The organism is Ensifer sp. ENS09, assembly GCF_014852425.1.
Taxonomy (GTDB): domain Bacteria; phylum Pseudomonadota; class Alphaproteobacteria; order Rhizobiales; family Rhizobiaceae; genus Ensifer.
In genome coordinates, this window is record NZ_JACVBP010000009.1 from 1 (window position 1) to 57,671 (window position 57,671).

Annotated in this window: 49 protein-coding genes and 2 tRNA genes (1 of these 51 running past the window's edge); 27 read left to right on the forward strand and 24 right to left on the reverse strand. The window is 59.4% G+C overall.

Going from position 1 to position 57,671, the window contains the following annotated elements:
- The first annotated feature begins 48 nt into the window (after positions 1–48).
- A tRNA-Met gene (locus IB267_RS31505) sits at positions 49–125 on the forward strand.
- Between the two features lie 119 nt (positions 126–244).
- Here the strand turns inward: IB267_RS31505 and IB267_RS31510 are convergent.
- Entirely contained in the window at positions 245–703 is a 459-nt protein-coding gene (locus IB267_RS31510; protein ID WP_192451329.1) for a helix-turn-helix domain-containing protein, read from the reverse strand.
- On the opposite strand from IB267_RS31510, the gene IB267_RS31515 reads away from it, so the two are divergent.
- The 4 genes from IB267_RS31515 to IB267_RS33805 all read left to right on the forward strand — a co-directional run bounded on the left by IB267_RS31515 (position 702) and on the right by IB267_RS33805 (position 5,485).
- Positions 702–1,607, forward strand: a complete 906-nt coding sequence (locus IB267_RS31515; RefSeq protein WP_192451330.1) for a hypothetical protein — start codon at positions 702–704, stop codon at positions 1,605–1,607. The genes IB267_RS31510 and IB267_RS31515 overlap by 2 nt on opposite strands.
- A gap of 786 nt (positions 1,608–2,393) precedes the next feature.
- Complete coding sequence (locus IB267_RS31520; protein WP_192451331.1) at positions 2,394–3,182, forward strand: metallophosphoesterase; 789 nt, start codon at positions 2,394–2,396, stop codon at positions 3,180–3,182.
- 61 nt (positions 3,183–3,243) lie between these two features.
- A complete protein-coding gene (locus tag IB267_RS31525) occupies positions 3,244–5,187 on the forward strand; it encodes an AAA family ATPase (RefSeq protein ID WP_371742673.1) in 1,944 nt (647 codons plus the stop codon).
- Between the two features lie 169 nt (positions 5,188–5,356).
- Complete coding sequence (locus IB267_RS33805; RefSeq protein WP_256436987.1) at positions 5,357–5,485, forward strand: hypothetical protein; 129 nt, start codon at positions 5,357–5,359, stop codon at positions 5,483–5,485.
- 94 nt (positions 5,486–5,579) lie between these two features.
- On the opposite strand, the gene IB267_RS31530 is transcribed toward IB267_RS33805, so the two are convergent.
- The 3 genes from IB267_RS31530 to IB267_RS31540 form a co-directional block, all read right to left on the reverse strand.
- Complete coding sequence (locus IB267_RS31530; protein ID WP_246810915.1) at positions 5,580–7,172, reverse strand: AIPR family protein; 1,593 nt, start codon at positions 7,170–7,172, stop codon at positions 5,580–5,582.
- A 365-nt stretch (positions 7,173–7,537) separates the two neighbouring features.
- A complete protein-coding gene (locus IB267_RS31535; RefSeq protein WP_192451333.1) occupies positions 7,538–8,245 on the reverse strand; it encodes a hypothetical protein in 708 nt (235 codons plus the stop codon).
- A gap of 49 nt (positions 8,246–8,294) precedes the next feature.
- Positions 8,295–9,371, reverse strand: coding sequence for an endonuclease/exonuclease/phosphatase family protein (locus IB267_RS31540; RefSeq protein ID WP_192451334.1), 1,077 nt, complete (start codon positions 9,369–9,371; stop codon positions 8,295–8,297).
- A gap of 223 nt (positions 9,372–9,594) precedes the next feature.
- On the opposite strand from IB267_RS31540, the gene IB267_RS31545 reads away from it, so the two are divergent.
- Both IB267_RS31545 and IB267_RS31550 read left to right on the forward strand, forming a co-directional pair.
- On the forward strand, positions 9,595–10,713 hold the full coding sequence (locus tag IB267_RS31545) for a heparin lyase I family protein (RefSeq protein ID WP_192451335.1): 1,119 nt from the start codon (positions 9,595–9,597) through the stop codon (positions 10,711–10,713).
- Positions 10,714–10,724: 11 nt separating this feature from the next.
- Positions 10,725–11,942: a serine hydrolase gene (locus IB267_RS31550; RefSeq protein ID WP_192451336.1), complete on the forward strand. Its 1,218-nt coding sequence runs from the start codon at positions 10,725–10,727 to the stop codon at positions 11,940–11,942.
- A gap of 27 nt (positions 11,943–11,969) precedes the next feature.
- On the opposite strand, the gene IB267_RS31555 is transcribed toward IB267_RS31550, so the two are convergent.
- Positions 11,970–12,464 carry a thermonuclease family protein gene (locus tag IB267_RS31555; protein WP_371742684.1) on the reverse strand — a complete coding sequence of 165 codons (495 nt, stop codon included), beginning with the start codon at positions 12,462–12,464 and terminating at the stop codon, positions 11,970–11,972.
- On the opposite strand from IB267_RS31555, the gene IB267_RS31560 reads away from it, so the two are divergent.
- Positions 12,454–12,846, forward strand: a complete 393-nt coding sequence (locus IB267_RS31560; protein ID WP_192451338.1) for a hypothetical protein — start codon at positions 12,454–12,456, stop codon at positions 12,844–12,846. The genes IB267_RS31555 and IB267_RS31560 overlap by 11 nt on opposite strands.
- A gap of 22 nt (positions 12,847–12,868) precedes the next feature.
- On the opposite strand, the gene IB267_RS31565 is transcribed toward IB267_RS31560, so the two are convergent.
- Positions 12,869–13,108, reverse strand: a complete 240-nt coding sequence (locus tag IB267_RS31565; protein WP_192451339.1) for a hypothetical protein — start codon at positions 13,106–13,108, stop codon at positions 12,869–12,871.
- Positions 13,109–13,380: 272 nt separating this feature from the next.
- On the opposite strand from IB267_RS31565, the gene IB267_RS31570 reads away from it, so the two are divergent.
- From IB267_RS31570 to IB267_RS31585, 4 genes are all read left to right on the forward strand, one after another.
- Complete coding sequence (locus tag IB267_RS31570; protein WP_192451340.1) at positions 13,381–14,649, forward strand: RDD family protein; 1,269 nt, start codon at positions 13,381–13,383, stop codon at positions 14,647–14,649.
- Between the two features lie 282 nt (positions 14,650–14,931).
- Positions 14,932–16,443 (forward strand): ATP-binding protein, encoded by a 1,512-nt coding sequence (locus IB267_RS31575; protein WP_192451341.1) that lies wholly within the window; start codon positions 14,932–14,934, stop codon positions 16,441–16,443.
- Complete coding sequence (locus IB267_RS31580) at positions 16,440–17,078, forward strand: HNH endonuclease (protein ID WP_192451342.1); 639 nt, start codon at positions 16,440–16,442, stop codon at positions 17,076–17,078. The genes IB267_RS31575 and IB267_RS31580 overlap by 4 nt, the downstream gene beginning before the upstream one ends.
- A gap of 110 nt (positions 17,079–17,188) precedes the next feature.
- A complete protein-coding gene (locus tag IB267_RS31585; protein ID WP_192451343.1) occupies positions 17,189–17,485 on the forward strand; it encodes a hypothetical protein in 297 nt (98 codons plus the stop codon).
- Between the two features lie 304 nt (positions 17,486–17,789).
- Here the strand turns inward: IB267_RS31585 and IB267_RS34045 are convergent, their stop codons facing one another.
- Genes IB267_RS34045 through IB267_RS31595 form a run of 3 tightly spaced genes read right to left on the reverse strand, consistent with a single transcriptional unit; the run spans position 17,790 to position 20,616 of the window.
- Positions 17,790–18,122: a DUF6527 family protein gene (locus IB267_RS34045; RefSeq protein WP_371742675.1), complete on the reverse strand. Its 333-nt coding sequence runs from the start codon at positions 18,120–18,122 to the stop codon at positions 17,790–17,792.
- Positions 18,119–19,516, reverse strand: a complete 1,398-nt coding sequence (locus IB267_RS31590; protein ID WP_192451344.1) for a ThiF family adenylyltransferase — start codon at positions 19,514–19,516, stop codon at positions 18,119–18,121. The genes IB267_RS34045 and IB267_RS31590 overlap by 4 nt, the downstream gene beginning before the upstream one ends.
- A complete protein-coding gene (locus IB267_RS31595; RefSeq protein ID WP_192451345.1) occupies positions 19,513–20,616 on the reverse strand; it encodes a multiubiquitin domain-containing protein in 1,104 nt (367 codons plus the stop codon). Before IB267_RS31595 ends, IB267_RS31590 begins: the two co-directional genes overlap by 4 nt.
- Positions 20,617–20,791: 175 nt before the next feature.
- On the opposite strand from IB267_RS31595, the gene IB267_RS31600 reads away from it, so the two are divergent.
- Both IB267_RS31600 and IB267_RS31605 read left to right on the forward strand, forming a co-directional pair.
- Complete coding sequence (locus IB267_RS31600; protein WP_192451346.1) at positions 20,792–21,082, forward strand: hypothetical protein; 291 nt, start codon at positions 20,792–20,794, stop codon at positions 21,080–21,082.
- Positions 21,079–22,221 (forward strand): ImmA/IrrE family metallo-endopeptidase, encoded by a 1,143-nt coding sequence (locus tag IB267_RS31605; RefSeq protein ID WP_192451347.1) that lies wholly within the window; start codon positions 21,079–21,081, stop codon positions 22,219–22,221. Before IB267_RS31600 ends, IB267_RS31605 begins: the two co-directional genes overlap by 4 nt.
- A gap of 168 nt (positions 22,222–22,389) precedes the next feature.
- Here the strand turns inward: IB267_RS31605 and IB267_RS31610 are convergent, their stop codons facing one another.
- Positions 22,390–24,006 carry an ADP-ribosylglycohydrolase family protein gene (locus IB267_RS31610; protein WP_371742676.1) on the reverse strand — a complete coding sequence of 539 codons (1,617 nt, stop codon included), beginning with the start codon at positions 24,004–24,006 and terminating at the stop codon, positions 22,390–22,392.
- Positions 24,007–24,037: 31 nt separating this feature from the next.
- Positions 24,038–25,060, reverse strand: coding sequence for an alpha/beta hydrolase (locus IB267_RS31615; RefSeq protein WP_192451349.1), 1,023 nt, complete (start codon positions 25,058–25,060; stop codon positions 24,038–24,040).
- A gap of 542 nt (positions 25,061–25,602) precedes the next feature.
- On the opposite strand from IB267_RS31615, the gene IB267_RS31620 reads away from it, so the two are divergent.
- The 7 genes from IB267_RS31620 (at position 25,603) to IB267_RS31650 (ending at position 32,791) form a co-directional block, all read left to right on the forward strand.
- Positions 25,603–26,541, forward strand: a complete 939-nt coding sequence (locus tag IB267_RS31620; protein WP_192451350.1) for a site-specific DNA-methyltransferase — start codon at positions 25,603–25,605, stop codon at positions 26,539–26,541.
- A gap of 398 nt (positions 26,542–26,939) precedes the next feature.
- Positions 26,940–27,548, forward strand: coding sequence for a thermonuclease family protein (locus tag IB267_RS31625; RefSeq protein WP_246810916.1), 609 nt, complete (start codon positions 26,940–26,942; stop codon positions 27,546–27,548).
- 24 nt (positions 27,549–27,572) lie between these two features.
- Entirely contained in the window at positions 27,573–29,027 is a 1,455-nt protein-coding gene (locus tag IB267_RS31630; protein ID WP_192451352.1) for a hypothetical protein, read from the forward strand.
- Positions 29,008–29,820, forward strand: a complete 813-nt coding sequence (locus IB267_RS31635) for a hypothetical protein (protein WP_192451353.1) — start codon at positions 29,008–29,010, stop codon at positions 29,818–29,820. Before IB267_RS31630 ends, IB267_RS31635 begins: the two co-directional genes overlap by 20 nt.
- Positions 29,820–31,223, forward strand: a complete 1,404-nt coding sequence (locus IB267_RS31640) for a methyl-accepting chemotaxis protein (protein ID WP_192451354.1) — start codon at positions 29,820–29,822, stop codon at positions 31,221–31,223. Before IB267_RS31635 ends, IB267_RS31640 begins: the two co-directional genes overlap by 1 nt.
- Positions 31,220–32,194: a hypothetical protein gene (locus tag IB267_RS31645; RefSeq protein WP_192451355.1), complete on the forward strand. Its 975-nt coding sequence runs from the start codon at positions 31,220–31,222 to the stop codon at positions 32,192–32,194. Before IB267_RS31640 ends, IB267_RS31645 begins: the two co-directional genes overlap by 4 nt.
- Before the next feature lie 24 nt (positions 32,195–32,218).
- The gene (locus IB267_RS31650) at positions 32,219–32,791 is read left to right on the forward strand and encodes an excalibur calcium-binding domain-containing protein (RefSeq protein WP_192451356.1); all 573 of its coding nucleotides are present in this window, start codon (positions 32,219–32,221) and stop codon (positions 32,789–32,791) included.
- A gap of 48 nt (positions 32,792–32,839) precedes the next feature.
- Here IB267_RS31650 and IB267_RS33595 read toward each other — a convergent pair whose 3' ends face one another.
- From IB267_RS33595 to IB267_RS31680, 6 genes are all read right to left on the reverse strand, one after another.
- Complete coding sequence (locus tag IB267_RS33595; RefSeq protein WP_371742677.1) at positions 32,840–33,250, reverse strand: transposase family protein; 411 nt, start codon at positions 33,248–33,250, stop codon at positions 32,840–32,842.
- Between the two features lie 173 nt (positions 33,251–33,423).
- The gene (locus IB267_RS31660; protein WP_192451357.1) at positions 33,424–34,116 is read right to left on the reverse strand and encodes a hypothetical protein; all 693 of its coding nucleotides are present in this window, start codon (positions 34,114–34,116) and stop codon (positions 33,424–33,426) included.
- A gap of 526 nt (positions 34,117–34,642) precedes the next feature.
- The gene (locus tag IB267_RS31665; RefSeq protein ID WP_192451358.1) at positions 34,643–35,311 is read right to left on the reverse strand and encodes a hypothetical protein; all 669 of its coding nucleotides are present in this window, start codon (positions 35,309–35,311) and stop codon (positions 34,643–34,645) included.
- A 69-nt stretch (positions 35,312–35,380) separates the two neighbouring features.
- Entirely contained in the window at positions 35,381–35,590 is a 210-nt protein-coding gene (locus tag IB267_RS31670; RefSeq protein ID WP_192451359.1) for an AlpA family transcriptional regulator, read from the reverse strand.
- A 101-nt stretch (positions 35,591–35,691) separates the two neighbouring features.
- Positions 35,692–36,378 (reverse strand): hypothetical protein, encoded by a 687-nt coding sequence (locus IB267_RS31675; protein ID WP_192451360.1) that lies wholly within the window; start codon positions 36,376–36,378, stop codon positions 35,692–35,694.
- Positions 36,375–37,676: a site-specific integrase gene (locus tag IB267_RS31680; RefSeq protein WP_192451361.1), complete on the reverse strand. Its 1,302-nt coding sequence runs from the start codon at positions 37,674–37,676 to the stop codon at positions 36,375–36,377. The genes IB267_RS31675 and IB267_RS31680 overlap by 4 nt, the downstream gene beginning before the upstream one ends.
- A 189-nt stretch (positions 37,677–37,865) precedes the next feature.
- Between IB267_RS31680 and IB267_RS31685 the strand changes: the two genes are divergently transcribed.
- A tRNA-Leu gene (locus IB267_RS31685) sits at positions 37,866–37,948 on the forward strand.
- 227 nt (positions 37,949–38,175) lie between these two features.
- Here the strand turns inward: IB267_RS31685 and IB267_RS31690 are convergent.
- The 3 genes from IB267_RS31690 to IB267_RS31700 form a co-directional block, all read right to left on the reverse strand.
- Positions 38,176–40,221, reverse strand: a complete 2,046-nt coding sequence (locus IB267_RS31690; RefSeq protein WP_192451362.1) for a PAS domain S-box protein — start codon at positions 40,219–40,221, stop codon at positions 38,176–38,178.
- A 158-nt stretch (positions 40,222–40,379) separates the two neighbouring features.
- The gene (locus IB267_RS31695) at positions 40,380–44,105 is read right to left on the reverse strand and encodes a response regulator (RefSeq protein ID WP_192451363.1); all 3,726 of its coding nucleotides are present in this window, start codon (positions 44,103–44,105) and stop codon (positions 40,380–40,382) included.
- Positions 44,106–44,284: 179 nt separating this feature from the next.
- The gene (locus IB267_RS31700; RefSeq protein WP_192451364.1) at positions 44,285–45,550 is read right to left on the reverse strand and encodes an MFS transporter; all 1,266 of its coding nucleotides are present in this window, start codon (positions 45,548–45,550) and stop codon (positions 44,285–44,287) included.
- Between the two features lie 95 nt (positions 45,551–45,645).
- On the opposite strand from IB267_RS31700, the gene IB267_RS31705 reads away from it, so the two are divergent.
- Positions 45,646–46,095 (forward strand): helix-turn-helix domain-containing protein, encoded by a 450-nt coding sequence (locus IB267_RS31705; protein ID WP_192451365.1) that lies wholly within the window; start codon positions 45,646–45,648, stop codon positions 46,093–46,095.
- A 115-nt stretch (positions 46,096–46,210) separates the two neighbouring features.
- Positions 46,211–47,395, forward strand: a complete 1,185-nt coding sequence (locus tag IB267_RS31710; RefSeq protein ID WP_192451366.1) for a GGDEF domain-containing protein — start codon at positions 46,211–46,213, stop codon at positions 47,393–47,395.
- Between the two features lie 43 nt (positions 47,396–47,438).
- Here IB267_RS31710 and IB267_RS31715 read toward each other — a convergent pair whose 3' ends face one another.
- A complete protein-coding gene (locus tag IB267_RS31715; RefSeq protein ID WP_192451367.1) occupies positions 47,439–48,065 on the reverse strand; it encodes an ATP-binding cassette domain-containing protein in 627 nt (208 codons plus the stop codon).
- Positions 48,066–48,553: 488 nt separating this feature from the next.
- On the opposite strand from IB267_RS31715, the gene IB267_RS31720 reads away from it, so the two are divergent.
- Positions 48,554–49,738, forward strand: a complete 1,185-nt coding sequence (locus tag IB267_RS31720; RefSeq protein WP_192451457.1) for a TCR/Tet family MFS transporter — start codon at positions 48,554–48,556, stop codon at positions 49,736–49,738.
- A 7-nt stretch (positions 49,739–49,745) separates the two neighbouring features.
- Here IB267_RS31720 and IB267_RS31725 read toward each other — a convergent pair whose 3' ends face one another.
- Both IB267_RS31725 and IB267_RS34050 read right to left on the reverse strand, forming a co-directional pair.
- On the reverse strand, positions 49,746–50,591 hold the full coding sequence (locus tag IB267_RS31725) for a sulfotransferase (protein ID WP_192451368.1): 846 nt from the start codon (positions 50,589–50,591) through the stop codon (positions 49,746–49,748).
- Between the two features lie 31 nt (positions 50,592–50,622).
- Positions 50,623–51,828: a glycosyltransferase family 4 protein gene (locus IB267_RS34050; protein ID WP_192451369.1), complete on the reverse strand. Its 1,206-nt coding sequence runs from the start codon at positions 51,826–51,828 to the stop codon at positions 50,623–50,625.
- Positions 51,829–52,099: 271 nt separating this feature from the next.
- Here IB267_RS34050 and IB267_RS31735 point away from each other — a divergent pair, with 271 nt between their 5' ends.
- The gene (locus IB267_RS31735; protein WP_192451370.1) at positions 52,100–53,560 is read left to right on the forward strand and encodes a polysaccharide lyase family 1 protein; all 1,461 of its coding nucleotides are present in this window, start codon (positions 52,100–52,102) and stop codon (positions 53,558–53,560) included.
- A 324-nt stretch (positions 53,561–53,884) separates the two neighbouring features.
- Positions 53,885–56,017 carry an exopolysaccharide transport family protein gene (locus IB267_RS31740; RefSeq protein ID WP_192451371.1) on the forward strand — a complete coding sequence of 711 codons (2,133 nt, stop codon included), beginning with the start codon at positions 53,885–53,887 and terminating at the stop codon, positions 56,015–56,017.
- 349 nt (positions 56,018–56,366) lie between these two features.
- On the opposite strand, the gene IB267_RS31745 is transcribed toward IB267_RS31740, so the two are convergent.
- On the reverse strand, positions 56,367–57,671 hold the 3' portion of the coding sequence (locus tag IB267_RS31745) for a lipopolysaccharide biosynthesis protein (protein WP_371742679.1). Its footprint extends 45 nt past the window's final position; 1,305 of the gene's 1,350 nt are visible here — the last part of the coding sequence; the start codon falls outside the window, past its right edge — the gene reads right to left on this strand; the stop codon is at positions 56,367–56,369.

Genomic DNA, 57,671 nt, shown 5'->3' on the forward strand with positions numbered 1-57,671 from the left:
CAAAACCCGCAATGAGCGGATAAATCCCAAAGGGATTTACCGCGATGGCGCGGGGTGGAGCAGCCCGGTAGCTCGTCAGGCTCATAACCTGAAGGCCGCAGGTTCAAATCCTGCCCCCGCAACCAAACAATTTTTCAACGAAAACATGAGGATATCGTGTCGACCGCTGCGGGCCAGCGGTTGAGGGCCCGGACCCACGTCGTCACCGGATCGTCACCGCAGAGGCGGGCCGCCTCCAGCCGTATCAGAGTATCTTTATGCCGCTGTGGGGAAGTCGTGGCTTCCATCGCAATCCCACCCCGTCGAGTTCCGGCGTTTCGCCGTTCGCCGCGATGAACTGTATATCACATTCCACGAACGCGCGGTAGAAGGCGTCCCTGGCCTTGGCCGATCGCTCGTCCAGCCCCCCCTCGAACCTGGCGACGGTCCGTACAGTGACCCCGGATTTGGCCGCCAGATCATGCTGCGTCCAACCGAGCATCATCCGTGCTGCTTTGCATAATGCGGGCGTAAGAACCGACGTCATTCCGCTCATGGACCGGTATAAGAACCAGTTGTCAAATAAGGCGTTTTTTATGCCAGAAATGTCTTGAAAAAAGACAAAAACGGCGTAGTTTGTCCTCGTGCGGTGAGGCCGAATCAACGGGCGCGCTCGCGGCTTGGCGTGATACAATGCGGTCCCGGAACGATAGGAAACGATCATGAGAGCATGGGTATTCTCCGATCTCCATCTGCACCCCGCCGTATCGAGCCTCGACGGATACCCGATCCCGCAAGCCGATGTCTGCATTTGTCCGGGCAATATCAGCACCGCCGGCATGGCGGCCGGCGTCAGGCTTCTCGGACGCTCCATCTGCCCGAAGATGCCGGTGATATTCGTTCCCGGCACCTGCGACTACAAGGGACGATCGATGCCCGAGGTCATGGACGACGCTCGTGATGAGGCGGAGCGTTACCCGGGACTTCATCTGCTGCAAGAGCAGACCTTGATGTTGGACGGGATCATGTTCGTTGGCGCGACCCTCTGGTCTGACCTTGGCGTCTTCGGCGACCAACGCGAGGCCATCGTCCACGCCCGACGTTCGAAAGACTACATCGAAATAAAGACGTCGTCGGGTGAGGCGCGGAAGCGGTTCAGCCCGCGGCAGTCCATACGCCTGCATGAGAAGGCAAGGCTCTTCATCGAGCAGCAGCTTGCGCGCTTTCAAGGGTCGACAAGCGTGGTTGTGAGCCATCACGCGCCCTCGCTTCAGTCAATGCCGCACGGGTATTTGAACGATCCACTCGCGCCCACCTACGCGTCATCGCTCGAGCGCCTCATCCTCAAATCGCGACCGGACCTGTGGATACACGGCGGCCTCTGGGCCGGACGGCCCTATTTGATTGGAGGCACGACTGTGATGGCGAATCCGAGGGGTTTTGACGGCGTCCCATATGCAGCGGCAATCGGCGACGGCTGCACCGCCGGAGGAATGGTCATCGATCTCGAACGAAGTCCGGAGTTTCTTCTCCCTCTTTCGTCGGAGGAAAACGAGAGCGGAATACCGGGCCGAGAGGGCCGCGAAGTCTCCCCGTGGCGCGCCGAGTGGGGCAGCCATAATGGCTGAATGGAACAGGTCGACAACGGCATCCACAATCGGACGTCTGCGCGGTCGGGCGGACGATCTTGATGCCGCGGCGAGCGGACGGGTGCCAGAGCGTCCGATGGCTGTTCTGGGTTCTTGGTCTTTCACAACTCGGGCGTCGCCATGTCTCGTGGGCCAGGCCGTCGGCCATCCCAAGATCGACGACGGGCGGCGCGCTTTCACGAGCGAAGTCTACCACGTCGATCCCGACCGTCGTTTAGCCCGCACGCTGTCACGCTGGTCCAGGCTGGGGTCCCACGAGCCAATAGACGCGATACCGGGGATTTCACCACTCCGAGAACGCTAAAGACTACCGACATCCGAATAGGAGATTTCGATGCCGATCAAATCCGGCAAACGACTTCGCGTGCCCTGGAGGCGGAAGGAAAAGGGCATACGGGATGCCCATGAGGAACACGATTGGAGAAAATGTGAACGATTCGTCTAAGAATTGGTTTGGAATGACCCGTGAGGCGCTAGCAGACCACCTTCATCGACTTGCCGACGATATACAGACGCCAGACGTCAGCCGGGCCAGCTCGGTCGATGTTGTCGATATAAATTCTTGGTTTCTCGCTGCGCGACCCGTGCCCTGCCTCATAGGACGTACGAGCGGTCATCCTACGATCGCAGACAGGAAAACTGCGCGAACAAGCGAGCTCTTCTATTTCGATCCTGAACGGGGTCTCGCTCGCTCGTTTTCCCGCTGGTACCGGCTGGGTACACCCGATCGCTCAACTCCCTGGCACTGACGCAACGGGGCAAACGATGAAAGCTTGGATTTTCTCCGATCTCCACACCGAGTTTTACGAAAAGCCCGTTCCGTTAAAGGTTCCCGAGGCCGACGTCTGCATTTGCGCCGGGGACATTTGCGACGGAGGGCCTGCCAGGAGCGTCCGATACTTGGGAGACCATGTGTCGCGCTCGATGCCGGTAATTCTGGTCCCCGGCAATCATGAGTACTACCGCTCTTCTATCTTAGAGGGCCTGAAGGAGGCGTTGGACACGGCGTCGGAGTGCTACCCTAACGTCCATGTATTGAGCCGTCGCGCGATCACACTTGGAGGATTTCGTTTTGTTGGCGCGACGCTATGGAGCGACTTCAACCTCTACGGCAACATGTCGTGGGCGATGCGTTGCGCCCAGGACGAACTGAACGACTATCGCAAAATCAAAGCTTCGAAAGAGCCGTTCCAGCGGTTCACCTCTGGCCATGCGAGCGGCTTCAATCACATGGACAAACACTTTATCCGGACCACTCTTGATGAGCCATCCAACGGCCCCACGGTCGTCGTGACGCATCACGCGCCAAGTGTCCTGTCTCTCGCTCCGGAATTTGTAGGGGCTCCGCTGACGCCGAGCTTCGTCTCCAATCTCGAGCCCGATATCGCCAAGTACCAACCGGTCGCTTGGATACACGGCCATCTGCACAATCGAAGCGACTACACCATCGCGGACACCCGGGTGCTCTGCAACCCCCGAGGATACCTGGATGAACCGGTCCCCGATTTCGATCCGGGCCTTGTAATCGACCTGGGAGGGCAGACAGGTGACTAGACGTTCTGACAAGCGGTCTCGCTGCCCCTGGAAACTGTCGAAACCAAACGACGATCCTTACGTGACCCTGCCGATTTACCTCGCCTATTGCGGCGTCGCGGCGGCCCTTCGCCGCTGGAATCGCAAGAACTCGAAGTTCATCGCCATTCTGCAAGTCGAGCACGACTGCTACCTGCCGATTTATTCCCAGGCTGCTGAAGTCTTTCTGATGGGGCTTTGGGACGAGCGGGACTACAATCCGTGTATCAGCGCTTGGGACGAAAAACGCCACAGGGATCAAGTCGTGGCCCTGAAAAAGGACCAGGCGATTTTCTTCGCAGGGCCAGACCGAGAGCTGGACACCGAAGCGTGGCTTCTCGCGGATGTCGTGGTGAGCGTCGCGCCACCGACGAGACGGCAAGCAGAGGCGGCGCTGCGGCGTTTCGGTATTCCTGTGACCGGCAGGGACGTCGAAATCCTGTTATCGGAAACATGGTCTCGACTACATCAGGCTTTCCAAACGCGCCGCCAGCCGGTTTCCGCGATGGAGCGGCTACGCCAGTATCCCCGTGCTTCAACCATGGCCGCAAATGAAGACCCCGAAGGGCCGTCGCTTGACGAAATGCACGGGTTCGGACCGCTTCTCGAATGGGGGCGCGACCTCGAGATCGACTTGGCAGACTACAAGGCCGGACGTATCCAGTGGCAGGAGGTCGACTCTGGAGCCCTGATTTACGGTCCGCCCGGTTCGGGGAAAACCATGTTCGCCGGTGCGCTGGCCAAGACCTGTGGCGTTCCGTTGATCTACGGCTCTGTTTCCGCTTGGCAGATGGCGGGCTCTCTCGATGACCACTTGAAAGCCATGCGCGCCTCTTTTGACGAGGCCAAAGCACAGGCTCCGGCGATACTCTTCGTCGATGAGGTCGACACTTTCGGAGACCGAAGCGCAACTGACCGCAACCGTGGCTACATGCGCGGCTTAATCGCCGGCTTCCTTGAATTGCTGGACGGCTTCAATCGGCGCAAAGGGGTCATCGTCGTATCGGCGTGCAACAACCCGGATCACCTCGACCCGGCAATCCGCCGGCCAGGCAGGCTCGGTCAGCATTTTGAGGTCACGCTGCCTGACGAAAATGCCAGGCATTCAATTCTGAGATATCACAGCGGCATCGACCTCGATCCGAACCAAGCCGAGCAGGTCACGCTTGCGACCGAGGGCTATTCCGGAGCCGACATCGGGCAACTCGTGCGGTTCGCAAAGCGATCGGCGCGACGGCGACGGGAAGACTTCGCCGGTGCGCACATTGTCGGTGAATTGCCGCCGGCACCCGAGCTTCCGGCCGACTACCTTCATTCCGTTGCTGTGCACGAGGCCGGCCACGCCATTGTCGCCGTTGAGCTCGGGTTCGGTGAACTGGTGAGCGTCAAGATTGCCAGCTACGCCATACCTGGGAACGGCAATCAGGTCGGCGGGGCGATCTACGCGATGCCGCGGCATATGCGTAGGACCAGAGCTGCATACCTTGACGATATCGCCGTGACTTTGGGAGGCATTGCTGCCGAAACCGTGGTGTTCGAGGCATTCTTCGACGGCGCGGCAGGTTCCCATAATGCCGACCTGAACACCGTGACCAGAACCGCAACCCTCTTGGAGGCTGGTCTTGGCATGGGACACACGCTGATGGTGGCGGACAATGCTGCCAGCCGCCTCGAGGCACTCCGCGCCACCGACCCCGGATTGCGGAAACGGGTGCATGACGTCATCGCCAACGAGTTCGAGCGAGCCAAGGAGATCGTTCGAAGCCGACGCGCCGCGTTGGACGAGATCGCCGGACGCTTGGTCGAAGCAAGATCGCTGACCGGCGACGAGGTGCGGGAGATTGTTGAAAGACACCGTCGACCGACGGTAAGCCTCGCAAAGCTTCCGCGCAGCATGGCACATAGACATGCCGAGAAAACGTCGATCCCGAAAGAGGCAAGCGGCCCGGTCGATCAGGTCGAAGCCGGGAACGGAGCAACGCGCTGAAGGCCGCTCTTTTGGGTCTGGTCTCGATGAGGTCGGGTTTCGTCCACTCGGGCGACGTATCTCGGTATCCAAACAACGATTGGGCGGTGAGCGGGTAAAAACGGCGTCGGAGGCTCAACCGGAACCGTCGGTTTCGAGGAGCGACCCCGCAACAATTGTGGATGACCCATTGGGCTACGACACTCGCGATCCGTCGTGGGTTCGGAAGGCGGCCGACGATGCCTTGTCTGGTGCGGACAAGGACGTGATTGAAAGAGAAGTCGATGCGGCTTTGCGCCAATGGGGGCTGCGCAAATGATGGACAAGCGACGACGTCATGCGGTCTTGTGATGCCAAATTGAGACTTGCGAAACGCCTAAGCGGTCGTCATGTGCAATCACCGCGGTCAATGCCTAAAGATCGAAAAGGCTCATTTGCCGCCCTTCGATTTCTGCGATCAAACGTTCTTTCGTCTTGGGGCTTCGGAAAAGCTGGTACTGAGCTGCGCTTTTTACTGTCGCGCAAGCGTTTGCCACCAGCGCAAGCGCCTCGAGGACCAGTTTCCGCGCGTCGTCTCCAGAAGGGAGCGGGGCTTTTTTCTGCGTTAGGATCAGGCGGGCGGCGTACAGCACAAACCAGTGGCCGTAGACGAGGTACTGCTGCTCGCCCGTCGGCTCTATCGCGTCGCGTTGTTTCGCGACATATGCATCGCGCATCTCCTCGATCAATCGATAGAGTTCAACAACACGGCACAGGTCGTCGATAAGATAGTGTTCGTGAAAGATCGCGCCGAAACGTTCGCCGAAAATCTTGTCGGAGTCCGCTTTCGCCCGGTCTGGCTCTCCCAGTTGGTGAGAGAGCAGTATCTGCCCGAGTTTCAACGCGTCCAGCCGACGTTTGGGGTCGCGATCGGCGTGCATGTTCCGCTTGCGCTCGAAGAAGTAACCCTGATCGTGGAATGCTATTTCGAGTTTTTTCAAGACTGGGTGGTTGGCTCTGAGGTCACGAGCCTGAATGCGAGCCTGACTGTTCGTGGCCACGGCGACGCGTTCCGTGATATCCTCACGGGCGGTAGCATAGACCCGGACCATAAGCACGACGTTATCGAATGCCTCCGGAGATCGCTTGTAGGCCTCGAGCAGTGAGTGCGAAGTTTGAGCGCCGTTGACGATCTGGAAGTCTTCGATCCGTATCACCGGATTGGAATGCCCCTTGTTGTAGGCGTAGTCCTTGCAGGTGATGGTGATCCCGTTGTTGAGGTACCAGAAGAGGTGGCTGTCATCGGAGGCGGCCGTTTGGATGATGTGGCTATTGTAGCCACCGTTTGACCCCAGGAAGATGCGCAGGTTTTCGTCGAACAGATGGCGCTTGATGGATTTTCCGTCGGAGGTCCGGATCATCTCCACGAAAGAGCGCGCGTCAACGGAGGCGATCACGCCCCGGATGTCACCGTCGCACCTCTCGAACGCTTCCCGCCCGATGACCTGAAGGCTACCAACTTCGCGTTCCTTCCCGGTCGCGCCGATGTCCCGCATGATTTCTGCTGGACCATAGACCTCGTACTCGACGTTGTGCATGGACTGGAGCGTGCTGTCCAAGATTGTCTGTGCCGAGTTCGAAAGTCCTTTCCCGTTGCTGCAGAAAACGACCCGGTAACGGCAGATCACGCCTCTTCGATGCAGGTTCCAGATGCGCGAGACCGCCTCGGTCAGCTGAAGGTTCCCGGTTTTCGAAAGCCGGTCCTCCTTGTCAAATAGACCATGCAGGAACGAGCCGATCTTCAACACTTCGTTGTCGTTGATCGTGCGATCGGTGGAGTCGAGGGAGGTGCGATGTTTTGACTGAAACACGTAGACCTCGGCCCGGTCATCTCTTTCGAGAATCTCGATCGCGTCGACGCCGAGGTCGTTTCCTCCGTCGACGATCATTTCTGGATAGTCTGAGGAGCGATCCGGAAAGTACTGCTCCAAAACAAGATAAAGAAACGCAAGCGATTGCTTGGCCAATGCATATCGCGTTTTGGCCCCAGAAACCCGTGCCTCCACTATGTCCCATTCAACAGGTGAAACCGCTGGCATCCGTGTCCGATCTCGATTGAAGATGCCCAAATTTACCCGGTATACTTGAAGTGGGCAAAGGTGGAAGATCGATTTTTCGCCGTGTTATCAACATTTGCGAGGGCGGTTTACATTGCAAGAGGTAGTTCTCCTGCGAAATGTGCGAAACTCCGCCAAAGGCGTCATAACCGTACCGTCAGCTCTTGGGGTTCTTGACCTCAGCAGGGCCAACGCCCTTCTTCACCGGTCCCTTGGGTTGAGGCGGCTTTGGTTTCGCCCCGCTTTTCCCCTTGGGCTCTTTCACATTTTTTGCGTCAGGGGTTTCGACCTGCTTGGCCATTGTTTTTACTCCAAATGTCAGGAAGCGGATTGTCGGGGGTCACGGGGGCGATCGTGAACTTCAACGACTGGACGTCATTGCGCTCGCTTTCCACCCCCGCCGATCCGGAAAGGAACACGACATCAAAATCGAGGCCGAGCTTGTCCTTCGCGACGACGCCGAATTCGGCATCGTACGTTAGGGCATCGGCCTGTCCCATCGGATAGGTGTACGAATTGGCATCGAGCCCTTCGACGACGGTCGAAAGCCACTCGGTGAACCCGTATCTGGCGCGCGTGTCGGCACCTACGTTCCCACACACGTCAGCGTCTGCCGCCCACATGTAATAGCGGAAGTTGATTTCGGTCTTGATCGTGTTGGTGGCGACAACCGAGCGCGAGAAGCTTGGAAGGAAGTTGCCGACCCCTCCGGCAAAACTGAACACAAACGGACCACCCGTAACGGGCTTCGCTGCGACGCTGAAGTCTTTCGTGTTTTTATGGACAACCTTGAGTGTAAGCGTCCCCGCAGCCACCGTTCCTTCCAGCCGCTTGATTTGACCCGACCGCTTCTCCTTCATAAGGGCGGTAGCGAAGGCACACTTCAGCGCGCCGAGTATGGCTGGTACCTGGACCAATGAAGAGTCCATCCGCGTTACGGGCGTGGCGCACGCGCTGAGCCCGAAAGCCAGCGCTGACGTCATGCACAGCTTCTTCATGGCGGGTTGGACCCTTTCGTTTGTGGAGTACGTCTTAGGGCAGACTCATCGAGATCGGGCAATGATCGCTTGGCTCCACTTCCGAGAAGGTCAGAACCGAGCCGTCTTCAAATTTGTTTGGCGTGCCAGTGCATGTTTTCAGATAGTCGGTCGCGAAATCCGTGGTTTTCGCTTCGGCACCCATCGGATACTGCTCGGAAGCTAGGCTCGCGAAGGGTCCGTCGCCACTTATGACGAAGTAGTCGATCTTGCTGTTCGACTTCGGGCTGTACGGCAGGGGCCTGCCTCCGGCAGCGGCGATCTCCGGGAACTTGGCGTTGGCAGCCGAAATAATCGCGCTCCCTCGGTTCGGGAACGACGCCCAGCATTCTCTTTGCGTTGGCTCGAAGCGAATGCCGCCGTCGGCGGCTTTGAACTTGGCCGCCACGTTGTCGTTGTGATCGATGAGCTGGCGATTGAAGTCGCCAGCGACAATCACAGTCTTCCCGCCCTGACGCTCCTTCTTGATCCAATCAAGGAGCACGTCCACCTGCTTCATCAGCGTCGCGCAATCATCCTTCTGATCGGCGCTCGTTTCGGCGCTGTTATTCTTGCATGAGGCCTTGAGGTGCACGGAGAGGATGACGACCTTTTTCCCGTTCCGGTCGAATTCGAGACCGACGCCACCCCGGACCGGTCTCGGCGCGTCGCCGGCGCATTCACTGGTATGCATCACGGCCAATTCGGGGACTTGGACTTCGTTAGGTGTTCCCAGCGATTTCTTATAGGCAATCGCCGTGAAGATGTCTCCAACGTCCTCCTTGCATTGCGTCGCATTCTCCAAGCAGCGTGTTTCGAAAACGATCTCGTATTCATCGGACAACACGGCTCGTGCGCTCTCGATGCTACCCATCTCCTGGAGGCCAATAACGTCCGGAGCGACCTTCGCAACGATGTCTCGGATGTGCTGATACTCAGCCTCGTCCCGTGCGTGTCCGCGCAACGGTATGCCCGGTTTGCCTGCGAGATTTCCGATGTTCCAGCTGGCGATTTTGAGGTCGGCCGGATAGGCATCGGTCGAACAGAAGACGGCGACTGCGGATAACAATCCGAACCATACAGATCGAAACATTTCCCATCCCCCCGGATATATGCGGACTCGATCATATTTCACCTTTTAGGCGAGTCAATTCTCGATTGTATTGTAAGTGGCGGCGTTGGGTTGGTTGAAAGCGACGGCGGCTAACCGAACGAACGCGCGTCCGACGGGATGATCCCAGCTCTCGCCAGAGTTTCATCTGGCGCTCGACATCCGTTAATGTTGTGTTAGCTTTCAGTCATGTGAGGGCGCGCGCATGCATTTCGAGATACTCAGATTTCGACCGATATATGCCCTGGTGCTTGCGTCCTTGCCGGCACTATGTGCCCCAAGCGTCTGGGCGAGCAACCTCGACGAGGAGTTTTCCGAGGGCAAGCTGGTGAGAGCCCATTGGTGCGCCTGCCAACTTGACGAGACGCTCCTCTCGTTTCCCAAAGATGAGGACGGAAGCGACGACCTTATCGCTCGCATTACCGTCAATAAGACCATTGCTGGTGAAAAAGACTGCAACTACGACGCGGCTTGCAAGCCCTATGAGGATCTCGAGGAAAACCAAGGTGAACGGTTGGGGCCTAGCTTTATGCAGGTTCCACGAATGGATATCACGGCAGAGGGAGCGAAGCACAAGAAGAATCCCTACTGCCCATATTCGGACCCAACGGACGACCGATGTCTGCAACGCCAGGAAATGCGTCTCACGCGCACCTATCAGTATGCCTTTGAACGCCAAGTCGATTACACGATCCGGTTTCGCATGCCGGAGGAGATCGGAAACGAAACGGATTCACTCCGCTGGGTTATTGCTCAATGGAAACAGGAGCCCGCCCAACAGGTTGTTGTCCCTGCCGTCGAGCGAGAGCGTACGATCAACGATAAGCAGCAGGGGAAGAAAGATAAGTGGGAACCGAGCCCGTTCCTTGCGCAACGATTCGATGATGGCATTCTGCACATCACCGTCCAGGATGGCGACTGCAGATGCATCGTTGCATCAGAGAAGAAGCCGGCAACCTGGACGCATGGGTGGGAGGCCGGCAAGCCGCCGCCGGACTGCAGGTACACTTACCCGTCGGCCTTGGAAGATCGCCAGTGTGCCAGTTCCCTGATCCTCGAATTCAATGGAGAGCCGAAGCTCACCACGGCGAGGGGTGTCTGGACGGAGATGAAGTATGAAGTCCAGCCGGGGCGCAAAGGCTCCGGTGGATCGATAACTGTGACACAGGACGGCAACCTTGTGGTCAAAGTCACGGGCAAGATTGGCTATGACGATGTCCCGGACAACCCACCAAAGCAGAAGTTCAAGATCGGTCATTATCGCGACATCATGCCGACGAGCGACACCATGGACATCGATAAAGTTACGGTCGTCGCCAAATGAGACATTTCCGATTGCGGGCCAAGGTCACAGGTTGCTTAACGCTGGCCTTTCTTCTGTTCGGGCTAACGGGAGCGCAACCCGCGGAGGCCACAGACAACGAGCCAATCCGCCCGCCACCGAAGCCGATCAGCTTACCCAAAAAGATCGAAATCGGTGACATTCGATATGTCTGCAGGCGGGGAAGCGGCACATGCCAGCTTTCGGATTTCATGGAGAAGGCCCGGGTGTGTGCGCTTCTTGTCATTAGAGATGAGAAGTACCGGATCGAGGAGTTTGGGCCCTCGGACAAGTTCTGCAAGGAGAAGGGCGAGAGGAACGGTCGGAAGAGGCTCTATGGAGTGGCATCCGTGGCAAAGTCGATTACCTCGACGCTGCTGGGCCACGCGATCGCCGTTACGCAAGGCGCGCGAACGCGGCAAGACTTCGAAGCGGCTCTCAGCCGCCCGGTCGACCGCTATGTGTCCGATCTCCACCTGCTCATTCCATCGGCGTATGTCGGTGTTCCGCTCGACCGGGTTCTGCGCATGCGATCGGGGGTCTGGTGGACGGAATACGGATGGAAGGGGTTCGGTTCAGGTGCCGGTTTCTTCAGTCAAAGAGTGAGGCAGATGCATGAGAGCGTCCCGCATTTCGCACGACGCTACGTGCTGCGCACGATTTGGCGGCCCACATTCAACTATTCGGCGCTCGATACTGCGATCGCAGCGCAGGCCGCAGACGACATGTTGGGCGGCGTGCGATTGACCAAGTTCCTGGAGACCGGAATATGGGCTGCAATTGGGGCTGAATCCGAGGCGATGTGGGGCGTCGACAAAGCGGGAACCGCGATCGGCCCATGTTGCTTCAAGGCGACGGTCGGAGACCTAGCCCGCTTTGGATTGCTGGTGCTTCGGCGGGGGAAGGACCGTCACGGGAAGGAGATCATCCCCGAGGCCTGGTTTGACGTTGCGACAATTAGCAGGGGGCAGGCCGACGAAATCCCACCCGAAAACCGATCTGCCAACGCCGGCTGGCCAATGCATTATGGATACTTTTGGTGGCTCAATGCAAAGGGCACCGACTTCGCCGCCATTGGACGTGACGGTCAATTCATTCACATATTCCCGGACAACGGTACGGTCATCGTGCAGATCAGCGACTGGAACGCTTGGACAAATGGCGATGAGCGCGAGGTCGATAGCTTCGAAGCGCATAAGGCGCTGGTCACGACAATCGGCCGATTGCCTTGATCTCCTACAAATGAGTCATCCGTTGGCTCAACAAGCAAATGTGTGTCCAAAGCGTTCGGCTCGTGCCTTACACGGGAGTTGGAATTCGCCGCGCCAAATACCGACGTTCGCCGCACGAGCTGTCCTCTCAGCAGCCGCATACGCTCCATCGCTGTATCGCGCCCAGTCCAAGGCGTTACCACTCTCGACCAACCATCGATTTACTTCTCGCCCGTCGGCGCGAAAGCAGACGCCGACGAGCCTCTGATATCGGTCACGATCGGTCACCGCGCAGCGGATTGGTCGAGAGGCCGCGAGAAATCGATCAAGCGCGTCTGCCGCCGCCTTGCCACACCGATAGGAACCTCCATCGCCATCGGAGCATTTTTGCCAACTTTCCGGCGCGTCCACGCCCTGAAGCCGCAGACGTTTGCCCGCGATTTCTATCGTGTCGCCATCGATCACGGTGGCACGGCCTGTGATCGTGTCCGAGCTAGAGGCTGGGACAGAGGACAGCAGCAGGGCTGCGACAATGGGTGCAATTCGCCTAAACAACTACGGTAGCTCCTATACGTGCCGGCACCTGCGTGGCCCGTCCTCTGTTTCGCACGACATCCATTCAGAAAACGTCGTCTTTCCACACGGGTTTTCTGATCGTCTTGATCCTGACGAGCGTTCGAATTCGAAGCTTTCCAATGTCGTGTCCCCAGGGCAGCTCGAAGATGGCGCGGAAGTAATCCTTTTGTTTGCACGTTTCGCACCGAAAGTGCGGCGCGATCTCGTCTATCGCGACATCGCCGCAAAGCCGCAGCAGGTCGCGGCAGCGATAGCGTTGGGTGATCCGACAGTGCATGCAGTCGATCCGGACGATCTGCCCGGTCTCTTCGGCTTTGGAAAGCGTGTGCATTCGCTGCGTCCGAGATAGTCCATTTGGTTCCGGCATCGCGTTAGATAGCGGCTGCCGAACCTTCCTCATGATCGGAAGCGCTTGATGGACGCCACCCGCGCGTAAACCCGATGCTCATCGAAATCTCGGCCAATGCGAGCCGCTCGCGAAGGAGACGACAGTCGTCGAGCAACGTTCGGATCGTGGCGATCGGATCACCATCGTGCCAGGACAACGCTGCTGCCAAATCATCGAGATCGGTGGTTTCCAGCGGCAGGGCGGCTTGTTGAGCTGCAGGCATGATTTCTCCTTGTCCGCTTGCGCGGAATTGCTCGTTCTCATCTAGGGAGGCGGCCGAAACGCCGATCTGTTCTTATTATGTTCTGGCGCGTCAGGAGGAGTCAAGTCGAGATCGCAATCACGGCTAGGCCGTGGAAGTGGACGACAAGGTGCGTCCTTCTCGATCATAGCGACCAGTCAACCATGTCGACGGTGCAGAATGGCTCGCCGCAATTTGAAATCGCCGTTGGCGAGGACTACAAGTGAAGCGGGCGCTTCGGCTGGGGGGAAGCAATGGCAGCTTGGCACTATGTCATCAAACAGGAACGTCTGGGTCCGGTCAGTGATGAAGACATCGGAGAACTGGTTCGCAACGGCAAGATTTTGAGGGACACGCTGGTCTGGAAGTCGGGGTTCGAGGGCTGGCGACCGGCAGGTGATGTACTGGCATCCTTCTTTGTTGAGACACCGCCACCGATACCGACGCCGCCCTCCGTGCCGCCTTCGGCACGGATGAGTGAAGAGGCAGCGCCTCCACCACAAGATGACGCGCCGCTGAAAAGCATTCGCATGAGTTCGTGGTCGCATCCTGAAGCGACTGGGCCATGGCCCCGATTTTGGGCGCGGGCAATCGATTGTTGGCTTCTGGCTCCGACTTTATCTTTTGTGATCGCCATAGCCGCGGCCTTCTATGCACCCACACTGTACGTGCAGTTTACGTCGTTGAACTCCACCGTGCTGGGGTTGGGCTTGCTTCCCGTTGTGGGAATCGTTCTCGCGTTGATGATGGCCGTTATCGGAACAACTCCAGGTAAGGCGATTCTCGGAATACGTGTCACGTCGATCGCCGACGGCAACAAATTCCTCTTCTATTTGATCCGCGAATTGAAAGTATGGGTGTTCGGACTTGGATTAGGCATACCGTTCGTCGCGCTTTTCACCCAAATTTACCAATGCCGCCGCGTGGGGGCGGGCAACGCTGCCGGGTACGACGAAGGCTTCGCTATGGTGGTGGGGAGGCCTTCGGGCGTCCGCGTGGGGGTGGGAGCTGCATGCGCCGCCGCACTCTTTTTCGGCATGGTCGTCCTAAGCGCGATCGACAAAACAGCTCAGGCTGAAATCGAGACAACGAGAACTTGGCGGAACCCCATCACGCAGCAGAACGCCGAGATCGCCAGAACATGGACAGATGAGGAGATGAAGACAAACACAGGTCGGCTTTTTTATTTCGCCTCAAACACACTATCGGCAGAAGCCCTGTTTGGTCACGAGGTGATTGATGGTGGGTTAGATGTCGAGACGTATGGCGAGGCTCTGGGGAAGGTACTCGCACCGGACCTCACCCTGACATCCGGATGGATTCCAACCACGGTCAATGGAAAGCGTGGGTTAAGGGCCACTGCCAGACCGTTGAAGTTCCCGCAAACGCACGTCGAGGTTCTCGTACGAGTGAGTGGAAATGATGCATGGCGTGTGTTGGTCTTCGCGGTTGGGCGGCCGACCAACGATCTACCTGGTAGGGACAATCTCGTAAATGCGCTCTTCAGTACTGCCGAATATTAGCGTCGTTAGATCGGAAGGGTTTCGCGAACATAATTGATCGCGCGACGCCGCGGTGTTCATTTAGGTACAAGATGGGGACATGAAAAGGGAGCATGTCCATCCGCGATTTTCGGTTGCCCAGTCGGAATGCCACAGGCAAGGGACAACTCGCTTTTCGCCAAAGCCCATTCTTCCATCATGACCGCTCCTCGAGCATCGGCGGGCCTTGTCTCGTTCCCTGGGTTTATGTAACTGACATGCAACTAGGGATGGTCTGGCGAGTCCAGCGAGGGGCCTTCGTATATGTATGCTGATGATGATTTCCAGTTGCTGGAAGCGCGAACGAGTCAAGTTCAGGTCGAAATGCCGTGGCGTCGCCAACCGGAGTTCATGGATCCCCATGTCACGTTTTCCGAGCAGTCTCGTCAGCTATCGGAACTTGCTTCTGAGCATATAACGGCACTCATCGGCAAAAACGGTACCGGCAAATCTCATCTACTGAGCTCGATCGTTCAGACCTTCCTTTCGATTGAACAGGTACAGCAACAGAAAAAGCGTTCTCTTCGGGACCTGCCGCTCGAATACTTGGCCTATAGGCTCAATGGTAGGCATTGCGTTGTCCAGATGGCAAGCAAGCCGAGACTCGTTGAGTGTCTGGTAGACGGTTTCCTGGTGCGAGTTGGCGAATTGCCGCTGCCGAAGCGCGTCGTTGCCCTAACCATCAGCCCATTCGACAAGTTTCCAGTTCCGAGGTCGCTCCGACACTCTGTTAAGCCCGTGGAGCCGTCCATATACGAGTATCTTGGGCTTCGCGATCAGTTCGGCAAGGCCTCTATGGAATCGCTCCTGTTCCGGTCTCTCAATAATTTGTTCGAGGAGGGTGAGAATGAAGCGTTGCGCCGTATCAATATTGGAGCTGTCTTCGAATTTCTCGGCCTCGAGCCTTTTCTGACCGTCATTTATCGGCTTCGCATCGGCTCGAGACTGCAGAGAATGCTGAGGTCAGGCTTTAGCGGGGACGTTCGAGAGTTTCTCTCCTTTTCCGACCAACGCAATGTGGAGGAGTTCCTCAGGAGCGATTTCGCCCTCGGTGACTTGACCGACCTATTGCGGCTGGCTGTGAGCCGGGAAGAAGGCGGGTTTGTTCATACGACTGCCGATTTCGGCTTAGGCGGAAGCCTTGATGATACCTTTCGAACTCTGCAACCCCTCCGCCGAGCCGGTCTGCTTCGTCTCTCCGGTGTAGAGGTAAAGCAGGTCAATGGACCCCGTTCGAATCTCAGGCGTGCAAGCTCCGGCCAGCTCAGCATGATCTCGGCTTTGTTGGCTCTGGCTTCAGTCATCGACAACGCCAGTCTTGTCCTGATCGATGAGCCGGAACTCAGTCTGCATCCGGAATGGCAGGTCGATTACGTCAATCTCTTAGTAAAGACGTTCGCTCGCTTCAAAGGCTGTCACTTTGTCGTGGCCACACATTCGCCGATGGTGGTGTCGCAACTCCCGAAACACGCCAACATCATTGCTCTCGACCGGCCGAATCTGCCTCCGTCGGAGGAGATCGCAGGGCAATCCGCAGATTACCTTTTGGCGGAGGTTTTCGGCGCGCCAATGCATGGCAACCTCTACATCCGGGAGCGAGTTGTCTCGGCCCTCGGTTTGATCGCGGAAGGCAAGGCGCGAAGTTCCGAGTTCGAGCACGTACTCGCCGATCTTGCAAATATTGCAAAGGTGGTGCGGCCTGATGATCCTATCAAATCCATTCTAGGCGACATATCCGAAGTCGCGCGCGCTGCGGGTACGAAAGCGCCGAAATGAAGCCTGTTCAATACTCTCAAGCCAGCAAATCGATCGTGGAAAAGTTCGAGGCCAAGCCTCCTGCTGAGCAGGTTGCAAGCTTTTGGAGCGAAGCTGAGGTGAATTCCGTACGAAAGGAAATCAAGGATCACTACATCGCTGAACAAGAAATGAAGTGTTGCTATTGTTCATTTGAAACGCTCACCAAACATAATGGTGTATGGAATGGCGAGCACATCATTTCGAGGGATGCTGATCCCCGATTCATGTTCGAGCCTTTGAATCTCGCGATATGCTGCAAAGACTGCAACACCAAGAAGAGCGCGAAGGAGGTCCGGAAGGATCCAACGAGGAAAGGCTTTCCGGATAAATCGGAGCATTACGATATCGTTCATCCCCACTTCGATACGTACTCAGACCATATTAGATGGATGGGGAGGGTTGTATGGCCGATCTCGCGAAAGGGGATCGCGACAGCGTCTATTTGCGACCTTCACCGATACGGTCTCGAAGCGGCAGGCGCACAGAAAATTCCTCGGCATCCAGCAACATACAAGCAGGTGGGCACGCTCTTAGATCCACGAGCTGATGCTATGGAACTCAAAATGGCGCTCGCGGCTTATGGGAAGTTCGTTGAAACCGTACCACAGGATTGAAGTAAGCCATCGCCCACTTGCAGCGAGCAAGCTAGTATTTCGCGCGTGCAATGTCGCGAGCGCACGGATCGCGATGCCGGTCGCGTTAGGCGATTGATCAGGGTGAAGATATGGATCCACGTAGCGGGCAAGTCATGACCTTGTTGGGAAGCGTTGCAATCGCGCTGATAACAGGAGCGGTCGCTTACACCGCGGCCAGGATACAGTCTCAAGCGGGAATTCAAGCGGCGATCGAGGCCGCAAACGCCGGAGGTTTGGTAGGGTACACCAAAGGAAATGGCATCTGGATAGTCGGGCAGGGGGACAAATCAATCGTCTACTGCGAGATATCATCGACCGATACGGGCATCCCGGTAAAAGACAGAAAAATTGATTGCACTGAAAGTACGAACGTTCTTACCTACTAGAGGCATGCGCTTCAGCCAGTAGTTCCTCGACTCGTGGTGGCAATCTCGTCCGCCACCGCCAAGGAAGTGCTGATGATCGCTGACGTTCCCGCGCAAAATGGGACCGCTATGGTGGCCATTACGGAAAGTGAGGGCGAGTACTCCTTCTCACGGGGTCTCGTCGCTCCCATGTGTCTAACGCAATGCATCGCCGTATCTCTGGCAGCTATGTTGCAAACGGATGAGGCCGGTTCGCCACGTATTCCAACCGTCACAGAGAACCTCCGTCGTAAGGCGTAGCCTTGAGGGCTCAAGCCGGGATAGGCTATTCACACCAGTGTATGCGTCCATGACGCACCCAGAAGTGCGAGCGGCAACCTTTGCCTCGCCAGACCGATGGATGAAGCGTCGGTCGGGAAGCTTCATCCATCGTTAGGTCCCAACGCGGCTTCGCCCCGTCGACAACGAGCAATTCTATGGTGTCGCCGCACCCGCACGGGCAGCGCATGCCGACGCTCCAGTCGTCATCATCGTCGCGGGTCAGCACAAGGTCGCGGCGCGGCAAGGTCTGCGGAAGGGCATCTCCCTTGACAATGCTAATTCGGCGGGCGGGGCCGTGCCGGTCCCAAAATCTTCGAAGCCATCTGCCGATCTTCATGCTGCGTACCTTTTCGTCCTTCTAAGCGAAAGCAGACCCAGTAGGGGCTCCGTCAGACCCATTGCGAAGTTGCGGCTATCACCTAGCTTGAAGTCATCCTCCGAATAATGATCCTCGTCGCATGCTGCCAGGCTGAACATCGTCCGTGCATAAAGGCGGTTCGATTCCTGGCGGAACCGATAAACACGCGCGATGAACTCATTCATCAGGGCGGCGGATGCGCGCATATTGAGCGTGATGACGGACGGGGCTTCCTCGGGGAGGCCCTTGATGTAACCCGCTTCCACTTCCTCATGGAACGTGTCCGGGTCGACCTTGCGAAGATACTCGGCGCGCAGACCCTCAGACGTGTACACCTTACGGTCGGCCAGGTTTGAACCGCCGGGCTGCACGTAGTCGATACGACCACATACGTCCGCGATGGCAGTCACCCCGTCGTCGATGAACGTGGGTATCGTCACACCCACGTCGAAGAGCGGAATAAGGAAAGTGGAAGCGATTAGGTCGGCAATAAGGCGCCCCTCCTGGCTGTCCACGCAACAAAAGATGACGTCGCATTGTCCAGCTAGCTCGATCGCTTCACGTTCCCCTATCGCGAGCGGTACGGGAACGCCAACACCGTCTCCCCGATGGGACGCGATCGCCTCGGCAAACATCTCGACCTTAAAACGGTTCTTTTCCGCGTCTTCGGAGGTCGAGTTCAAGATGCGGTTGAGGTTCTTTTTCTCGATCCTGTCAGAATCGATGAGAGTAACCGAGAACCCCAGACGTGAAGCCTGCTCGGCCGTGATCGAACCAGTTCCCGACACACCGATCACGGCCGCCGAAAGGCGATTGGTCTCACGGGTCATGTCGCCGGTGAACGCCAACGGGCGCTTTGACGTGACGCCGTTTGAGATGTGGTCATTCCACCAGAAGCTGATGTCGTCGCCGGCAACGGTTACGAGGTCGACGGGGTCACAGTTCATATTCGCGTCGTAAAGGCGCGCGCGGATAACGCCATCCGGCGTCATGATGGCCGAACCGTGGTGTTCGCCGAACGCCTGGAACAGCCCGGGAAGCACTCGCGCGTCGCTGGCGTCGTCCACCTCCGAAAACTCCAGCCACCCACCTGGGTGAGAATGCAGGAGGACGATTACGAGGCCTTCGCGCTCTGCGATGTCGATTGCATCCTCGATGTAGGCCCCGGGCCAGACAATGGCATCGGGCGTCCTCCTGGAGCACGCCTCGTGCGGAATGAGGATTGTCTGCTGAACTACCAGCCTGCGGCGCGGCAGAGGTGAATGCGCGCAGATAAGGATGGCGGCGGCCTCGTATCCGTCGCCCGGTAAAAGATGTTTCATCAGCGTCTTGTGCGTGACGCCGGCGAAGGCCAGGGTGACAACGGGCTTCATTCTCCGACCTCCTTCGCGATTGCCGACTCAACGAGAGCGAGGTGAGACAGGATACTGTCCTTCTGCGGATTCCAGGGGGAACCGGTTCCGCGGTGTCGCGACCAGCGCTGGTAGGGCAGTCCGTTGATCGATTGGAGATGCTCTGTGGCCGGGATCATGCCTCCCGCCGCCTTCTGCAGCGGCGGGTAGACATAGAACATATCGATTTCGGCCTGCGGGTAAGTCGGAGGAACCAGGATCGCGACCGCTGCGGACGAAACCGTGTATCCGGGGGGTACGGTGTACTCTCGGATGATCAGCCAGCGCTCACCGCGGGTCACCGCAGTTTCCCATGGCAGACCCAGTTCATCGAGATAGGCCTCGTCGACGTCAAGGAGGGCGAAGTCACGACGGGACGCGGGACGCGCCTCGCCGTTGTTCACGTCTTTCGCGGTGAGGCGTACCTTCTCGATCCCCGGAGTGCGGAGGTCGATCGTATCGTTCACCGTGAGCTGCTGCTTCGGCTGACCTGCTACCCGGAGGATGATAATCCACGCATTCGGGTCGAAGCCGGCCCGGGTCAGGGCGTCGACCACAGTGATCGTGGGCGCGAGTGAGATGAGCTTCTTGCCTTGGACATTCAGTTCCCAAGTTTTGGGCGCGCGGCTCACGAATTCTTCGACTCCCCCCGACTTGATCTTGATTGAGTCCTGATCTTCGACCAAGCGGTCCGGGACGTCCTCGCGTTCCATGTAAATCAGCTTGTCTGCCGGGATCCGGCCGAGCTTGCGGATGACCTGGCCGGAGACCGTGTCGGCCGGCCAGTCGAGTTCGGTGCCGTTGATGGTGATGCGGTTCGATGCGTCCGCCTCGGCCACAATGAACATCGTACCCTTGCTGAGGTCTGCTTCCTCATGCGTGCGAAGGCCTTCGAAGTCACCGTCCTTCATCCACTGAATAATGAAAGGACGTTGGTTCTCGGCGAAACCCGCGACCTTGGCGATTTTGCCACCAGTCGGGGTCTCCGTTTCCAACTCAAACTGACCGAAGGCAAGGTCAGTGCCGGCGATTTCGATCGTGATCTTTTTTGCTGCATTCGCGTTCATAGCCAATATCTCCATGGCAGGGGTTTCCAAGCATTGCCAGCTCCATGCCCGGGTGCCTGTTGAAAGTGGTTCCCGGATGTGGAACACTCCTTTTGTGGCACGACTCGATCCCGACATCAATCGGCGTTACACATTTGGTAACCATTTTATCCACAGATGAACGCGGTTATGTCTTCAAAAGATGCGACTCATGGGAATCGGAAAGCTCTGCGATTTGGCGAAGGACGGCGATGAATACCTCGCCGGCGTAGCGGCAGTGCTGCGCACCGAGCTGGCCGCCGGGTGCTGGAGGTCGAAGGACGAGTTCCAAGCGACGTATCCGGGGGCGCTCATCGACGGTGCGAAGGCCAGGATATTGTTGGAAGCCGACTACGTGGTCGACTTGATCGTCAATTTCGATACTGGAATGATGTTGATCGAACACGCTGGCAAAGCGAGCCAGACCCTGCCACGTCATGCAACGAAGGGGAGAGCTGCATGACCATTCGGCCAATTCGCACCGAAGCCGACTACGAGGCTGCGCTGACGAGAGCGCGAGAACTGATTACGCAAACGAGCCAGTCCGCGATCGACGAGCTCGACGTCCTCCAGGCTCTCATCGAAAAGTGGGAGCGCTCGGCGCACCATTTTGGGAGCGCCACCCCCTCCGAAGCGATCAAGTTTCGTATGCAGCAATTGGGCCTCAAGCCTCGCGACCTGGAGCCGTATATCGGTGCGAAGTCGCGTGTCTCGGAAGTGCTAAGGGGCCAGCGACAGCCGACTGTCGATCAAATCCGCGCCCTTCACACTCATCTTGGAATCCCGATCGAGTCGCTGGTCGGTGGGATCAAACACGAGCCACCTGGCGGACAATCGACCGCATCGGCCGCCGCGATAGAGAAGCTGCGGAAGCTCGGAGTAATGATGGCGCGCGAGACTTTTGAGGCTTTCATGTCTCGCGCGGCCTCGATTTCTCCAGAAGTGGCCATGCTCAGGAAAACCAGAACCGAGAGGACGAACGCCAAGACGGACTTCGGCGCGCTGGAGGCATGGTGCGCCGCGGTGTTGATTAAGGCCGAAGAAATTGAAGTGCATTCCGCTGCTGAGCCCGACGAAAAGTCTGCTCGTGACCTTGCGCGGCTGAGCCGTGTTTCGGATTGGCCGAATGAACTGAAAGAGTATCTTGCGAGTATCGGCATCGCGTTCGTCGTGCTCGAGCATCTGCCGGGAACCTATCTTGATGGTGCGGCCATGTGTCGGGCTGATGGCGCTCGAGTCATTGCTGTGACGCTCCGCCACGATCGTTTGGACAATTTTTGGTTCACCTTGCTGCACGAGTTTGCCCACGTCGTGTGTCATCTCGGCAAGGACATGCCCTTGATCCTAGATGATCTCGAGGTCAACAGCTCCGATCGCATGGAGGCTCAGGCCGACGAGTTTGCGCGAAACGCCCTAATCCCACCGGAGATTTGGTCCAAGCACGCGACGGCAGACATGAGCAGCGCCGAGTTGGATGAAGTTGCCGAGCTCGCTGGTGTTCATACTGCCATCGTTGCGGGCAGATGGCGTTTTGAACAATCCGACTACCGCAAGTTCACCAGATTGCTGGGCCGCGGCGAGGTTCGGAAGTATTTCAATTAGTGCGATGTTTGATCGCGCGCCTGGTGCGTAGGTCGTCGGGCGTGAGGCTTGCCGCCTTCAACGTGAGAAACGCACTCTCGGCAGGACTGTGTCCCTCGCGTCCACACGTGTAAACTTCAGAATGCGATCCACGCGACTTCACGCGTAGGGGAGCCATCCCGCGACGGTTTACGTTCGACGCTCGAAGACTTCGACCGTGCGGCCATCTGGATCACGGCAAAGGAATGACAAGCGGTTTCCGTTTTGCTCCATCTCTGGAAGCTCCAGATCCCACTCGGTGAATCTCTTTAAACACCCACGGAGATCGGAAACCTGGATGTACACTACCGTTCCGGTGCCCGCGACGACACTTCCGTCATTCTGCCGCAGCACCAAGTGTGATCCCAGTTGGATGAGCCTGGGTGTCTCACGAACTATAGGCAGGCCAAGTAGATCGCCGTAGAACGCCGTGGATTTCCTGAGGTCGCCGGCAAACAAGCCGATCCCGACAAGATCAGCTCGAGGAGAGGGCGAGGTTGGCTCGTCAAACTTGAAGGCATTTTGTTTGTTGACCCGGCGGTCCTGCGAACGGGGTCTTTCAAGTTTTTTCACAACGATCGTCTGCTCTCGATGACCGTCCAAAACCCAAGATCGCGTCCGTAGATTATCGCTCTTCGATTTGACCATTTCCACAGCATGGACGGTCCTCGGGAGCCCCGGAGGAAGCGCAACGGTGCCGTGGCCGTCCAGGAACTGATAAAGATCATCAATGAACCGCTGGCCGATATCATCGAACGGAAGGTCGGTTGGCACGACGTCTTGGAGCTTTGAGGACAGTTCCACCAAGAATTCGTAATCTTGAACTTCTCGAACGAGCGAGCCAAGCCAATCGAATCCGCTGATGGCTCCCGACAGGGCCCCTGTCATTGAGGCGATCGTGTCTGTGTCCGTACCCTTGGAAAATGCGGCAGCCGCCACGCCTTCCATCGGCCCCGGTGCATACCGCGAAGCCAAGTATATCGCAGCACTGGCAGCGACGGTCCCGGCTCCAAGGACACGCTTATCGAAGCAGCCTATCGCCTCAAGGGTCTCCTGTTCTACGCTTAGGGCTCCAGCTTCCAAGCTGTTGAGGGCCAATTCGAGCTGTCGCGTTTGTGCGTCGACCGCCTCTATCCATGTCGCGCCAAAATTGTGACCCACGGCGATTTGTCGCCAGCCTGACCAGACGTCGTCTACCTCGGGCATTTGTGCCCAGGCGTTGCGGTTCCCCAGGACTTCCTTGATTAGTTGTCCGTATTCGAGGGTCCGGCGGTTACGCATGGCGAACCACAGTGCATATCCGTACGTCAACGCTCCCACGACCCCCTGAGGATGGCCGTGAGTTATGAGGCTATCAACGGCAATGTCTCTGGCAACGATATGAAACGGCTGCTGACCGTCCACCAAGACATGGGCCGCAATTCGCATCGCTGCGCCGTTGCCGCCTGCATTAAAGTATTTCGCCGAGTCAGCAGGGCTCCCGAGCCAGGGCGGCACACCTTTCAGCCAAGACCTAGCAGCACGAATGGTCGCGCCCCCGCCACCCTTCTCGTATACCGTCCAAAGGGGCAACTCGACCCTAGAAAAGTAGTCCCACCAGCGGCGATGTTGAAGGCGTGACCGTCCTACGGCAATTATAAGCTGTGTATCGTCGCTATAGCTGCCAGCAGGTATACGCTCTTCATGGGGTTGGAACCGGCCCCCAGATCGCTTCATCCAGCCCTGAAACCCTCTTAGAGGGGGGCGACGGATGGGCTGAGCGCCCATCCGGTATTTGTATCAATGAACTCGCCAGATGTCAGGCGCTGAGATGCTGCTCGAAGAAGGATTGCAGCTTATCGAACGGGATCACGTCGACTTTGTCGTAGAGATCGGTGTGATTTGCACCTGGGATGATCATTAACTCCTTCGGCTCTGCCGCGTTGGCGTAGGCGGTTTCGCTGAAATACCGCGAATGTGCCTTCTCCCCATGAATGAACAGAACCGGACGCGGTGAGATTTCCGCGATGTAGCTCAATATCGGCATGTTCATGAATGATATCGGCGTGGTCTGCGTCCAGGAGTTGCCTGAGTTGACGGCGCGGGCATGGTATCCGCGTGGCGTCATGTAATAGTCGTGGTAGTCGACCAAGAACTGCGCCTCGCCACCTTTCAGCTCATTGTAGCGTGGCTGATAAGCAGGCGTACCTTTTTCCGCATCTGCCCAACGCTGCAGGCTTAGTTGCTCCAGCGCCTTCGTACGCTGCTCAAGCGTCACGCTGTCGTTATAGCCCTTGGACATGACGCGCGTCATGTCATACATCGTGCTGGCCACAACGGCCTTGACGCGCTTGTCCACGGCGACGGCATTCAATGCCATGCCACCCCAGCCGCAAATACCGATTACACCGATCCGATCGCGGTTGACTTCGGGCCGCAGGCCAATGAAGTCCACGGCTGCGCTGAAATCCTCGGTGTTGATATCGGGGGAGCCGACATTGCGTGGTTCACCGCCGCTTTCTCCGGTATAGGAAGGATCGAATGCCAGGGTGACAAAGCCGCGTTCGGCCATGCTCTGTGCATAGAGGCCCGACGATTGCTCCTTCACAGCTCCAAACGGTCCACCTACGACGATGGCAGGCAGCTGTTGCTTGCCCCGGTCCTTTGGCAGGTAAAGATCGGCTGCCAATGAGATGCCGTAGCGGTTCTTGAAACTTACCTTCTGATGATCGACCTTTTCGCTCTTGGGGAAGACTTTGTCCCACTCGGAGTTGGCTTGGGCAAAGGTCGGCGCACCGGAGACTGACGCGACGCCGAGCGCTGCGATTCCGACACCCGTCATCTTCGAAGTCTATCTCATTAATAGCGAAGCTTGCGCGTGTTGCGGAGACGACCTGCGCACGGGTTATAGGCTCTCGTTATGGCCCTGGTACGGCTTATCGGCAGAAGGCCATGCCGAGAGTGGGCCAAGGAGGCGGCTCTGTTCGATTGGGCCGAATCCAGACTTGGCCACCACCGTCTGCCGCCCATGGCCAATGGGGTACAGCCGTCGCCAGTACCTGCGTGAGTTGGAGCACACCGGGTACACCGAACGACAACTTTCGAGACATCGCCGAGCAGGCTTAAACGGATCGTCCCCGATACGCGTTGGGTTTTTTGAGGACCAGCGCATCGAGCCTGACCCCTCACGGTTCGTATCCGTCGAAAAATGCCGACAGCAAGATGTCCATCATGATCCTCAAATGCGTAAGTATATAGTGCAGGAGAAGGTGAGGCGAGAACGCAGCAGATAAGGTTGGGCGCGATTAAAGAGCTTTCCAGGCATTGACGTAATATAAAACCCGGGCGACCCTTTCAGTAGACAAGCACGAATGAAAGCCCGACATGACTGACTGTGTAATTCCGATTTCCGCGCAAGCCGATCTATTCCATTCAACTTTTCCAAACTATGTCGATATCTCCGATCGGTTGGCCGACTTCGTTGATACGCTTACTTCTGCGGAGGTCGCGCCCGCCGAGATAGTGCCCCCGACGACGGTTGTCGGACGAAGCCTTGTCCACAACGGTGATGCGGCCGACATTCTGCCGACGATTGAAGGCGAAAGCGTTGGCCTAGTCGTGACAAGTCCGCCTTACAATATCGGGAAGTCCTACGAGAAGCGGACCTCGCTGGCTCACTACGTCGAGTTTCAGAGGGCAATAATTCGGGAATGCCATCGCGTCCTGCGGCCGGACGGCGCAATGTGCTGGCAAGTTGGCAACTACGTCGAAGACGGAGAAGTCATACCCATCGACAGCATCATCATTCCCATATTTCGCGAACTTGGCATGAAGGTCAGAAACCGCATTATTTGGACGTTTGGCCACGGTCTTCACTGCAAAAATCGCCTTTCAGGACGCCACGAAACAATCGTCTGGGCCACGAAGTCGGACAAATACAGGTTTGATCTCGATTCAATTAGGGTCCCGCAGAAATACCCCCAAAAGAAGCATTATAAAGGCCCGAGAAAAGGAGAGCTAAGCGGGAACCCCAGGGGGAAGAACCCGGGTGACGTTTGGGATGACATTTCCAATGTGAAGCATAACCATCCAGAAAAGCTGGATCATCCTTGCCAGTTTCCCGAAGCGCTGATCGATCGCCTGGTTCTCGGACTTACCGCGCCTGGCGATAGCGTGCTCGATCCGTTCGCCGGAACGGGAACGGTCGGCGCTGTCTGCAATCGCCTCGGACGGCGTTCAATTCTTATAGAGCGCGAAGAGCGCTACGCGAGGATGGCCGCGCACCGGCTTGGGCGCGGGTTGACGACAGATCAATGCATGTGAGGCAACGCCAGGGGCTCGAGTGCCCCTGACGTTGCAGGTAATACTACTCGCCCGCCTACTTTTTCGCTGTCGCTCGTAGAAGTTCGCTATCATTGTATATTTGATAAAATGAGCCGACGATCAGCTGTTCTGAAAAGCGAATTCGGGTACGAAACGCGCTATGCACCGGAGGATGGCAAGTCGATCCTCTTTCGGAAAAGCCGAGCTGGCAATCCTGCCAACGTGCGTATCGCATCGATTGGTTCCGTCCGGCATTTACCGTAAACAGAATCTAAATGAACCAGCGGTTGAAAAGAGACCCGTCCTAGATTACCACCAAATCTGAGGGGAACGGGGAGCATTCCAAAATTCTTAGATACCTACTGCTCATGGTGTGGGCGTTCACGGCTCCCCCGACGATGGCTGCGGATATCGCCAGAGTCGTAGACGGAGACACGCTGGATATCGGCAACGTACGTTACCGTCTCCACGGCATCGATGCTCCCGAAGCCGGTCAAGTCTGCAATGCTTCTGACGGCGGCGCTTGGCCATGTGGCAAGGAAGCGATCCGCAAGTTCGAAGATATCGTCGGCGGGCACGAGGTCGTCTGCGATTCCAGAGGCACCGATCCCTACGGGCGCGTCATCGCGGTCTGCACCGCGGACGGTCGCGACATCAATGCTGAAATGGTCGGTTCGGGATACGCTTGGGCGTTCCGGAAGTTTTCCGAAGACTATACCGGGCTGGAGCAAGAAGCTCGGTTGGCCCATCTTGGCGTGTGGCAAGCGGAAACAGAAGCGCCATGGGATTTCCGCGCGACAAAATGGACGGCTGCCGTTTCCCAGGCTCCCGATCGGAAGTGTCCGATCAAGGGCAACATCAATCGGAAGAACGAGCGCATCTATCACACGCCGTGGTCCAGGGACTACGCAAAAACCAAGATCAATACCGTCAGCGGGGAGCGCTGGTTCTGCTCGGAGGACGAGGCCGTAGCGGCTGGATGGCGTCCTCCCATCTGGGGACGGTAGTCCCTGTAAATCTTTGGGTACACTATGGCACCGCGTTTTGACTCACTAAACAAGCTCTTCGAAAGCGTCAGGGAAGCCAATCACGACTTCCGCGTGACGACCGACCCGTTTCCGCCGCTCGACGTCGAGAAAATCGAGCGGACGATGGAGCTGGAGGAAAAGGGTAAGCGGAACGGCCAGTCGAACTCGCCGCCGGAGGACTCCCGTGATCTCGACGAGGTCGAAAGGTCTATTTCGGAGCGGATCGATAGCCTCCGAGACGACGCATTACAAGTGCTGGAGGGCCATCTCAACAACCACGCCACTCGACTGCGCAATCTCGATTTCGATGGCCATTTCAGCAGAATCCAAGTCGTGAACAACGCCAGCGTCGACGACTTCAAGGCAGACGTCTCCACAGGTCGCGACGAGTTATTCGGCCTGCGAAACGACTTGAAGGAAGCTGACGAGGAACTAGCCGACTTCCGCACTCGAAACCGCCTGGAAAAACGCGTTGCGCGCACAAAGGGGGCGCTGGCGACGATCCTGAAATGGTGCGTCATCCTTGTCCTGTTGATTGTCGAAACGGCGGTAAACGGTGTCTATCTTGCGAAGGGCAACGATCAGGGTCTTGTCGGCGGCATCGGGTATGCGTTTTCGTTCGCGTTCGCCAACGTCATCGCGACGGTAGTGCTTGGATTGTTCGTGGTGCCGCGGATAGTCCATCGCGCTTTCTTGTGGAAGGTCGTCGGCCTGATCGGTATAGCCGCATGGCTGGCCGTCGCGCTCGGTCTGAACTTGGTGATGGCACACTATCGCGAAGTGTCCGCCACTGCTTTTAACGACGTCGGTCGCATCGTTATGGAACGGCTTTCCACCGCTCCGTTGATCATGAACGACATTGATTCCTGGGTGCTTTTCGCAAGCGGTGTGTTGTTTTCGATCATAGCTCTGATCGACTCATTGTTGATGAAAGATCCTTATCCGGGGTACTCCGAGACATATACCCGGTACCTCGACGCCCGAGATGACTACGTCGACGGCAAGGCCGATCTGATCGATCAGCTCAAGGAAATCCGGGACGACCACAATCTGAAGGTCGATGGCATCATCCGCGCGCTTTCCATGCGCCGCAAAGAATGCGCGGCGATTATCGATAGCCGGACGAAAATCATCAGACAGTTCTCAGAACACCAAAGCCATCTGGAAACCTCAGGGCGGCGTCTACTCGCGACATATCGAGAAGCCAATCGGTCGACCCGCGCGGCACCTGTGCCTCAACGGTTTGCAACGCCGTTCAATCTTGCCCGGCGAAACCCAAGCATCGATACCTCCGACGACTGGAGTGACAACGAATTGGCAGGCCGCATCAAGGAAGCCCAGCGGGAAATGGCGGACCAGATGACGCGCATCAGCTCGGAATTCGATGCGGCGGTTACGGCCTATCACCAACTCGACACTATTTTCCCGGAGACGCTCAATGGCCCGGCGCAGGCGTAGAAGAAGAGACGGGTCGCCTTGGGCGATCGTCGGCATAGTCGGCCTTTTGACCTTGGCGGCGGCAGCCATCGGAGGGTTTGTCATCTTGAAGTCCAGGACAGGTAAGACGCCACCTCTTGACGCCGACCTCTGCCCTGCAACGGGTGCCGTTTCCGCCAGCGCGATATTGCTGGACCTGACGGATCCAATTTCCGACATTACGCAAGTAGACCTGAAACGTCAGTTCGAGGCCACCGTATCGAACATCGGCATCGGCGGACTTATCGAGGTCTATGCGATCACGAATGAAGAAGGCAAGCTCAAGCGAACGTTCCGCCGATGCAATCCCGGGACAGGCGCGGAAGCAGATGAATGGACCCAGAACCGCCGCAAGATCCAGCAGCGATGGGAGGAGGCCTTCTCGAAGCCGCTAAAGGAATTGTCAGACTCGATCGGCAGCGACAGCGAGTCGACGACATCGCCGATCATGGCCGGCGTGCAGCGCATTGTGATCGAGAGCTTTTCGGATCCCAAACTAAACGGGGGCCCCAAGCAACTGTATGTCGCCTCCGACATGCTGGAGAACACCGACGCGTTTTCGATTTACAAGTCGGGAGCGGACTATGAGGCGTTTCTCAAGAGCCCGGCACGAGACCGGTTCCGAACGCCTCTCGACGGAATTGACGTGAAGGTCTGGGCCTTTCAGCGGGAGTCCACGCCGGGCGATCGCGACCTGGCAGAGTTTTGGCGGCAGTGGGTAAGGGCGAACCGCGGTGGATTTACGGGGTTCGAACGCCTGACGGGGATCAAGTAATGGAAAACGCCAACGTAAGGTCATTCGTCCGGGAATACGGCCCGATATCGGTCTTCGTGCTGATGACCACCTTCGGAGCCGCCATCATTTGGGTCGGCAAGCTCTTCGACATCGACATTTCGGTCATAACCACGATCCCTATCTTGCTGATGCTGGCGTATCTCACGCTCAACCTTTTGCCGGGGCTGCGCGTCCGAAGCGAACAGGCAGGCGACAATCTTTACTACATGGGGTTCATCTTCACCCTCGCGAGCCTCGGGATTTCGCTTTACAAGTTCACTGGGGAAGCTTCCATCGAGGACGTGGTCCGAAACTTCGGTATCGCCATCATCTCGACGATTACAGGCATCGCTCTTCGAATTTTCTACAACCAGATGCGGCGCGATCCCGGCGATATAGACGCCGCGGTACGCATCGAGCTATCCGAGATGACGCGCCGCGTGAGGACGGAGCTCGATACCTCGGCCCTCGAATTCTCGAGCTATCGCAGAACGAGCAACCAGATGCTGATGGAGGGGTTCGAGGAAATCGCCAGGCAGGCCGAGAAGAACGGAGAGGCTATCCGCGCCTCCATCGAAGCCATGTCGGTGAAGGCCACGCAAACGATCCAGGAGGCCTCGGAAAAGCTGATGGCGACCTTGGACAAAACGCATGAACACGTCGCCGAGCTCGCGCAAAAGAATGTTGCTACGGTGGGCCAAGTCGCGAACCAGGTGGACAAGTCAGTTGCGGAAGTCGTCCGACAAACCGAAGCTCTTTGCAAAGCGATGGGTACCGCGACGGAACGGTTCTCCTCGGCGCGGTCCCCGGAGGAGGTTCTGCGCGTCGACGTCACGCCGGCCGTGGAAGCCCTGAAGGGCCTGGTCGACGGAAACCTTGCCGCCATCGAGGCGAACTCAACCGCAGCACGCGACGGCGCGAAGAAGGTCATTACCGCCCTCGGGCCGTTCAAACAGGTGGCCACGCACCTCAATACCTTGTCTGCGGATATCAAGGATTCTACGGCAGCGAGTGCATCTTCGGCCGCCGCGCTTGCAAGCGCCTCGGGACAAATACAGGAAGCAGCGAAAGCGATGCACTCCATGCTCGAAGCCGAGCGGAAATCGGCTGAACGGCTAAAGGAGTTGGCGGGAACGGTGAACACCCTGGACCTGCGGAGCAGCGAACGCGCCGCGCGATACGCAATCCATGCTGATCGGATCGAAAAAGCGCTTAACAGATTTGAAGCCGAGCCTTCCGCCGCGCCGGTCTTGAAGATTGTTGCCGACGGCGATGACCCAGGAGAGAGCACACCTGCGATTTCAGGTACAGAGGCGAAGCCCGGTGGGGATACTACGGAATCATCGACGGAACCCGCCGAGCCCGAGACTGAAAAGCCGCGTTGGAGCATTTGGAACCGATGAGCGACACTGCGGTAGGAGCGGAAGGACGTGGCTATAATCGGGGTCTCATTCTCGGTTTCACGATGGCGGAGTCCTTGCTGCTCGTGGTGTTTTGCCTGCTCCTGGTGACCGCCGCCATCATTTCGAAGGAAAGGGATCGTGCGAGTGAGGCGGAAAAACGTGCCGTGCTGGCAGAGCGGGAAGTCGCGGAAAAGCGGGCGCAAATCGAGCGATTGATTCCTCAACTCGTTGCCGCGGGCCGTGTGAAGTCTCTGGACGAATGGCGGGAGCTCGTGGAAGCGAAAACGGCGATCGATGATCTCTCGAAGCAATTGTCGAGTACGAGTACCGAACAGATGGTCAGCGAGTTGAAGCGGATCCTCGAAGATTATCGCGAGCTGCAATCGCTTGAAGCGAGCCGGAAACAGCTAGAGACCGATCATGCAAACGCGGAGCTTGAGGTGGAGTGGCTGAAGGAACAGCTAGCTGCGCTGAAACCGACGTCTAAGCCTCACGAGTGGCCGCCTATCATTACGTTGAGCGATGCGAAGAATAACTACTTCCGCTCCGGCAGCGCCGAGGTTACCGCCAACTTCGAGGAAAAACTGAACAGTTCTATCGCGGAACAGATCGCAAGCAATCTGCAGGCGTACGGCGCTGACATCGTCGAAGTGATAGGTCATACGGATGAGCAGCCGCTTTCGCGCAGCACCTCGAACATGGACAAGAACGCGATTGACGTCTTGCTTTCCCGCAAGGACGTAGGTGCGCTCGAGCCGGCCGACAACGCCGGGCTCGGGCTGGCGCGCGCAATTTCGGTCGCCAATGTGCTTAGGGCGAACCCTTCGCTCGGTGGCGTGACGGTTCTGCCACTGTCGGCAGCTCAACTCATCCTGCCTGGCGACAAATTGACCGGAGGGGAGGTCGGTGCTGTTGAGACACGACGCCGGATCGAAATTCGTATCAGACGCCGTGACACCGCGACGCAATGACTTGACGACAGGGGACAAACGGGAATGAAGCGCACTTTGAATCTCGTCGCTGGGTTCGGCTCTCTGATGCTGACCGCCTGTGCGAGTACCTCGCCCAGTCCCGCGACACTTCAAGCCCCCGACCGTTCGGCTCTGAGCAGCGCTACTTTGTGGCAGGCGCTATCGATAGCCACAACGACGTCCGAAAAAATGGCGATCGAGGCCGAACTTGCGACTCGCGGCGAGACATCATTCGGCAGCGAGTATCTCGGTCGTCAATCGGCTGCCTTGGTCGGTGTTTCTTCGTATGCTCGCACAAACTCGAGTTCCGGTGATCACGACTGCGCGGATTTCGGATCATCGGCGCAGGCGCAGAAGTTCTTCCTGGCCAACGGCGGGCCGTATTCTGACCCGCACGGCCTCGATCGCGATGGCGACGGGATGGCTTGCGAATTCGGTACCTTGTTGGTTTCGAACGTCGCCCGATACCGGACAACGTCGGCCTCGGCGCTGATGTCCAGTTCCGTCCCAGCATCCAACGGTCACTGCTTTGTCGGCCCCCGCGGTGGGACATATACGATCACAGCGAGCGGTCGGAAAAACTACGGCGGCTGCTAAGCGTCACTACGGGGATTGCGCTCATGGCCCCCCTACTTGGGCTGCGGTCTATCGGTCTACGATCTCACCCGCGCAGTACTCTGTGGCGGTCACATCATCTCCATGGTCGATGGCGGCATCCATGCCGCCGACCCGTCGGCAGTGCTTCCGTCTCGGATAGGGTGGCAGCACATCGCCAAACCGCTCAGCGAATATCTGTCTCCCGCAGAGCACGGCATCGCAAGCGAACCTTCGTGTCTGTACGAGCAGCCTGACGCGTTTCCCAGAGAGGGGAAGGTCCGCGACTTGGCGGCGATAGCGACTTCGAACCGTTCGCGACATTCGTCCGCATGCCGGACACGCCGCCGCCGCACCGGCTCGGGAAAGCAAAATGCAGGTCTCATCGTCAAGGTGGGTGATGCGTTCGGCGATGAAGCCAGCCGGTACCAAATCAGAGGGGCGAAACTTGGTGCTCATCATACTGATTCCTTTATGGAAACCAGCAAAGCAGCATCGTCACAACTGCATCAAAACTGAGTCAGAGCCAGTTTTGGACGCCGATTGACATGCAACAGGCTTGCGTAAAGCTCTCACAGTGGATTTGGTCGTACTTCGATCCGTGTCGCCGACACGTCCGCCATAGTCCCCTGACCTCAGTGCCCTTCGGGACGAACTCCGGCCTTATGGACACCCTGTCCTTGGAACCGTTTCATTCCACGAAACAGCGGATCGGAATAGTTCACGTCGACGATCCGCATGAGCGCCACCTCAAGACGTTCGAGCGCATCCCGCCGGCGGTCGATCAGCCAAAGATGGGGATCGAAAATTTCCGAAATGCGCCGCGTGTCGACCTTTCGATGCGCTGCGGCTCGAATATCATCTGCATCCGCGCCTTCGTTCGCCAAGACCCATGTCGCCAAGCCTGCCAGACCGCAACCCGGCCGACGAATGTTTGGCTCTATGTTGGCACGTCTGAAAGCGCGCAGCAGAGTTGCGGCGCTGACTGGCTTATGGGCGTCGGCTTGCGAGGGGAAGAGGTCGCCGCCGCCGCGGCCGTCACGAAAATCGAGAGCGCGCAAGATCAACGCCTTCGAGAGGCGCGTCAGAGGGACCGTTGCCGATCTCTCGTTTTTACGCGGAGGAGCAAACCAGACAGACCGCTCCAGATCGAAGTCGACCAATTTCATCGGGGCGATGCGAGACGTCGGCAGCACCGTCGTAAGGGATAGCAGAAGCACGCACGCCTCTTGAGAGACAGGCGTGGCTTCGGCCCTTGCTGTCAAACCGGACCATACCGCCACAATAATTCGATCGGGGCTCCAGTCGGTCCAATACTCCCACTGCATCGTCCAATCCTCCTGACAGACACTCGACTTTCGGGGCACGGGCGCGCGACATGGACAGTCGCAACCGCTAGGAGAACGTTCGTCGATTTTTCGGGTCGGGTTTGTGTTGGGCCGGTAGCACGCGAGAACCCGAAGCGTTTGGTTCTCGCCGAAAGACGGTGGTTATGGCCCAATGTCTCAAGTCCATGAGGTTCGCTACGCTCGGACGACGGGTTGCCGGAAATGCTACGAGGACCGGACTGGCATACACGGCAGGAAGCAATGCCGCGCGCGAACGATTCACGGCGTCCCGACTGCTGTGACCCGGCGGTGGTCGAAATGCGGTCGAGGCGGACAGCCAGCGAAAAGTTCCCATTTGGGCCTTTGCGGCGGGAAGCTCCTTGGCGTTGCCAACCGGCGTTGGACGAGAGGCTTTGCCAGCAGTCGGAAGAAAGAGGGCCTGGACCGTCTTCTGGTCGCGATGTCGTGACGTGGTTTTCATCGGGAACACCCTTGAGAAGCTTCGTTTTCGTTGCCTTACTGCCGATCACCAAGACTGCGGAAAGCGCGGAGACCGAAACAGCGGATCGGAGTAAGTCAAGCCGACGATCGACATCAGCGCCTCCTCGAAGGCCTCGAGAGCGATCTTCGACCTTTCGAATATCCAGTCCTCTTCGCGGATGAACTTTTCCCTGCGAAGCAGTTCATGTTGCGAGGTGCGGTGGATGATCGCGTTGACATCGCCCGACTTGACCCCGGCCTCCATCATGACCCAGGCCGCCGCGGCCGGCAGGTCGTACGCCGGCCGTCTGATCAGGGAGCTGGGGGCTATTCCGGCCCGTCGGAACGTACGGCTCAGTACGGTCTGCGCCATCGGAATTTGCCGGTTGAAGCACCCGGGAAACAGGAAGTCGCCATCACGCGATTGTCTGAACGAATGTGCTTGTCTGATGAGGGCTACCGCCAGTTTGGTCAACGGCAAGCGATAGGCGGGCTTGCCGTCCCTTTCGGGGACATTCCAGATCGATTTGCGGAAATCGATCTCGTCGAGCCGAATAGGGAGTATGTAGCTCGGCGGGCGGACGGTGACCAGAAACAACAGGATTGCACACGCCTCGCGGGAAATGGGCAGACCGTCGTCCGCTCGGGTAAAGGTCGACCACACGGTCAGGATGATCCTGGAATGCGTGGACTGTGGGGCGGGAACTTCCAACATCGCGCACCTCAACGCTTGGGTCGTGGGAAAGCGCAGGGCCGCGAGCGACCCTGCGTCCGGTCGCGTCTCTCAAAGCCGTGCGAGCGTCGAGGACGTGGATCGCTGGATCCTCGTTTCGAGCCAGGCGATCAGGTCGGCAATCCGGTATCTCACTCGACGACCGAGCTTTAGGAATGCGGGACCGTTCCCTTTGCAACGGAGCTTCTCGAGGTAGGATTCGGACAGGCGGCAGAATGCGGCGGCCTCGGATGTTTCGAGGCAGGTCGTAGCGAGTTCCATGTGTTGGTCTCCATCTGTTTAGCCGGTGGTCCAGCGAAACTAGGATGTCATACCGAGATGGAACGGTCCCGGTATGTTCGCGAGAAGAAAAAGAATCCAACTTACCGGATTTTACTGAAACGCTCCGAAAGCCACGGGTACAGAGGTCTTTGACGTAGGGGTTCGAAGCCGAACACATCCCACACCGAAACAGAAAAATCCACGACCGGTGTCCTGGCGATGCCGGGATCCTCGCCCGTGATGCTTCTCCAAACGGTACGCATCTTGCGGACGAAAAGGCGGTCGAATCCCTTGTTGTTTCCTCCCCGGTCATGAAGAAGCCGACGTTGTGCCTCCACGAACCGTTCCACGGCATCGGTTGCCTCCGTGACGGCCCTGATGACGTCGACCAGTTCCTGGCGCTGTTCACTGCTCCTGTAGATGTCGCTTCCATTCGCCTCGATCGCTTGGAAATCGCCCTCAAGCTGTCCTATCAGAAGGTGCATGTTGGCTAAGGAGACTTGACGTTGCTCCAGGCGTTCGCGGGCCCGCCCGCGGTCCTTTGACGCCTGGTAAGCTGATTCCCGCGATAGACAGGCGCACTGGACGGCTTCAATGATCTTCATGGCGCAGTCCCTTGGGTCGCCGACAAGCCCGTCGGAACGATTTGCCAGCGCAAGGGCCTCGCTTAAATCGACGGGCCCACTTTGAAGCTTGCGTAGAAAAAGGAAAAGCTCCTCCGTCATCGCTTCCCTGAGGATGGGCAGGTAGAGTTCGTGGCATCCGTAATCCCGCTGAGCTTTGTTCATGACGGCGCTCCATCGCTTTCTTCGGCCGTTCGGCGGCGATTCAGTGCGTTGCCGATAAGGTCTGCGGATGCCTCGAGCACCCGTCGCGCGGGGCTTTCGCCGATGTGCGCGTAGCGCTTCGTCGTCTTCGCCTGCTTGTGTCCAAGCAGGCTGCCGACGATTTCGAGTGAAGAGCCGCCGGTCAGGATCGCGACGCTGGCGAAGGAATGCCGCAGGTCATGAATCCGTACGTGGCCGATGTCGGCGAACTTGAGCACCGCCCGCCACTGCTTCTTCACGTCGCTTTTCGGTCTCGTGGGGTCAGAATCCTGCGGGAAGACGTACTCGCCGATCCTCGGCATCCGCCGGAGGATTTCCAACCCCGCGTCCGGAATGAGGATGGGGCGGAATCCCACTTTCGTCGGCCGGCGGAGGACACCGAGCTCGAAATCGATGTCCGTCCATTTCGCGTCGAGGTTTTCACCGAGCCTCGTGCCCATCAAGGCCAGGAGCCGGATCGCGTCGGCCGCGTTCGCGCTGATCACATAGGGCGGGCGTCGCCTCCCGATGTACTTCGACTGCTTTCCCGGCTTCGCCTCGGGCGGCGTGTAGGGAATGCCGGTGGTTTCCGCGATCAGGATCGCATCCCCGAGCTTTATCATCTCCGCTACGGCCAGGTAGCGTTCGCAGCCGAACTCCTCGAATTTCTCGATCCACTTCGCCGGGTTCACGTTGCGGCTGATGTGCTTCGATTTCGCCGCCTTGCCGTACAGACTGCTGATCAACTGTAGGCAACGGTTGGCGACGACGGGATTGGTAAGCCCGAGTTTCAGATGGAACTTTTCGACTTCTTCATGGGTGATTTCCGTCAGCTTCCGCTTACCGAACGCCGGACCGACATGCTTCTTCATTAGGGAACGATACGTCTCCAGCGTCGACGCCTTGGGGCGGGCGTGCAACGGCTGTTGCTTGGCGATTCCTTCCCTTGCGGTGATCCACTCCTCGGCGAACGCCCCGAGCGTGGGCATCTCCTTCAGTTCCGCCCGTTCTGCCGAGGGGTCGCGGCCGTTGAGCTTGTTGCGGACATGCGCGCGCGCTCTTTCCCGGGCCTGCTCGGGAGTCAGCGCATCGCCGCTCCGTCCCAACGGCACCCGCTTGACCTCGGAGCCTCTGCCGCTTCCATTCCGGTATTCGTAGAAGTATGATATACCAGCGACGATCCGTCTCGCCTGGAAGCCTTTCAGCTCGCTGTCGCGCAGGACTGTTCCGACCGCCGCTTTCAGCAATTCGCGGATGGTTTGAATCGAGATTTTTGCCATGTCGTGCTTCCGCCTCCTCTGTGCCGGCGGCGAATCTCATCGTCACCGCGTCGTCAGGTCGAAGGCAGCGCCGTCATACTCGGTGACGCCGCGGGGGCCTTCGACCGTCGGAATGATAACGCCAAATAATGCTAATATGCAAGCAGAAACAAATACATAGCAAGCGCATGCTGCTCCGTGCAACGGAGAGCGGGAAAACGGCCGTGAGGTTCATAACCAAAAGACCCAAGGCTCATAACCTGAAGGCCGCAGGTTCAAATCCTGCCCCCGCAACCAAATCACACAAAAGCCCGCAAGGAGAAATCCGGCGGGCTTTCCGCGTTCTAAAGGCGACAAAAACTCAGATGGGCGCAGGCCGAAAGTCGCCAGAGCAGGCAACGACCAAAGAACCGAGCACCCCGCCAGGATCGCATTCAGCCCAAACGCACGCTCCAGTGGGACATAATGGTCGCAAGCCAAGAGGAGCCATCGATCGCGGCGGCGGCCTGCAAAGCGGCCCTCACTCCGGCGGCTGCAGTCGATCCTTGGGGACGATCAGGCGTATGATCAGGCCTTGCGAGTGCCATTGGCGGAGAATTTCGCCGCCGAACTGCCTTTCGATCGTCAGCTTGGCGAGCTTGGTGCCGAAGCCCACGGTCTCGGTCTGGGTTACCGGAGGCCCGCCCTGTTCGGTCCATTTGAGTTCCAGGGTTTCCCCGCGATCGATGCATTCGATGTCGAGGGAACCGGTGGCGGTCGAGAGGGCGCCGTACTTGGCGGCGTTGGTGGCGAACTCGTGGACGACCAGGGAAAAGCCGGTGATCGCGGCGCGCGGGATGCCAAGATCGCAGCCTCGCGTCGTGACCCGGCGAAGGCCTTGGGGCGTATCGCCGTCATAGGGTGAGAGCAATGTCGAAAGCAGCGCCTGCAGATTGGCTCGGCCTTCGCCTGCACCGTCACGGTCCGGCGTCGGCAGAGTGAGCACGTGCGCGCGCGCCAGCGACCCCAACCGCGCGACGACGGCTGATGCCAGCTCTTCGGCGGATGCGGCGGCCTTGGCGCTCAGCGACACGACGCTGCTCGAGACCATGAACAGGTTTTTTACCCGGTGCGCCATCTCCTGGATCAGCAGATCCTTCTGCTGCTCGGCCTGTCGGCGCTCGCTGATGTCACGGGCGATCTTGGAAGCGCCGACGACCACGCCGGTACTGTCGCGGATCGGTGAAATCCGCAGCGAGATCGGGATGAGCCCGCCATCCTTGCGCTGTCTGACGGTCTCGAAGTGGTCGACGCGCTGACCGGCGCGAACCTTTGCCAGAATCTCCAATTCTTCGCCGAGGCGATCCTCCGGGATCAGCAGCGTGACCGGGTTGCCGACGGCTTCCTCGACCGTATAGCCGTAGAGGCGCTCCGCGCCGACGTTCCAACTGGTGATAATGCCGTCCAGATCCATCGACAGGATCGCATCTTCCGAGGATTCGACGATCGCCGCCAGTTGCTGGGCCGCGCGTTCCGCCTGGCGGCGGATCGCAAGCTCACTTTCGGCTGCCTTGAGCAGATGGGCGTTGTCGATGGCGATCGCCGCATGCGCCGCGATCGAGGTAACCGTCGCCTCGGTCTCGGCGGTAAAGACGCCCGGCAGGTCATGGCCAAAGAAGAGCCCGCCGTGAACATCACCTGACCGTGAGACCACGGGAACCGCGAGGTAGCTTACCACCGGCAGGTGCCCCTTCGGCATGCCGAAATGCGGTGCGGACTTTCCGTAGTGCGGGTCGGTTCGGATGTCGTCGGAGCGTACGAGGCCGAGACCGCGAAAGGTCGGATCGAACACGGCGGTGTTGCGCGGCAACTGGAAATTCTCGAACGCCGCGCGCGGTGCGCCCGAGAGGGTGTAGAGCGTGTAGCGCTCGCCGTCCGGGTCGGTGAGATTGTAGAAGAAGGCGCCGAACTTTGCGCCGGTCAGCTCCGTGGCGGCATCGGTCACGGTCTGCACGATGTGATCGAGATCGAGATTGCCGGCGATTGCCTTGGCTATTCGGTCGACCGCCTGCAGCCGGCGCTCGGCGGCCTTGCGCTGGGAGATGTCGAGGATGCTGACATAGGTGCGCTCGCAGCGCGCGCCTTCGAACGTGACGGTGAAGACCACATGCAGCCGCCGGCCGCGCAACGTCTGCACGACGGCCTCGCTGCCGAAGCGCCTCTGACCCTGCCACAGCGTCACCAGTTCTTCGAGAAAGATCGGCGCCGTCTCCGGCAGAAAGACGTTGGAGAGCGACCGCAGCAGCTCGTCCTTCTCGGTGGCCTCGAACAGTTCCACAGTGAAAGGATTGACGTCGACGATACGCACCTGCGCGATCGCTTCGGTCAGCCGCTCGGGGTGCGCCTTCAGATGGGCGCGCAGATCCTCGACACCGTCCGAGCGAAGCCGATCCAAGAGATCGCAGACCCCGGAAAAGTCCTGCTCCCAGACTGCGACTCCGGCGTTCTCGAAAATCTCGCGAAACCGCGCCTCGCTCTCGCGATAGGGCTGTTCGGTGGCGTTTGCGCCACTATTGTCGACCAGCATATTGACCGCTCCCACGAACTCGAAGTGGAACCGCATCGGTGATGGCTACACGTTGCGAAAGGCCGCCGCTGCTTGGCGGGGCGTTCTGAAAAACTACCGCAAGCGCGCCGAAATGCAACGGTGTCCGAGGGGAAGAAGGCTCTATCAAGCGTCCTCCCTCAGTGCCGGAAACGCAAGATGGACTTGGGCTCGGCGACGAGCAGGGCCGCGGCCTCGAGCAGTTGTCGAGGGTTGAACGGCTTTGCCAGCAGAGCGGTGTCGGCAAAGCCGGGCGGCAGAGCCTCGCGACCGTAGCCGGATACGAAGACGAAGGGGACCTTCTTGTCGGTCAAGGCTGCGGCGATCGCATCAACCGGCTGGCCGCGCAGATTGGCATCGAGCAGCGCGGCATCCAGCGCCATCTCGTCGATCAGCCGCAACGCATCACCGGGTGTCGCCGCAGGCCCGGCGACCTCAGCATCCTCTTCCTCCAGGATAGCGGCGATTTCGAAGGCGATCAGCGCCTCATCCTCAACCACCAATATGCGCTTTCCCTTGAGCTTCGTCGGCGCAGCCTCGGCACCGGCGGCCGGTCCTGCCGGCAAAGGTTCCTCCGCGTCGGGCTTGGCGCTCAGTGGAACATCGGCCTCGAGCGGGAGCCGCACCTGCCATCGCATGCCATCGGCCTCGGTCGTAAGGCGGGCACTTCCGCCGCCGCCCGTCGCAACCTTTTCGATCAGCCGCGTGCCGAAGCCTCGACCAAGCGGGGCTTTGAGCGGCGGTCCGCCCCGTTCGGTCCAGTTGAGACACAGCGCACCGCCGGTCACGCTCCAATCGATCGAGACCGTTCCCTTGTTCAAGGAAAGCGCGCCGTGTTTTGCCGCGTTGGTCCCGAGTTCATGGAGGACCATCGCCATATGCGTTGCCGTCTGCGCATCGAACCGCACGGGCGGCCCTGAGATCTTGACGCGGCGCTCGTCGGCGGTTCCCCACAAGAGCTGATCACGAATGATGTCGTCGAGATCAGCGCCTTCCCAGGCCGTACGGGTCAGCAGCGAGTGCATGCGTGACATCGACTGCAGGCGTCCACTGAAGCTGGCTGCAAAATCCGCGGGGTCCTTGGCTGAACGCAACGTATGCTGGGCGATCGCCTGAACCGAAGCGAGCATGTTCTTGACCCGGTGGCTGAGCTCGCTGAGCAGGCGTTGCTGGGTTTCTTCCGCCCGCTTGCGGTCGGTGATGTCACGCGCCGCGCCGAACCATTCGGCGATGTCCCCTTTGCCATCGAGCATGGGTATCGCACGCGAATGAGTCCAGCCAATACTGCCGTCGCGGCGGATGACCCGGTGCTCCATTTCGAAGACGGCCTTGCTATCGATGGCATCGCTGATGCGAGCGAGCATCAGCGTCTGGTCTTCGGCCGGTATGTAGGTTTCGAGCCAGCTGTCGCTCGGCTCGTCGGTGTCGGCGACGAAGTCCTTGCCCTGCAGAAACCGCATCTCGCGCCAGTCAGGACCCATGCGGTAGACGACATCCGAACTCGCGGTGACCAGAGCGCGGAAACGCTCTTCGCTCGCGCGCAGGGTTTCGGCGACCTCGGTGCGATATTGAGAGATCTTCAGGTGCGCCTCGATCCGGGCCAAGAGTTCGCGCGCGCTGAAGGGCTTGATCAAGTAATCGTCAGCACCCGCCTGCATGCCCTCGATCCGGCTTTCCTCGCCGGCGCGCGCGGAAAGAAGAATGACAGGCACGGTGTTTGTGCGCGTATCCGCGCGTAGGCGCCTGAGCAGTTCGATCCCGTCGAAGCCTGGCATCATGATGTCCGTGACGATCAGGTTCGGTTTTTGCGACGCGACGGCGGCGAGTGCGTCTTCGCCGTTGCCAACGATCTTGAGGTCGTATTGCGCGCCGAGAAGCCGGCGCAGGTAGTCGCGCATGTCGGCATTGTCATCGACGACCAGCAGGGTTCGGCGGCCGCCGTTTCGTGTTTGCGCCGGATGTGGCGCCGGTTCGACCTCGGGGAGGCCCGCATCCGAGGACGGATGATCCGGCAGCCATTGCAGCGCCTCCTCCACGAATGGCACGGCGCCGATCGTGGTCGACGAGCGATCTTCGCCGTTGCCATGGCCATTGCCCTCGCCATTTCGGTGTATTGCGGGGGCGCGGCTGCCTTTGGGGATCGTCACGCGTATGGTCGTGCCTTCATCGAGGTGACTTTCGGCCGAGACCGTTCCGCCGTGTAGCTTCACCAATTCCTGGACGAGGGCGAGCCCGATGCCTGAGCCCTCCTGGCTGCGACCCCTTGCGCCTTCGACACGATGGAAGCGCTCGAACAGCCGGGGCATCTCGTTGGCCGGAATGCCGATGCCGGTATCACGGACCGTCAGCACGAAATTGTCGTCCCCGGCCGCGAGTTTGACGGCGACGTCGCCCTTGAGAGTGAATTTGAAGGCGTTCGAGAGCAGATTGAGAACAATCTTTTCCCACATCTGCCGATCGACATAGGCCGGTTCCGGCAACGGCGGCGTGTCGACGGTCAGGTTCAGCCCGGCCATTTCCATCGCCGATCGAAAAGCGCTGGCAAGCTCCGCCGTTGCCGTCGCAAGGTTCGTCGGCTCGAAGCGCGCCTGCAGCCGCCCGGCTTCGATGCGCGAGAATTCAAGCAGCGTGTTGACCAGCTTGAGCAGGCGCAGCGAGTTGCGATGGGCAATGAGCAGACGGTCGCGATCGTCGGGGCGCTCGCCGCTGCGGGCCAGCAGGTCCTCAATGTGGCCGAGCATCAGCGTGATCGGCGTGCGGAACTCATGGCTGACATTGGAAAAGAAAACGGTTTTCGCCTTGTCTATTTCCGCTAGTGCCTCGGAACGCTTACGCTCGTCCTCATAGGACTGCGCATTGGTGATGGCGCTGGCCATCTGCGCCCGCATGAGATGCAAGAAGTCGTGGTAGTGCTCGTCGAGCTTCAGGCGAGGATTGATGCCGACCACGAGAAAACCGGCTGCATCGCGGGCATTGGCTGCAGGCAGCGGAAGCACGACTGCCGTGTGCGGCAGGTTGGGATGGTTCTTGCTCGCGGAAGGCGGGAAACGGCGTCCGAGATCATCGACAAGGATGGGGTTCAGCTCGGCACCGAAATGCCAGCCTGCGGAACTGTCCTGTTGCGCCAACTCTACCTTTGCCGGGCATAGCGCTTGGTTCGGTTTAAGGCCAGCCAAGCCAGAAAGCCGGGCTCGTTTGCGGCCGGGCTCCACGAGGTAGAGAAGCGCGAAGGGCACGTCTCGTTCGTGCTTCTTGAATGTTTCCGTTGCGATCGCGCAGGCCTCGTCGGGCGTTCGCGCATCGCCAGAGCGGGAAGCGAGATCCCGAAGGACCACGATACGACGTTCTCCGATTACCTTTTCGGAAATTTCGGTCACGGTGGCGAGCACCCCGCCAATCCCATTTGCTGCGGTTTCGTCCGGCACGGGGCTGTAGGCGATGGTGAAATGGGTTTCTTCCAGGAAGCCGTGCCTGTTGATTTCGAGCTCGATGTCATCGTTCCAGGTGGCTGGACCGCCATTGAAGGGCGTGTCGATCAGCGGCTTCAGAACATGCCAGATCTCGCTCCAGCATTCGCTGACCGGTTTGCCGAGTGCCCAGGGGTGTTTTGCGCCGAGCACGGGGCGATAGGCCTCGTTGTAGATCGAGACATATTGCGGCCCCCACCACAAAAGCAGCGGAAACCGGTTGCGCAGGAGGAAGGGGACCATGATCTTCAGCGTCGGCGACCAATTCTCCATCGGTCCGAGCGGGGTCGGCGACCAGTCAAAGTCGTCGATCAGCGACTGCATCTCGTCGTGAGCTGCCGGCCACGCCTTTTTCTTGGTTGCTACCTCGTTGACAGACGTGTTTTCGCCGTCTGACATGGCGTTGATCCCCGATAGATGACGCTCAAGCAACGTAAACGCTCGGTTTCGGTAACGGTTCCCTAGCTGTGAGCCGTACGATGTCGGGACGCTTTTTGGGGGAGGAGGGGGATGGAGATGGAGCAAAAGCATGACCGCCCTTGCCGAGAGCGGCCGTGCGCGATGCGGGTGGTGGAAAACTAGCCGTTCAGCACCGTGCCATCTTGCGGATTTGCAGGTTTCGTCGCCAGCCAGAAGAGCAACGTAACGAGGCTGAGCGCTGCACCCATCAGACAGACGCCCTGCCATCCGCCATGGGCGTAGGCGACGGTTGAGAGGGACGATCCGAGCCCGCTGCCGAGCGAATAGAACAGCATATAGGCGGCGGTCAGCCGGTTCTGGGCTTCCGGTCGCACGCGATAGATCAGAGCCTGGTTCGTCACGTGCACGGCCTGAAGCCCGAAGTCGAGGATGAGGACGCCGGCAACGAGCCACAGAAGCGAATGGTCCAGAAGCGAAATCGGCAGCCACGCGGCGAGCATTAGCGCGAGCGATATCCCCGTCGTCCCCTGTCCAAATCCGAGATCGGCCCAGTGTCCGGCTCGCGAGGCGGCGAGCGCTCCGGCAACCCCTGCCAGCCCAAAGAGGCCGACCTCAGTATGCGACAGCGAAAAGGGCGGCACGCTCAGCGGCAGGACAAGCGGGGTGAGCAGCGTCGTCACGTTGGCGAAGATCAACATCGCGATGATACCGCGGACGCGCAGAACCGGCTCCTTGGCAATCAGCGTGAAGGTGGAGGAGACAAGGCGGAGATAGCTAAGCTTGCTCGTTTCCCGTTGTTGATGCGGCAGCAGCTTGTAAAGCAGCAGCGCGATCAAGAGGGTAAGCGCGGCCGATACAAAATAAACCGCCCGCCAGCCGGCCAGATCGGTCAGCAATCCCGCGACGGCGCGAGCCGACAAAATGCCGATGACGATGCCGCTGGTGACAAATCCGACCACCCGGCCCCGTTGCGAAGGGTGGGAGAGGCTGGCCGCATAGGCGACCAGCGCCTGCGTGAGCACGGCGAGCATGCCAACTGCGGCAATGGAAACCATCAGCATTTCGACGGTCGCCGAAAGAGCGACGAAGCCAAGGGCGACGACCGAAAGCAGCGACTGAAAGACGATGATCTTGCGGCGATCGAAAAGGTCTCCGAGAGGAACAAGCAGGATCAGCCCGAGCGCGTAGCCAAGTTGGGTCGCGCCGACGATCAGGCCGGCGCGGGTTTCCGACAGATCGAGATCGGCAGCCATGACGTCGATCAAGGGGTGAGCGAAATAGGCGTTGGCGACGGCGAGGCCGGCGGCGAAGGCAAAGAGTGTCATCATCGGACGCGTCAGCCGCGATGCCGGGCGGGCACTGCCGACCGGGCAGGGGACATCGTTTGCAGCGCCGGCCGGCGCCGCAGCAATTTTACCATCCATTGGACGTGTTCCTTGTTTTGGTTTAATAATGAAACCAAGGAATGGATATCATTTTGGTTTCATAATGCAACCAAAATTCCAGATGGAGATTATGCATGGTGGCCCGCAGACGGCTGAAGGAAGACTATTGCCCGAGCGCGCGATCGTTGGATGCGATCGGCGACTGGTGGTCGCTGCTGATCGTGCGCGATGCTTTCGATGACGTCCGCCGCTTCAGCGACTTTCAAAAGAGCCTCGGCATTGCCAAGAACATCCTGACCGACCGCCTGAAAACGCTCGTCGAGCGCGGCATTCTCGAAACGGTTCCGGCCGGCGAGGCGAAGGCCCGGGTCGAGTACCAGTTGACGGCGATGGGCCGCGACCTTTTTCCGGTCATGGTCGCCTTGCGGCAGTTCGGGGAAAAGCATTTGTTTCAGCCGGGTGAGGAGCATTCCCAATTGGTCGAGAAGGAAACGGGCCTGCCGGTTAAGCTCGATATCCGCACACAGGATGGCAAGCCGATCGATGCGGCAGGAACAGTGCTGATCAAGGTTCTCGAGGCGTGACGTCGCTTCAGGCCGGCTCGCGCGCTCGATGCAATGAACCGTTCTAACTTTAGACGAATATTCAGCTTTCTCTGCTAGTCTGCACCGAGTCTTTCCGCAGTTCGGGAAATGGGCGATGGGCGTTGTGACGCTAGACCAGGTAGAAGGCCAGATCGCGCGGGGCTTTCGCTATCTGCATTTTTCGCCGGAGATTGAAGAACTCTTCCGCAGGGACTATGCGGCAGAGCGCGTGCAGCTCGCCGCAATCTGGGGCGCGATCGGCATCTTCATCTACGATCTCGTCTATTTCGGCGACCACACCATGTTGCCGGATGTCTTCGCCGGGTTGTTTACCGTTCGCTTCCTGGTGTTCACGCCCTTCGTCATTGCCTGCATCCTGGCGGTGCGCCGCTGGCCGGACGCCCGTCTCTACGACGTCCTGGCGGTGGCGATCGCGGTGCTCGGCGTCACCTTGCCGATGGCGGTGGCCACGCAGAGCACCAGTCCCTACCTTTTCGTCTACCAGAACGGCAATTCCGCCGCCTTCCTATTCTTCGTCATCGCGCTCCGGCCGCGGTTCTTGGCCGTCGTTTCGGGGCTTGCGCTGATGTGCGCGTCGCATTTCACCACGACGCATCTGACCGGCGCTTTCGACGACGTAACCTATTCCGGCATCATCACCTTCTATCTGACGCTGTCGATCTTCCTGGCGGTGAGCGCCTATTTCCTGGAGCAGAAGGACCGGCAGAATTTTCTCAATCAGCTGAGAGGCAGCCTCCTTTGCCAGCAACTCGAACGCAACGCTGAGCGGGATGAACTGACGGGTCTGTTGAACCGCCGATCGCTGGCGCGGATCGGCGGCATGCTTTGGAACGAAGCACCGGGCGACACCGCGATTTCGGCGATCTTGCTCGACATCGACCACTTCAAGCGGTTCAACGACGTTCACGGCCATATCGAAGGCGATGCCTGCATCCGTGCCGTCTCGCAGTGCATCCGCTCCACGGCCGACGAGGCTGCCTTCGTCTTCCGTTTCGGCGGGGAAGAGATACTGGTGCTGGCGCCCGGACGGGAGCCCCTGCCGGCCTTGGCGATGGCAGAGCGGATCAGGATGGCGATCGAAGGGCTGCGCCTACCGCATCGCGGACTGACCGATGGCTGCGTGACCGCGAGCCTCGGGGCAGCGACGGCGATCGCCGCGGATACCACGCTCGAGCGGCTGCTGCAGAAGGCAGACGACGCGCTTTACGAAGCCAAGCGCATGGGCAGGAATACGGTCGTGCTGGCCAAGGACGCCGAGCCAGACGCGCAAGTTGCCTAAGCGGCAGTCGAGCCGGGAAAGGTGCGGCCTCCCGGCCTCCAAATCAGCGACAGGTCCGGCGTGCCCTTTCATAACAGGGGACGGCGATGACGCGATCGGCCGAGGGTTGGGGGAGGATGTCCATCTGCACCCCGTAGATGCGTTCGAGGGTCGTCTTTTCCATGATCTGGTTCGGCTGGCCGCTGGCGACGAGCCGGCCGGAATGGAGCGCGACGATCTGGTCGCAGAAGCGGCTCGCCATGTTGATGTCGTGCAGCACGAGAATGACAGTCAGCCCGCTGGCGCGTGACAGGGTGCGAACGAGTGAAAGCACCTCGATCTGGTGGGCGACGTCGAGAGCGGCAGTCGGCTCGTCGAGCAGCAGGCATGCCGCGTTCTGCGCCAGCAGCATCGCGAGCCAGGCGCACTGGCGTTCACCGCCGGAAAGCGTGTCCACCAGCCGGTCGGCGAGCGGAAGCATGCCCGTGCGCTCCAGCGCCCGCACGACGCTTTCGCGGTCGTCAGGTCCGAACCGGCCGAGCGCCCCGTACCAGGAGTAGCGACTCATGGCCGCCAGTTCCCGAACCGTCATGGCCGGAGCGGCGGGGATCTGCTGCGGCAGATAGGTGAGCCGGCGCGCAAACCCGCGGGTTGGCCAGACGTCGAGGAGCCCGCCATCGAACTTCGCCATCCTCCGCCGAACCGGCGCGCGACGACAGATAGCGTGAAAGGCCCGCACGCTCGCGCATGAAGATCAAAGCCAGCTTGTCGTCACGGCTTTTCATCGGATTGAAGTCGCCCCCGCCATCCCCGCACCGGTGCCGGCGCGGGGAATGGGATAGCCGGCCACAGACCGGAGCGCAATAGTGGATTTTAAAACTCATGTTATGGGCGTGTGCGGCGATAGGGATTGCGGCGCGCGGCTATCTGACGTAAATATTGCCCGTCGCGAAAAGCGGCCGCTTCCCTTGATCCGCTCAGTGGCGGAGTAAACAGGTGGACGAATTGGCGTCCAGGCGGTCGAGTACATGCCATCCCCGCCTATTTCGGCGCGGATCGGCCAGCGTCTCCCAGAACCAGATATCTGACATTTCGTCAGCCCCTGCTCGCGAGCCATTGGCGCCTGGCGGTGCCGCACGCTCGCGTCTACCGGAGCGTGCCATGACCACACCCCCTACCATGAAGAAACCACTTATCGTTATTTTTGCTGCCATTGTCCTCGATGCCGTCGGAATCGGGCTGATCTTTCCCATTCTGCCGTCGCTGCTGAAGGAGGTCACGCAGACGGACGACGTCGCGCCGCTCATCGGCACCATGACAGCCCTCTATGCAGTGATGCAGTTCGTGTTTGCACCGGTGCTCGGTGCACTCAGCGACCGCATCGGCCGCCGGCCTGTCTTGCTGCTTTCCCTTGGCGGCGCCGCCGTCAACTACCTGTTTCTGGCTTTCGCCTCCAACCTCTGGATGCTTTTCGCAGGTCGCGCGATCGCCGGCCTGACGAGCGCCAACCTGGCGGTGGCGACGGCCTATATCACCGACATCTCGCCGGAGGACAAACGCGCCCACCGCTTCGGCCTGTTCAATGCCATGTTCGGAATCGGCTTTATCGTCGGCCCGGTGCTGGGCGGCATCCTCGGCGACCATGGCTTGCGGCTGCCCTTCATTGCAGCCGCCGTTCTCAACGCCTGCAATCTGCTGCTGGCGCTCTTCGTCCTGCCGGAATCGCGCATTCCCAGCCGGGAGAGGATCGATCTGGCCGCGCTCAATCCGCTCCGTCCGCTCGGCTGGGCTTTCTCCACCAAGGGCCTGATGCCGATCGTCGTTCTGTTCATCGCCTTGAGCGCGACGGGCGAGGCCTACAGCACCTGCTGGGCCCTGTGGGGCAGCGATGCCTTTCACTGGAAAGGGCTGTGGATCGGCCTTTCGCTTGGCGCCTTCGGGGTCTGCCAGGCCCTCGCCCAGGCTTTCCTCCCCGGCCCGGCGGTGAAACGGCTCGGCGAACGCGCGACGATCCTGACAGGTGTTGCCGGCGCGTGCGTCGGCTTGATCGTCATGGCATTCGCGACGGAGAGCTGGATGATCTTCGCCGTCATGCCGATCTTCGTGCTCGGCGGCATCGGCGCGCCGGCTTTGCAGTCCCTTGCGACCCGCCAGGTCGATGAGACCCAGCAGGGCCAGTTTCAGGGCGTGCTGGCGTCAGCGGTGAGCCTGGCGTCGATCGCCAGCCCGCTCGCTTTCTCAAGCTTCTATTTCGTCTTCCGGCAGGAATGGCCAGGCGCCATCTGGCTGTCGGTCGTCGCCCTCTATCTGGTGGCCGTACCGCTCGTTCTGTCGCTACGATTTGGGCGACCCGCCGAGGGCTAGGCCGGCATCAGGCCGCTGGTCGCGCGCTGCCGGCGGCCGCCTGCAGCCAGCCCGAAAGGTCCTGCTTCAGAAGCGCGCCGAGCCTTTCGGTTTCCGGCGCGTAGAATTCGACCAGCCGGTTGCGCAGGTCCGTCGGCAACGGCACATAGTCGAGTTCGCGGGCGACCATCGAGCGCAGGCCTTTCACGATGGGATTGCTGCGGAACGGTGCCGCGATCGGCTTTAGCGGCTGAAGAAATCGGCGCAGCTTCGGCGGCACGACAGGCACCGTCTTGTCCTTGACCTTATTGACGACCGGATGCAGCGGCGCGGACAGCTGCAGAAAGTCTCTGACCGCGTCGAGATGCGCCTGCGGGTTCTGGCGCATATGCTCATAGAGCAGAACCTGCAGGTTTTCAGCCGGAAACAGATCGAGATAGGCTTCCAGCTGGCGGCAATAGAGACCGCCGACCAGGAAACGTCCGCCCTTTGCCTGGCGTGGATCGAGATACCGGGTGATGTCGGTGCCGACTTCCCCGCGGCGATAGAGCATGCAGTAGTCGGAATAGGCGCGGTCGACGGGATTGCGCAGCTGCGCGATCAGCCGTGCCCGCGGCAGCGCCTTCTTGATGCGGGCCGCCGCTTCCGGCTCGTCGAGATAGGAGTTGGATTTCTCGCCGACGATGGTCTGCTCAGGCTTGGGCTCGAATTGTTCCAGATACCAAGCGTCGCCCTTGTCGAAGTTTCGGCTGAAGAAGTGCAGCTCGGGATCCGGCATGTAGACGGAAGGGTTTTGCTGCAGCGACTGCTGTAGCCAGGTGGTCGCGCTCTTCGCGGCGCCGATGATCAGGAAATCGATATCCGAGAGCTGCATGTCGTTCTCTTTCTTTCCGCTGTCGGTGGGCTCAGTGCGCGGCGTGCGCCGAGATGTCGGAGGGCCGTTTTCCGAGAATTCGCTGATAAATGCTGACGATGCCGTCGACATGGGGCTTGATGCCATAGGCGGCGAGCGTCGAGGTGCGCGCCGTTTCGCTGATGCGTTGCCACTCGCCTCTGTCTTTCAGCAGGCGCTCCATCGGGGCGACGAATGCCTCTGGGGTTTCCGGCTCGACGAGAAAACCGGTGACGTCGTTCTCGATCGCCTCCGGGTTCCCGCCGTGGTTGGTGGCGACGACCGGGGTGCCGTACATCATGGCCTCGATGAGTGTTCTGCCGAACGGCTCGCTCATGGCCGGCACGAGGAGAATGTCGACGGCGCACATATAGGGTGCGACCGGATGACGAAATCCCATGAGGTGGATCTTGTCGGCGATCCCGAGCGCGCGCGCGCGTTCCGCGGTCTCAAGGTCGAGCCGCGGCCCTGCCTGTTCGGGCGTGCCGAAAAGCAGGCCGGCAATCGGGAAATCCGGATTGCTGCGGTGAAAGGCATGAACCGCCTCGACGAAACGGAGAGGGCGCTTGCGCTCATTGAGAAGTCCGAAGTAGCCGACGAACCGCGTCTCCTCCGGCAGGCCGAGTTCGCGCACCAATGCAAGCCTGCTTTCCTCCCGATCGGGAATCTGGTCCGGATGCCGGAAGGGGCTGTGCAGCACCGAGATACGCCCCTCGAGCGGGAGCAACGGTTTTGCCGGCTGCGCAAATCGTGAGACCGTGACCACGTGCTTGGCAAGAAGCGGCGCAAGCATGTTGACGGCCCGGGCGCGAGGGTCGCCGCGGTGGTGCCACAGGAGTTTGGCGCCAGCCAAGTAGGTCGGAAGCGCCCAGGTCGTATGAATCGCGCCGTCGTTGGTGTGCACGATGTCGATGTTGTGTCGTCTGAGGAGCTTGATGATCTTCACCATCGAGATCGGATAGCGCAGTGCCGAGAAGGATTGCTGCGTGAGAGGCCGATCCCGTTGCGGCGAGAGGATGTCGATATCCTCGATTGTGACGTAGTCGATCTTGTTCTCGTCCAGATATCTGGAGAGCGCCTTGCGCGGATGATGGACGAAGACGATGGGATTGATCCGTTCCCTGTCGAACGACGATATGAGGTTGAGCGCGGAAATATGGCTCCCCCCGATATCATCACCCGAAAATGGAAATCCGACGGTAATTGCTTTTTGAGACACGAAACGAGGTCCCGAAAGTAAACTAAATATGGCGAAACTATAGCACCGTCTTATTGCTACTTCGAGAGGCTAAGAGCGAGAGTTATATACCTATTTCGGGTGATGCAAATAAATCGAATTGACGAACTATAACAAAAGTGGAAAGCTTCGCCCCGAATTGCGCGAAAAATATTCTTTTGATTGACGATATAGGGCGGAATGAATTGCCCTGAACAAGCGTTTTCAAGCTTCTGGAGCGGGGCCTCGCCAAAAGGCTTTGGGAGTAAACTATATGCTGATTGAGATTTTCATGCCGCGCACATCGCCACGTGCGCAGCGGCCGGCCGGTCATTTCGGTTCTCGGCCTATCCAGCAACAGACACGGCGCGCAAAGGCTTTTCAGCATGGTGCGTGCACGCTTGCCCTGCTTTCTGCCTTCTGCGGTGTCGAGGCTTCGGCCGCCGAGCCGCAGATGGTTGCGTTTCCCGGTGCCGAAGGGCACGGGAAGATGGCGCAGGGCGGCCGCGGCGGCCGCATCATCCAGGTGACGAGCCTTGAGGATTCCGGTCCCGGCACGCTGCGCGAATGCATCGAGGCGACCGGGGCCCGAAATTGCGTGTTTCGCGTTTCCGGGATCATCCGGCTCAAATCCTCGCTCGTGATCGGCGAGGATAACAACTCGGTCTCGATCCTCGGACAGACCGCGCCGGGCGGCGGCATTTTGCTGACCATCGACCAGACGAATGACGAGTTGAGGCACACCCCGCTGGTTGCCAAGCAGACGCACGACGTGATCGTCCGGCATCTGCGCATTCGACCGCGGCTGCCGAACTCCGTCAAGAACGTCCATGCGGCGGTGATCGAAAACAGCCAGCGCGTCTATTTCGACCATACGTCGATGTCCTGGGCGACCGACGAAAACGTCAGCACCTATTCCAATACGACGGATATCACCATCGCGAACTCGATCTTTGCCGAGGGGCTGAACAAGCACAGCAAATGCACCCTGCTCGGCGCCGACCCCAGAGTTCCGCAGAACATTACCTTCTGGCGAAACGCCTGCATTTCCAACAACGACCGAAACCCCGACAACAACCACTACGGAAAATCCTGCATCGAGATCATCAATAACGTGTTCTTCAATGCGCGGTCCGAATGGGGCGAGGTGTTCTCGCAGTATCCGGGCGGCACGCCGATTTCCTATGTCGGCAACTACTTCAAGGCAGGTCCGAGCACGGTGGAGAAGACCTACGCCATCAAGTGGCAGAATGTCGAAAGCGCCGCCCAGCCGCAGATCTACGAGAGCGGCAACGAGTTGTGGGCGCCGCCCTCCAAGTCGCTTCAGCTGCTTTCGCCGGGAACGGACCGATTCGTGGTGAACCGTCCGCCTTGCCCCTTGGCAGTTGATACGCTCCTTGCCGCCGGTGAGGCATATGAAGAGGTTCGCGGCCAGTCCGGCGCGTTTCCCCGTGACGATCTCGACGTCGCCTGGATCAAGGATATGGGCGCGAAAGGCGAGAGGGGAGCAGGGCGCATGGTGGTTGCGCCGGGCGAGATCCCGGCGATCGAGGAGGCGCACGCCTATGCGGACGAGGACGGTGATGGCATGGCCGACAGCGTGGAGGAAAAATTTGGCGGCGTCGTCGGTGTGAACGACGCCTGGGAGCCTGCCTCGACCGGTGGGGGCACGCGCTTCGATCAGTTCATGGAATGGCTGTCGCAGGAGCGGATTGCCGGTCGCTACCCGAACTAACGGGTGGCCTACGGTCTCTTTTCTGCAGCGGCCCGCAATTGTCGGAGTGCCCGAGAATGTCCGTCGCAACCATGAGGTCAAATCGTTCTTGGTTCGACGGCAAGCAACTATTGCTCTTCCGGACGCGGTATAATATGGTTTTCTAAATTTGAATGTTATTTCTATGTCAGTATTTTACCTGCGTGGCATTGCCTCTTGCCGCGCAGAGGCTGTGCGAGCGTGCCTTTAGTTCTTTGACATCAGGTATTTCTATCAAATTTATATGTTAGGGCTCTCATGCTGACCATCGATCGCAAAGTCGAAGCGCCTCCAGGGCGAGGCCAAATGCCTGCGGTTCAGTATCGGGAGGCGCGCGTTGCGCCGCGCGGATATGGCATCCGCGATCTGTTCGAGCTTTTCCGCCGGTATCGCGTGGTCTTCTTCTCGCTGCTGGGATTTGCGTTGCTTGCGACGCTGCTGACGGCCGCCCTGCTGCCGCGCTCCTATACGGCAGCTTCGGCCATCGTCTTTGACCGCAACGACGTTCGCCCCTATGAGGCGCAGGTCGAGTTGCGCAAGCTCGAACGCGACCGGTCGGTGATGGAAACCGAGCTGGACGTGATCCGCTCGCGCGTCTTCGTCGGCGTCGTCGTCGATGCGCTCAACCTGGTCAATGATCCCGATTTCAACACCTACCTGCCGGAGACCCGCAGCGAGCACGAGACGTTCCTGCAGTCGTTCTTCGCCAACATCTCCGAGTTCATTTTCGGCGCGCCGAAAGAGAGCACCCAGAAGGAGCGGCTGATCTCCGAAAACGTGCAGCGCAACCGCGCCATTTCGACCCTGCTGAACTCCTATGTCGTCACCCGTACCGGGGAAAGCCTCGCGCTGACGATCCGCGTGGTGCAATCGAACCCCTTGAAGGCGGCCACAATCGCTGACGCGCTCGCCGAGCAATATCTCTCCTGGACGGCGAAAAAGACCGAAGAGGCCACGAACAACACAGTTGCGTATCTGCGCGGCGAGATGGCCAACAGCGCCACGAGAATTGCGGGCATGGAGCGCGATATCGCCGCCTTTGCCCGCGACAGCGACCTGACCTTCGATCCGCAGGACGATGTTCTGAGAGCCCGCATGCTGCAGCTCAACGAGCAATATGTCACCTTGCGCGTCGAAGAGGCGGGCGCGGTTGCGAAGTACAACGAGGCCAAGCAACTGGTGTCTGCCGACGGCAAGGAACTGGCCGGCGGCGCGCTGACCTCGACGCAGCTTGACCAGTTGCGTGGTGAAGAGGCGCGGCTCGAGCGCACGCGCGCGCAGCTCGGCGCCAAGTTCGGCAAGAACCATCCGCTCGTCCTCGACGCCGCGAACGAGCTTGAGTCCGTACGCTCTATGATCGGCAACGAGGCCCAGCGCCTCGTGCAGGAGCTGGCCAACAACGCCAAGGTCGCAACGGTGCGCGCCGAAAAATTCCAGGCGGAACTGACCGCGCTACAGGACAAGGTCCAGGGCCGCAACCTTGCCGAAATCCGTCGGCGTGAACTTGCCCGCGACCTTCAGTCGGAACAGGCGGTCTACGACCAGATCGTGCTCAGGCTCGGTGCGCTCAATCCCGAAAGAGGCGAGTACAAGCCGACCGCCCGGATCGCGTCCTACGCGGAAGTGCCGACGAAGCCGACATTCCCGAACAATACGCTGGTGATCGTCGCCGGCAGCATCGGGGCAGTCCTGCTCGCAGTCGTCGGGGTCATCATTTCGGACTCGCTGGAAAGCAGGCTTTACCTGCCGCGCGACGCCGAGCAACTGCTCAACCGTCCGAACCTTGCCAGTGTCCCCGACATGCGCAAACGGCTGCGGAATTCGTCGGCCTTTTACCACTACATGCTGAACAATCCGGAGTCGCCGGCGGCGACCGCCATGCGCACTTTGTGCATGGCCTGGCTCACGATCGACCATGAGGCGGGCGGCAAGGTAGTAATGTTGTGCTCGCCGGCACTTGGCGACGGCAAGACCACGGTCGCGCTCGGCATGGCGACAATGGCAAAGGTCGACGGGCTGCGCCCGATCGTCATCGACCTCGACATGTCGGCGCAGAGCGCGCCGAACATTGCCGGCGCCAACACCAAGGATACCGCGATCACGGCGCCGCTCGAAGGCAAGGTCGATATCAAGAGCCGGATCGCGACGTCGCCGGCCTATCCCCACCTTGAGTTCATTTCGGTGCGTCCGGGCCTGATGAACCTCGATGTGCTCTGCGCCGAACTGCGCGACAGCTACGATCTCATCATCGTCGACGCACCGGCCGTCGAGGAAAACGAAGGCGTGATCTGGCTCGCATCGCACGTCGATTCCGTCATTCTGGTCTGCCGCTCGGGCGGCACGACGGATCGCCAGCTCGCCAATGTTCAGCAACGGCTGTCGCTGAACCACGCGGTTATTCTCGGCAGCGTCATGAACTACTGTGACCGTTCGGAGTAGGCGCCGCGGTCGAACCGGTCGATGAGGGGCGCTCGCAACTGGCGCGCGCCGATCGCCAAAGCCGGTTCAGCCGGTCTGCTGATCATCCCATCGTCAAATCGCGAAAGCCTTGATGTTCGACAGCCGAGTCTATTGCGCGCCGTTCGAGCACGCGATCGGCCTGGCTTCATAGCTGCAGCAGCATTCGATCTGGTGTGGCGGTAGCGCTACCGCCTGCGTCCGGTGACCGAGGCATCCGCCTTGGCAAGGCTCATATTCCCTCGGCTCGGCAAAATTCGTCTGAAGTCTGAGCGATATATAGTCGCGTCGATAGATGGCCGGATCGGCAACCGAAAGGCCGTGCCGGCCATCAGCGTCTGCTGTCGAGCTTGCGGCGATAGGCGATCGCCATCTGCACGAACCAGACGCCAGACATCACGATATGCGCAACGTTCGCGCCCACGGCGCCGACGCGCGGGATGAGCACGACTGCCGTGAAGAGGAAGAGGGCGCCTCCGAGAAGCGCGCTTTGTAGCAGGATCTTTTCGTGCCCCATGGCGAGCAGGGCCGAATAGAGCGTCCTGCCGCAAAGAAAGATGATGACGGCGACGAACTGCACCATGACGAGAGAGGCGGCCGCCTCGAAGCCCGGCCCGGCCGTCACGCGCAGCACCCATTCGATGGTCAGGTGGGCGCCGATGAGGGCGCAGACGCCGAAGGCGAACAGCAGCCATCCGGTCTGGCTGACGGTCTTTCTGAACTCGTCGATCCCCTCGGTCGCCCAGACGCGCGAAAGATCCGGATAGAGCACGGCCTGGACCTGTTCTCCTGCTTGCTGTGCGATCTTCGCCACCCGCTTGGCGATATGGTAGAGGCCAGCCGATCCGGGGTCGGCGAGGTAACCGACGAGAAGTGTATCGAATTCGAAGGCGCAGGCCTGGATGATCAGCGCCATGTTGGTCCACAGCGAGAAGCTCCAGAAACCGGGGAAGCGGGTTCGGATATCGCCGAGCGGCACCCACATGACGCCGGTCAACCCCTGCTTGCGCAACTCGCGGAAAGCCCAGGCGGTCCTGTTCAGGCTGCTGCAGATCTGCGACGCCATCCACAAAAGCATGAACTCGAACAGCCCCCAGCCGAGATAGACGCCGGCAAGGCACAGGAGCGCCCTGAGGATGCTGGCGGCGACCTGGCCATAGGCGACAATCTTGAAGCGGCCATAGAGCCGCATCACCGCCGTCGGCATGCCGGTCACCTGGAAGGGCAGGACCGCGCAGTAGATCAGTACGAAGCGGCTCATCTCTTCGGAAATGCCGAAAAGCGGGCCGGCAAACAACACGATCAGCACCGCCAGCCCCCATCCCGCAAGCGCGGTGGCGAGATCGATCAGCAGCCCGAATTTGAACAATGCCTTCAGGTCGTCGGTCTCGCCGACCTGAAGGGCCTTCGCCCCGTACTTGATCAGCGGTTGCCAGGAGCGGAAGCTGACGAAGCGCTCGATACCGCGCGTATAGGCAAAGGATAGGGCCAGGAGGCCATAGTCGGCAGGACCGAGCGCACGCGCCGTCAGGGCAAAGCCGGCCAGTCCGATGAAGGCACTGGCGAAGTTGCCGGTCAGCAGGTGTGCTATGTTCTTGAGCCGTCCGTGGAGGTCTGCCTCGGCTTGCCAGGCTAA

What these genes read in the sequence shown, in the direction of transcription:
- IB267_RS31515 (WP_192451330.1), top strand. Translation starts at nt 702, where the DNA reads ATGAGAGCATGGGTATTCTCCGATCTCCATCTGCACCCCGCCGTATCG.
- IB267_RS31510 (WP_192451329.1), bottom strand. Translation starts at nt 703, where the DNA reads ATGATCGTTTCCTATCGTTCCGGGACCGCATTGTATCACGCCAAGCCG.
- IB267_RS31520 (WP_192451331.1), top strand. Translation starts at nt 2,394, where the DNA reads ATGAAAGCTTGGATTTTCTCCGATCTCCACACCGAGTTTTACGAAAAG.
- IB267_RS31535 (WP_192451333.1), bottom strand. Translation starts at nt 8,245, where the DNA reads ATGACGTCAGCGCTGGCTTTCGGGCTCAGCGCGTGCGCCACGCCCGTA.
- IB267_RS31540 (WP_192451334.1), bottom strand. Translation starts at nt 9,371, where the DNA reads ATGTTTCGATCTGTATGGTTCGGATTGTTATCCGCAGTCGCCGTCTTC.
- IB267_RS31545 (WP_192451335.1), top strand. Translation starts at nt 9,595, where the DNA reads ATGCATTTCGAGATACTCAGATTTCGACCGATATATGCCCTGGTGCTT.
- IB267_RS31560 (WP_192451338.1), top strand. Translation starts at nt 12,454, where the DNA reads ATGGGTGCAATTCGCCTAAACAACTACGGTAGCTCCTATACGTGCCGG.
- IB267_RS31565 (WP_192451339.1), bottom strand. Translation starts at nt 13,108, where the DNA reads ATGCCTGCAGCTCAACAAGCCGCCCTGCCGCTGGAAACCACCGATCTC.
- IB267_RS31570 (WP_192451340.1), top strand. Translation starts at nt 13,381, where the DNA reads ATGGCAGCTTGGCACTATGTCATCAAACAGGAACGTCTGGGTCCGGTC.
- IB267_RS31575 (WP_192451341.1), top strand. Translation starts at nt 14,932, where the DNA reads ATGTATGCTGATGATGATTTCCAGTTGCTGGAAGCGCGAACGAGTCAA.
- IB267_RS31580 (WP_192451342.1), top strand. Translation starts at nt 16,440, where the DNA reads ATGAAGCCTGTTCAATACTCTCAAGCCAGCAAATCGATCGTGGAAAAG.
- IB267_RS31585 (WP_192451343.1), top strand. Translation starts at nt 17,189, where the DNA reads ATGGATCCACGTAGCGGGCAAGTCATGACCTTGTTGGGAAGCGTTGCA.
- IB267_RS34045 (WP_371742675.1), bottom strand. Translation starts at nt 18,122, where the DNA reads ATGAAGATCGGCAGATGGCTTCGAAGATTTTGGGACCGGCACGGCCCC.
- IB267_RS31590 (WP_192451344.1), bottom strand. Translation starts at nt 19,516, where the DNA reads ATGAAGCCCGTTGTCACCCTGGCCTTCGCCGGCGTCACGCACAAGACG.
- IB267_RS31595 (WP_192451345.1), bottom strand. Translation starts at nt 20,616, where the DNA reads ATGGAGATATTGGCTATGAACGCGAATGCAGCAAAAAAGATCACGATC.
- IB267_RS31600 (WP_192451346.1), top strand. Translation starts at nt 20,792, where the DNA reads ATGGGAATCGGAAAGCTCTGCGATTTGGCGAAGGACGGCGATGAATAC.
- IB267_RS31605 (WP_192451347.1), top strand. Translation starts at nt 21,079, where the DNA reads ATGACCATTCGGCCAATTCGCACCGAAGCCGACTACGAGGCTGCGCTG.
- IB267_RS31610 (WP_371742676.1), bottom strand. Translation starts at nt 24,006, where the DNA reads ATGGGCGCTCAGCCCATCCGTCGCCCCCCTCTAAGAGGGTTTCAGGGC.
- IB267_RS31615 (WP_192451349.1), bottom strand. Translation starts at nt 25,060, where the DNA reads ATGACGGGTGTCGGAATCGCAGCGCTCGGCGTCGCGTCAGTCTCCGGT.
- IB267_RS31620 (WP_192451350.1), top strand. Translation starts at nt 25,603, where the DNA reads ATGACTGACTGTGTAATTCCGATTTCCGCGCAAGCCGATCTATTCCAT.
- IB267_RS31625 (WP_246810916.1), top strand. Translation starts at nt 26,940, where the DNA reads ATGGCTGCGGATATCGCCAGAGTCGTAGACGGAGACACGCTGGATATC.
- IB267_RS31630 (WP_192451352.1), top strand. Translation starts at nt 27,573, where the DNA reads ATGGCACCGCGTTTTGACTCACTAAACAAGCTCTTCGAAAGCGTCAGG.
- IB267_RS31635 (WP_192451353.1), top strand. Translation starts at nt 29,008, where the DNA reads ATGGCCCGGCGCAGGCGTAGAAGAAGAGACGGGTCGCCTTGGGCGATC.
- IB267_RS31640 (WP_192451354.1), top strand. Translation starts at nt 29,820, where the DNA reads ATGGAAAACGCCAACGTAAGGTCATTCGTCCGGGAATACGGCCCGATA.
- IB267_RS31645 (WP_192451355.1), top strand. Translation starts at nt 31,220, where the DNA reads ATGAGCGACACTGCGGTAGGAGCGGAAGGACGTGGCTATAATCGGGGT.
- IB267_RS31650 (WP_192451356.1), top strand. Translation starts at nt 32,219, where the DNA reads ATGAAGCGCACTTTGAATCTCGTCGCTGGGTTCGGCTCTCTGATGCTG.
- IB267_RS33595 (WP_371742677.1), bottom strand. Translation starts at nt 33,250, where the DNA reads ATGATGAGCACCAAGTTTCGCCCCTCTGATTTGGTACCGGCTGGCTTC.
- IB267_RS31660 (WP_192451357.1), bottom strand. Translation starts at nt 34,116, where the DNA reads ATGCAGTGGGAGTATTGGACCGACTGGAGCCCCGATCGAATTATTGTG.
- IB267_RS31665 (WP_192451358.1), bottom strand. Translation starts at nt 35,311, where the DNA reads ATGTTGGAAGTTCCCGCCCCACAGTCCACGCATTCCAGGATCATCCTG.
- IB267_RS31670 (WP_192451359.1), bottom strand. Translation starts at nt 35,590, where the DNA reads ATGGAACTCGCTACGACCTGCCTCGAAACATCCGAGGCCGCCGCATTC.
- IB267_RS31675 (WP_192451360.1), bottom strand. Translation starts at nt 36,378, where the DNA reads ATGAACAAAGCTCAGCGGGATTACGGATGCCACGAACTCTACCTGCCC.
- IB267_RS31680 (WP_192451361.1), bottom strand. Translation starts at nt 37,676, where the DNA reads ATGGCAAAAATCTCGATTCAAACCATCCGCGAATTGCTGAAAGCGGCG.
- IB267_RS31690 (WP_192451362.1), bottom strand. Translation starts at nt 40,221, where the DNA reads ATGCTGGTCGACAATAGTGGCGCAAACGCCACCGAACAGCCCTATCGC.
- IB267_RS31695 (WP_192451363.1), bottom strand. Translation starts at nt 44,105, where the DNA reads ATGTCAGACGGCGAAAACACGTCTGTCAACGAGGTAGCAACCAAGAAA.
- IB267_RS31700 (WP_192451364.1), bottom strand. Translation starts at nt 45,550, where the DNA reads ATGGATGGTAAAATTGCTGCGGCGCCGGCCGGCGCTGCAAACGATGTC.
- IB267_RS31705 (WP_192451365.1), top strand. Translation starts at nt 45,646, where the DNA reads ATGGTGGCCCGCAGACGGCTGAAGGAAGACTATTGCCCGAGCGCGCGA.
- IB267_RS31710 (WP_192451366.1), top strand. Translation starts at nt 46,211, where the DNA reads ATGGGCGTTGTGACGCTAGACCAGGTAGAAGGCCAGATCGCGCGGGGC.
- IB267_RS31715 (WP_192451367.1), bottom strand. Translation starts at nt 48,065, where the DNA reads ATGGCGAAGTTCGATGGCGGGCTCCTCGACGTCTGGCCAACCCGCGGG.
- IB267_RS31720 (WP_192451457.1), top strand. Translation starts at nt 48,554, where the DNA reads ATGAAGAAACCACTTATCGTTATTTTTGCTGCCATTGTCCTCGATGCC.
- IB267_RS31725 (WP_192451368.1), bottom strand. Translation starts at nt 50,591, where the DNA reads ATGCAGCTCTCGGATATCGATTTCCTGATCATCGGCGCCGCGAAGAGC.
- IB267_RS31735 (WP_192451370.1), top strand. Translation starts at nt 52,100, where the DNA reads ATGCTGATTGAGATTTTCATGCCGCGCACATCGCCACGTGCGCAGCGG.
- IB267_RS31740 (WP_192451371.1), top strand. Translation starts at nt 53,885, where the DNA reads ATGCCTGCGGTTCAGTATCGGGAGGCGCGCGTTGCGCCGCGCGGATAT.